This window comes from bacterium, assembly GCA_023150945.1.
Classification (GTDB): Bacteria; Zhuqueibacterota; Zhuqueibacteria; order Zhuqueibacterales; family Zhuqueibacteraceae; genus Coneutiohabitans.
Genome location: JAKLJX010000038.1, coordinates 1 through 40,607 on the forward strand (window position 1 = coordinate 1; position 40,607 = coordinate 40,607).

At 59.8% G+C, this 40,607-nt stretch carries 32 protein-coding genes; all 32 read left to right on the top strand.

Features of this window, described 5'->3' with window-relative positions:
• Positions 1 to 91 precede the first annotated feature (91 nt).
• Positions 92 to 634 (top strand): cytochrome c family protein, encoded by a 543-nt coding sequence (locus L6R21_26870; GenBank protein ID MCK6562829.1) that lies wholly within the window; start codon positions 92 to 94, stop codon positions 632 to 634.
• A gap of 132 nt (positions 635 to 766) precedes the next feature.
• On the top strand, positions 767 to 2,101 hold the full coding sequence (locus tag L6R21_26875) for a cytochrome c3 family protein (GenBank protein MCK6562830.1): 1,335 nt from the start codon (positions 767 to 769) through the stop codon (positions 2,099 to 2,101).
• A 125-nt stretch (positions 2,102 to 2,226) separates the two neighbouring features.
• Positions 2,227 to 2,979 (top strand): cytochrome b/b6 domain-containing protein, encoded by a 753-nt coding sequence (locus L6R21_26880; protein MCK6562831.1) that lies wholly within the window; start codon positions 2,227 to 2,229, stop codon positions 2,977 to 2,979.
• 84 nt (positions 2,980 to 3,063) lie between these two features.
• The gene (locus L6R21_26885; GenBank protein ID MCK6562832.1) at positions 3,064 to 3,837 is read left to right on the top strand and encodes a ZIP family metal transporter; all 774 of its coding nucleotides are present in this window, start codon (positions 3,064 to 3,066) and stop codon (positions 3,835 to 3,837) included.
• A 68-nt stretch (positions 3,838 to 3,905) separates the two neighbouring features.
• Positions 3,906 to 4,385, top strand: a complete 480-nt coding sequence (locus tag L6R21_26890) for a pyridoxamine 5'-phosphate oxidase family protein (GenBank protein ID MCK6562833.1) — start codon at positions 3,906 to 3,908, stop codon at positions 4,383 to 4,385.
• A 48-nt stretch (positions 4,386 to 4,433) separates the two neighbouring features.
• Positions 4,434 to 4,880: a hypothetical protein gene (locus tag L6R21_26895; protein MCK6562834.1), complete on the top strand. Its 447-nt coding sequence runs from the start codon at positions 4,434 to 4,436 to the stop codon at positions 4,878 to 4,880.
• A gap of 17 nt (positions 4,881 to 4,897) precedes the next feature.
• On the top strand, positions 4,898 to 7,672 hold the full coding sequence (locus tag L6R21_26900; GenBank protein ID MCK6562835.1) for a cytochrome c3 family protein: 2,775 nt from the start codon (positions 4,898 to 4,900) through the stop codon (positions 7,670 to 7,672).
• Between the two features lie 98 nt (positions 7,673 to 7,770).
• Positions 7,771 to 8,766: a hypothetical protein gene (locus L6R21_26905; GenBank protein ID MCK6562836.1), complete on the top strand. Its 996-nt coding sequence runs from the start codon at positions 7,771 to 7,773 to the stop codon at positions 8,764 to 8,766.
• Positions 8,760 to 8,900 carry a hypothetical protein gene (locus L6R21_26910; GenBank protein ID MCK6562837.1) on the top strand — a complete coding sequence of 47 codons (141 nt, stop codon included), beginning with the start codon at positions 8,760 to 8,762 and terminating at the stop codon, positions 8,898 to 8,900. Before L6R21_26905 ends, L6R21_26910 begins: the two co-directional genes overlap by 7 nt.
• A 53-nt stretch (positions 8,901 to 8,953) precedes the next feature.
• Positions 8,954 to 9,403: a Rieske (2Fe-2S) protein gene (locus L6R21_26915; GenBank protein MCK6562838.1), complete on the top strand. Its 450-nt coding sequence runs from the start codon at positions 8,954 to 8,956 to the stop codon at positions 9,401 to 9,403.
• A 94-nt stretch (positions 9,404 to 9,497) separates the two neighbouring features.
• Positions 9,498 to 10,583 (top strand): cytochrome bc complex cytochrome b subunit, encoded by a 1,086-nt coding sequence (locus tag L6R21_26920; GenBank protein MCK6562839.1) that lies wholly within the window; start codon positions 9,498 to 9,500, stop codon positions 10,581 to 10,583.
• A gap of 43 nt (positions 10,584 to 10,626) precedes the next feature.
• A complete protein-coding gene (locus L6R21_26925) occupies positions 10,627 to 11,904 on the top strand; it encodes a cytochrome c family protein (GenBank protein MCK6562840.1) in 1,278 nt (425 codons plus the stop codon).
• A 153-nt stretch (positions 11,905 to 12,057) separates the two neighbouring features.
• Positions 12,058 to 13,746 carry a hypothetical protein gene (locus L6R21_26930; protein ID MCK6562841.1) on the top strand — a complete coding sequence of 563 codons (1,689 nt, stop codon included), beginning with the start codon at positions 12,058 to 12,060 and terminating at the stop codon, positions 13,744 to 13,746.
• A gap of 171 nt (positions 13,747 to 13,917) precedes the next feature.
• Entirely contained in the window at positions 13,918 to 15,435 is a 1,518-nt protein-coding gene (locus L6R21_26935) for a NapC/NirT family cytochrome c (GenBank protein ID MCK6562842.1), read from the top strand.
• Positions 15,436 to 16,268: 833 nt separating this feature from the next.
• Complete coding sequence (locus L6R21_26940) at positions 16,269 to 17,387, top strand: hydrogenase small subunit (GenBank protein ID MCK6562843.1); 1,119 nt, start codon at positions 16,269 to 16,271, stop codon at positions 17,385 to 17,387.
• The gene (locus L6R21_26945; protein MCK6562844.1) at positions 17,387 to 19,102 is read left to right on the top strand and encodes a nickel-dependent hydrogenase large subunit; all 1,716 of its coding nucleotides are present in this window, start codon (positions 17,387 to 17,389) and stop codon (positions 19,100 to 19,102) included. The genes L6R21_26940 and L6R21_26945 overlap by 1 nt, the downstream gene beginning before the upstream one ends.
• A gap of 10 nt (positions 19,103 to 19,112) precedes the next feature.
• A complete protein-coding gene (gene cybH / locus L6R21_26950; GenBank protein ID MCK6562845.1) occupies positions 19,113 to 19,805 on the top strand; it encodes a Ni/Fe-hydrogenase, b-type cytochrome subunit in 693 nt (230 codons plus the stop codon).
• 257 nt (positions 19,806 to 20,062) lie between these two features.
• Positions 20,063 to 20,581 carry a HyaD/HybD family hydrogenase maturation endopeptidase gene (locus L6R21_26955; protein MCK6562846.1) on the top strand — a complete coding sequence of 173 codons (519 nt, stop codon included), beginning with the start codon at positions 20,063 to 20,065 and terminating at the stop codon, positions 20,579 to 20,581.
• Positions 20,582 to 20,598: 17 nt separating this feature from the next.
• Positions 20,599 to 21,249 (top strand): porin family protein, encoded by a 651-nt coding sequence (locus L6R21_26960; protein ID MCK6562847.1) that lies wholly within the window; start codon positions 20,599 to 20,601, stop codon positions 21,247 to 21,249.
• A 77-nt stretch (positions 21,250 to 21,326) separates the two neighbouring features.
• Positions 21,327 to 21,728: a hypothetical protein gene (locus tag L6R21_26965; protein MCK6562848.1), complete on the top strand. Its 402-nt coding sequence runs from the start codon at positions 21,327 to 21,329 to the stop codon at positions 21,726 to 21,728.
• Positions 21,729 to 22,626: 898 nt separating this feature from the next.
• Positions 22,627 to 23,907 (top strand): 4Fe-4S dicluster domain-containing protein, encoded by a 1,281-nt coding sequence (locus L6R21_26970; GenBank protein MCK6562849.1) that lies wholly within the window; start codon positions 22,627 to 22,629, stop codon positions 23,905 to 23,907.
• 43 nt (positions 23,908 to 23,950) lie between these two features.
• Positions 23,951 to 24,295: a hydrogenase maturation nickel metallochaperone HypA gene (hypA, locus tag L6R21_26975; protein MCK6562850.1), complete on the top strand. Its 345-nt coding sequence runs from the start codon at positions 23,951 to 23,953 to the stop codon at positions 24,293 to 24,295.
• Positions 24,296 to 24,380: 85 nt separating this feature from the next.
• Entirely contained in the window at positions 24,381 to 25,070 is a 690-nt protein-coding gene (gene hypB / locus L6R21_26980) for a hydrogenase nickel incorporation protein HypB (GenBank protein ID MCK6562851.1), read from the top strand.
• Position 25,071: 1 nt separating this feature from the next.
• Positions 25,072 to 27,348, top strand: a complete 2,277-nt coding sequence (gene hypF, locus L6R21_26985) for a carbamoyltransferase HypF (protein ID MCK6562852.1) — start codon at positions 25,072 to 25,074, stop codon at positions 27,346 to 27,348.
• 15 nt (positions 27,349 to 27,363) lie between these two features.
• The gene (locus L6R21_26990; protein ID MCK6562853.1) at positions 27,364 to 27,648 is read left to right on the top strand and encodes a HypC/HybG/HupF family hydrogenase formation chaperone; all 285 of its coding nucleotides are present in this window, start codon (positions 27,364 to 27,366) and stop codon (positions 27,646 to 27,648) included.
• A gap of 283 nt (positions 27,649 to 27,931) precedes the next feature.
• Positions 27,932 to 29,026, top strand: a complete 1,095-nt coding sequence (hypD, locus tag L6R21_26995; protein MCK6562854.1) for a hydrogenase formation protein HypD — start codon at positions 27,932 to 27,934, stop codon at positions 29,024 to 29,026.
• A 62-nt stretch (positions 29,027 to 29,088) separates the two neighbouring features.
• Positions 29,089 to 30,138, top strand: a complete 1,050-nt coding sequence (hypE, locus tag L6R21_27000; protein ID MCK6562855.1) for a hydrogenase expression/formation protein HypE — start codon at positions 29,089 to 29,091, stop codon at positions 30,136 to 30,138.
• A 230-nt stretch (positions 30,139 to 30,368) separates the two neighbouring features.
• Positions 30,369 to 31,004, top strand: a complete 636-nt coding sequence (locus L6R21_27005) for a hypothetical protein (protein MCK6562856.1) — start codon at positions 30,369 to 30,371, stop codon at positions 31,002 to 31,004.
• Between the two features lie 1,330 nt (positions 31,005 to 32,334).
• The gene (locus L6R21_27010; protein ID MCK6562857.1) at positions 32,335 to 34,389 is read left to right on the top strand and encodes a PAS domain S-box protein; all 2,055 of its coding nucleotides are present in this window, start codon (positions 32,335 to 32,337) and stop codon (positions 34,387 to 34,389) included.
• Positions 34,382 to 35,893 (top strand): sigma-54 dependent transcriptional regulator, encoded by a 1,512-nt coding sequence (locus L6R21_27015; protein MCK6562858.1) that lies wholly within the window; start codon positions 34,382 to 34,384, stop codon positions 35,891 to 35,893. The genes L6R21_27010 and L6R21_27015 overlap by 8 nt, the downstream gene beginning before the upstream one ends.
• A gap of 1,003 nt (positions 35,894 to 36,896) precedes the next feature.
• Positions 36,897 to 37,292, top strand: a complete 396-nt coding sequence (locus tag L6R21_27020; GenBank protein ID MCK6562859.1) for a response regulator — start codon at positions 36,897 to 36,899, stop codon at positions 37,290 to 37,292.
• A gap of 406 nt (positions 37,293 to 37,698) precedes the next feature.
• Positions 37,699 to 40,607, top strand: a 2,909-nt coding sequence (locus tag L6R21_27025) for a DUF11 domain-containing protein (protein MCK6562860.1), incomplete at its 3' end; no start/stop codon positions are given.

Consider the following 40,607-nt stretch of genomic DNA (forward strand, 5'->3'; position numbering starts at 1 on the left):
CTTAGGGCGTGCATCAAAGCGTCAGATCTTCCATGGGAGATCTGATATTCCTATTATTTATGCAAAACTCAATAACACAGAGAGGGTGAACATGTTGAAACGCACGAGTCTTGCGTTGATGCTGATTGCACTGCTTCCGGTGGTGCTGTTGGCGCAAAGCAAAGCCAAGTATGTTGGCGCCAACTCCTGTAAGGCCTGCCACCTCACGCCCAAGAGCGGTGCGGCTTTCACGATTTGGCAGAAAAGTCCGCATGCCAAGGCTTTTGCCACGTTGGCAACGCCAGCGTCCTTGGAAATCGCCAAGAAGAAGGGCATCGCCGATCCGCAAAAGGATGCCGGCTGCTTGAAGTGCCATGACACCGCCGCCGGCGTGGCGGCCGCACAACTCGCGACCACGTTCAAGCCCGGCGAAGGCGTGGGCTGCGAGGCCTGCCACGGCCCGGGTTCGGAGTACAAGACCATGTCGGTGATGAAAGACCTCGATGCCGGCAAGATCAAGCCCGAAACCGTCGGCATGATCAAGGGCGATGAGAAAACCTGCTTGAAGTGCCACAACTCCGAAAGCCCGACCTACAAGGGCTTCAACTTCGCGGAGTACAGCAAGAAGATCGCTCACCCGACGCCGAAGCCGTAACCTGTTTGTGGTGATCTGAGAAATTACCTGCGGCGCGGCCGGCAATCCTGCGTACCTGACGCCAGGCGGCGCAGGGGGTGCCGGCTGCGCCGCGGTTTGTTTGAAGGAGTGAGGGAGCCTTGGAGTGATGACATGCGCAGGCATGAAGCGGGAGTGCTGTTGACGATGACCATGCGCCGTTTTCTTGATGAAGCGGTGAAGCTTGCGGTTGGCGTGACGGTGATTTTTCGGCGGCCGGGCTTGCTCCTGCACGCCGGCGTGCCGGGGCTCGTGCTGCTGATGTTGAGTCTTGCCAAACCGGCCGCGGCACAGGAGGAAATGGACTGTCTGATGTGCCACGGCGACGAATCGCTCACGACCACCGACAGCACCGGCCGGGAGCATTCGCTGTTCGTCACTCCCGGGCATTTGGAAAATTCCGTGCATGCCGGTTTTGACTGCGTGACGTGCCATGCCGACGTGACGGAGATTCCGCACGCTGAAAAGCTGGCGCCGGCCGCCTGCCAGACCTGCCATGAAGATGCAGTCGCCGACCTTGCCGAAAGCGTGCACGGCCTGCCGCAGATCGCGGACGCGCCGACGTGCAGTGATTGTCACGGCAGCCATGATATTCGCCTGCGCGCGGATACGCTCTCCTGGGTGAACCCGAAGCAACTGGCCTTCACCTGCGGCCGTTGCCACGCCGATCCTGCCATTGTCAAGAAGTATCACATTCCCATCAGAGATCCGCTCACGGCCTACAATCGCAGCGTGCACGGCCGCCTGACTTTGGCGGGCGTCGACAGCGCGGCGACCTGCAGCAGTTGCCACGGCAGCCACAAGATCCTCGATGCCAACAATCCGGCCTCGCTGGTATTTCACTTCAACATTCCCAAGACCTGCGCGCAGTGCCATCAGACCGTCGCGGCGGAATACACCGCCAGCGTGCACGGCGCGGCGGTGGCGCGCGGCATGCGGGCCTCGCCGGTGTGCACGGACTGCCATACGGAACACGCCATCGAGTCGCCGGCGGTGGCGAGCGCGCCCACCTCGGCGCGCAATGTGGCGGTCGAAACCTGCGGCCGCTGCCATGCCTCGACGCGCCTCACCGAGAAATATGGACTGCGCACCGAGCGCGTCTCCACCTTTACCGACAGCTATCATGGCCTGGCGCTGCGCTCCGGCCAACTGTCCGCCGCCAATTGCGGCAGTTGCCACGGCGTGCACAACATTTTGCCCTCCAGCGATCCGCGCTCGATGATCAATCCGGACAATCTGGTGCAGACCTGCGGCCAATGCCATCCCAATGCCAGCGCGAACTTTGCGCGCGGTCCGGTTCATTTCACCGAGGATGAGCGCGAGGGCCGCGTGGTGGCGGTTGTGCGCACCATTTATTTGAGCCTGATCATTGTTCTAATCGGCGGCATGCTGCTGCACAATGGACTGGATTTCATTCGCAAGAGCAAGCATGTGCTCCGGCGCGGCTGAAACTGGTAAGGCAGCACCCCGGCAACGCCCAGCCGGGCAACGACACCGCTAAAATCCGAGCGTTTGCCGCGCCCTGCCGCAATCCCGCGGAATAAGCCGTTACGAACCTGACGAACATTTTTCCCATGAGCGCGACTTCCAACAACAATCAGCAGTACTACCTGCGCTGGACGCGCAATGAGCGCTATCAGCATTGGATTCTGGCCCTGAGCTTCACCGTGCTGGCGATCACCGGCTTCGCGCTGCGCTACCCCGAAACCGTCTGGATCCAGCCCCTGTTGCTGCTCGAAGAAAAATTCGCGCTGCGCGGCTGGATTCATCGCATCGCCGCGCTGGTGTTCGTGGGCCTGGGCGCCTATCACATCGGCTACATGTTTTTCACGCCGCGCGGCCGCACGCTGGTGAAGGCGCTGATGCCGGCACGGCAGGATCTCAGCGACTTCTTTCAGAACATGCGTTTTCTGCTCGGCCGGCGCAGCTCTCCGCCCGAATTCGATCATTTCTCCTACATGGAGAAAGTCGAATATTGGGCGCTGGTGTGGGGGACGGTGGTGATGGCGGTTACCGGCTTTCTTCTGTGGTTCGAAGGCTTTGCCTTGCGTTTTCTGCCGCTGTGGATGATGGAAGTTCTCACCGTCGTGCATTTGTATGAGGCCTGGCTGGCGACGTTGGCGATCGTGATCTGGCATTTCTACGGCGTGATCTTCAATCCGGAAGTCTATCCGCTCAACCAGAGTATGGTTGACGGCATGATGTCCGAGGAGGAGATGCGGCGCGAGCACGGCCGCGCGCTGGCCCGCTTGCAGGAAGCGGAGGCGCAGGCGGAGGAAGACGAAAAAGAGGCAACACCCGCGGCCGGCAGCGGTTCCGTTGCCTGAGGCGCGAATTGAGCAAACCAAACCGCACCGGGATTTTCCCATTCCCTGTGCTGGCTGCGCGCAGGCGCTGATAAGGCTCTTTTTATGCCAGTTGAGATTTTACTGCAGAGCGTGATCGCCGGGTTGTTGGCCAGTCTGGCATGCGGCTTGGGCGCTCTGCCGTTGCTGTTCAAGCGCCTGGATTTGGCAAACCGTACCGGCTTGGGCTATGGCTTTGCCGGCGGGTTGATGCTGGCGGCCTCGGTGTACAATCTCATCCTGCCGGGCCTGACCATGGCGGAGCACACGATGAACATGGCGCAGGTGCTGCCGGTGTTGAGCGGCATCGTGCTGGGGGCGTTGTTCTTGTGGAGCGTGGACCGTTACCTCAACGAGGAACGCCTGGCGCGTGACTCTTGGAAGCGCTGGGGCAATCGCGCCCAAATCCTGATCTTTCTGGCCATGAGCGTGCACAGCATTCCGGAGGGCGTGGCGGTGGGCGTCGGCTATGCCTCCGAGAAAGTCTACCAGACGCAGCTCGGCTCCTACATCGCGCTCGCCATCGCGATCCACAACATTCCGGAAGGGCTGGCGGTGGCCATTCCGCTGCGCTCGGCCGGGGCGAGCATCGTGAAGTGCTTTTTTGCGGCATTTCTCACCAGTCTGCCGCAGCCGATTGCAGCAGTGCCGGCGGCCATGGCCTCCTGGTTTTTCCAACCCCTCATGCCGGTGCTCATGGGCTTTGCGGCCGGCGCGATGATGTTCCTCATTCTGCTCGAGATGATTCCCGACGCCCTGCACCATGAAAAGCCCGCCAGAATTGCCTGGGCTTTCATTCTGGGCTTTTGCTTGATGCTGCTGATTCAGGTCGTCTTGTAACGTCTGCGCCGCGGCGCCGGAGGGCGCTGTGGGCGCCGGTTGCTCCGCTGCTGAATTGCGAGAATGCCATGGATCCTGAATCGCAACAGCTTCTCACCCGCTTGCTTCGGACGCACCGCCTCGCCGCTTTTGGCACGTTGCGGGATGGTGCGCCGCTGGTTTCGCTGGTGCTCTATGCCGTCTCGCCGGACTTGTCCTGCTTCTACATTCATGCCAGCCGGCTGGCTTTACACACCCAGGATCTCCTGCACGATGCCCGCGTCAGCCTGATGATCGCGGAAACCGACACGCCCGGCCGTGACCCCCAAACGCTGGCGCGCGTTTCGTTGCGCGGCGAAGCCGCCGCGGTGCCGCCCACAGCCGAGGATTATGCCGCGATCAAGTCCATCTACCTGCAAAAGTTCCCGGAATCGGCCCTGCATTTTGAGTTGGGCGATTTTTCCCTCTACGGCATTGTGCCGCGCACCGCTCGTTATGTTGCCGGCTTCGGCAAAGTCTTCAATCTCACCGCGGAAGATCTCCGGCATGCCGGTTCGATGGGCACGTAGCCGGTACTGGAAACGTCTTCTTCTGCAACCAGGGAAGGGCAATCATACATGCGTCGAATGTGCGCCGTCCTGTTGGGAATTGCCGTGAGCGCGCATGGCCTCGGCTGTTTTACCAAGGCGCAGCGCGCGGCGCAGCCACCCCAGTTTCGCACTCTCCAGGTGCAACAAGCGACACGCTTCCACAAAAAGATTATGCTCGAAATCGGCTGGTATCCGTACCAACGCGAGCAGGCCGTTGCGGCAGGTACGAATCTCTGGACCATCGTGCACAGCGACAGCGGTGGCGTGGAAGGCGCCCTGCCGGTCATCCTGGTGAGCTATCCCGATTCCAGCGAGGCGGTGTGGCTGGATCTGAACATCGATGATGCCCTGCTCGGCAGATTGCTCAAACACAGCCTGATGACCGAGATTCCCATCAAGCGGCCGCTTGCCGGGTTCTTGCAGGAGGCGAATTGCGGCTCCTGCCACCCGGCCGAGATCAGAATCCGAGAATGACTCAACGAGGCGGAGGGATGAAAATTCACAATCGACTTCTTATTCTGCTGCTGCTGGCCGGTTTTCACAGGCTGCCGGCACAAACGCGGGAAGCCTGCCTGGAATGCCATGCCGACCCCGGCTTGACCACGGAGCGCGGCGGCCGCCAAGTTTCACTCTTTGTGGACGTCAGGGCGCTGGACAAATCCACCCACAAAGAGGTGGAATGCATCTCCTGCCACCCCGATGCCGCCGTCGAAGAATTTCCGCATCCGGAAAAACTCGAGCCGGTCAACTGCGCAACTTGTCACGACGACGCGCAGCTCGATTTCGACGCCAGCATTCATGGCCAGGCGCTCAACCGCCAGGCGCCCTATGCGCCCACCTGCACGGAATGCCACGGCACCCACAACATTCTCGCGGCCAGCCTGCCGGAATCACCCGTCTTCAAGATGAACATTCCCTACTTGTGCGGCAAGTGTCATCGCGAAGGCGCGCCGGTGGCAAATGTGTACAACATCTCCGAACACAACATTCTGGAAAACTACAGCGAGAGCATTCATGGCGAGGGGATGTTCAAGAAGGGATTGATGGTCTCCGCCACGTGCACGGATTGCCACGGCCGGCACATGATCCTGCCGCATACCGTGCCCAAGTCCACCATCTCGTTGCACAATGTGGCGAAAACCTGCATGCAGTGCCACAGCCGCATCGAGCAGGTGCATCAGCAGGTGATCCGCGGCGAATTGTGGGAAAAACGGCCGGGCGCGATTCCGGCCTGCACCGATTGCCACCAGCCGCATCGCTTGCGCCGTGGCTCACTGGTGCTCAATGTCGAAGACCGCGCCTGTCTGAAGTGCCATGAGCAGGAAAATCTGCAGCGCGTGACCGACGGCAAAGTGGAATCGATGTTCGTCAGCAAGCGCGACATCGAGAACTCCTCCCACAAAACCATTCCCTGCGTCAAGTGCCACTCCGACATCGATCCGCAACTGGCGCGGCCGTGTGAGCCGGCCGGCCGAGTGGATTGTTCCAATTGCCACGCCAAGATGGCCGAAGAGTATTTTCAAAGCGGCCATGGCCAGGCCTATTTCGAAAAGAAGTACGATGCGCCCTATTGCACCACCTGTCACGGCAACGGCCATGTGACCAAATCGCGGCTGGATGAAACCTCGCCTACCTATCGCTCCGCGATTCCCACGCTCTGCGGCGATTGCCACAAGCAAGGCGGCAAGGCGGAGCAGGTGCCGGGCTTGGCGGAAGTCAACGTGCTGTTTGACTATTCCTCCAGCGTGCACGGCAAGGGCCTGGTCGAGAAAGGCTTGTTGCCGGTGGCCATCTGCACCGACTGCCACAGCTCGCACTACGTGTTGAAACACACGGACGAGCGTTCCATGGTCAATCCCAAGAATATTCCGGCGACCTGTGCCAACTGTCACCGCGGCATCTACAAAGATTTCATCAAGAGCGTGCATTTCAGCGCCACGGGTGAGAGCGAGGAGAAGCTGCCGACCTGCATGGATTGCCATTCGGCACACGGCATTGCGCGCGTCGAGCAGGACGCTTTCATGACCGAAGTCACGCAGCAATGCGGCTCCTGCCACAAGGAGCTCGCCGAAACCTATTTCGACACCATGCACGGCAAGGCCTATCGCCTGGGCTATCTGAAGGCCGCGCGCTGTTCGGATTGCCACGGTGCTCACGCGATTCTGGGCGTGAACGATCCCAATTCCTCGGTCGGTCTCACCAACGTGGTCAGCACCTGCCAGAAATGCCACGCGGACGCCAACCGCCGCTTCACCGGCTATCTCACGCATGCCACCCACCACGATAAAGTCAAATATCCAATTCTATTTTACACCTACTGGGGCATGACCACCCTGCTGGTGTCGGTGTTCGGTTTTTTTGGCGTGCACACCCTGCTTTGGCTGCCGCGCTCCTTCCGGGCCTACAAGGAAAGAAAACAGCACAAGGAGACGGAGGGCAGGTACTACATTCAGCGCTTCACGCCGGCGCAGCGCATTACACATTTGTTCGTGATCATCAGCTTCTTGTCGCTGGCGCTGACCGGCATGATGCTGAAGTTTTCCAGCATGCCCTGGGCCGGCTTCATCGCGAATCTGCTCGGCGGCGTGACGGTGGCCGGCAAGATTCACCGCCTGGCTGCGATCGTCACCTTCGGGTATTTCTCCTATCATCTCTATACGCTGATTCAGAAAAAACGCCGTGAGCGCAAGAGCCTGCTCGCGTTCGTGTTTGATGCCAAGTCGCTTTGGTTCAACCGGCAGGACTTGAAGGACTTCGCCGCGACCGTGAAGTGGTTCCTGGGCCGGGGCGAACGGCCGGCTTACGGGCGCTGGACGTACTGGGAGAAGTTCGATTATCTGGCGGTGTTCTGGGGCGTCGCCATCATCGGCACTTCGGGCTTGATGCTGTGGTTCCCCGAGTTCTTCACCAAATTCCTGCCCGGCTGGCTGATCAATGTCGCCACCATCATTCACAGCGACGAGGCCCTGCTGGCGGTCGGCTTCATCTTCACCGTGCACTTCTTCAACACGCATTTGCGCCCGGAAGCCTTCCCGATGGACAAAGTGATCTTCACCGGCGTCACGCCGCTGGAAGAGTACAAAGCCATGCGGCCGCGGGAATATGAAGAACTCAAGGCCAGCGGTGAATTGCGCAAAGTGCTGGTCACCAAAACCATCTCCCCGCGCCGGGAGAAAATCCTGCAGGTCTTCGGTTTTCTATTCCTCAGCCTGGGTCTGATTCTGGTGGGATTGATCATCTATTCCGTGCTGTTCGGGTACAAATAGCGCCCTGAGGAAGCCGGAGTTGTGCCGTCCCGGTTTATGCCGCCGGGAAAGCGTGGCTCCGGCTTTTTGATTGGAATCCATTTCTCCGGCTCAAACGCATGCGCTTCCAACGCCATCCGCATAACCCGGTCATTCCGCGCACACCGGGCAGCTTTTATTCAAAATACGCCGCGAATCCTGACCTGCTGTTCTTCCACGGCAAGTATCATTTGTATTTTCGCGGGCAGGCGGAGGCGGGGCACGATCAGATCGGCGTTGCCATTGCACGCCCCGAAGCGTTCGACGGTGTACACTGGGAAATGGTGCCGCACAATCCCATCCTGCCGGTGAGCGCCGATCCGGCCGCGTTTGATGCCGGCCACATTCTCGACCCGGCGGCGGTTGTGCTCGACGGCCGGGTGTATCTGTACTATTCCGCGCATCGCAAAGACTGGCACAACTGGAACGTCCCTTCTCATGTCGGGCTGGCGGTTTCAGATGACGGCCTGCATTTCGAGAAGCATCCCGGCAATCCCATCATCGCTGGCACGGCGCCGGAGGCAGTCTTGCACCAGGGCCGCGTGCATCTCTTTTTTCAACGCCGCACGGCTGCCGGCAACTTCGAGATCTATTGCTGCACCAGCGCGGACGGCGTGCACTTTGCCGCCGGCAGCGAGCAGGTGGTGTTGCGGCCTTCGCAACAAGCGGGCGCGTTCGATGCCTTCAGCCTCTCGACGGTGCGCATTTGGGAAGCCGAGGGCTGGTTCTACCTGGCCTATGGCGGCTGCGATCGCTTTTTCGATTATCCCGTGGCCATTGGCTTGGCGCGTTCGCGCGATCTGTGGCAGTGGGAACGCTATCCCGGCAATCCCATTCTGCGACGCGGCGCGCCCGGCTCGTGGGATGAAGGCGCCTTGTGGTTTGCGACCGTGCATCGCGTGAATCAGACTTGCTACCTTTGGTATGAAGGCACGGGCACAGGGCTGGGGTTGGACTCGGCGGCGGCGCAAGAAGCCTCGCGCGTCTGCCGGGAGCACGATTACGGCGGCTATGGCCAGACTTCCTTTTCGCAAATCGGTTTGGCCATTGCCACCGAGAGCATGCCGGAATGGTAGCGCCGATCACCGCGCCCCAGCACGCCACCGCAACCGCGGCGCGACAGAACGCGTTTCCTGCCGGCGGGCTGACCCTGCGCCGCGGCGCCCTGCCTTCCCGCCCAAACGGCAGCCGTGCGGAAGACAGCCAATAACTTCGACAGTCAACGCGGTTTCCCCTCAGCCCACATCCAGACAACAGGAGGCGATGATGGCAAATTTTTTTTCGCGAATCAGCCGGCGCTCCTTTCTCGACTATTTTCTCGGCGGCGGCGCAGCGGCACTGGCCGGCTCGGTTCTTTTCCCCGTGTTGAAATACATCATGCCGCCGGCGATTCCGCAAGCCGTGCAGAATGACGTGGTGGCGGGGAAAGTCGGCGAACTGGCGCCCAATTCCGGCAAGGTCTTCCGGTTCGGCAACAAACCCGGCATCTTGGTGCGCACGCCCGAGGGCGACTATCGCGCCTTCTCGGCGGTGTGCACGCATCTGCAATGCACGGTGCAATATCGCGACGATTTCAAGCACATTTGGTGCGCCTGTCACAACGGTCATTTTGATCTGACCGGCCGCAACCTCGAGGGGCCGCCGCCCCGGCCGCTGGAGGAGTATCGCGTCGAAATCCGCGGCGAGGATATTTTCGCGATACGGCAAACCTGATCCGGCCGATTGTCTCCGGCATCGCCCGGCTGGCTGGCGATTCCCGCCCATCAAACCACGAGGCAGCGTCTGACGCTAACACGGGGTGTCACCCATGTCCACAACCGTTGCGAAAAGCAGTTTCTGGCGCGAGCGTTTTCCGATCGACGCCGTCGCGCATTTCTTTGCCAAGAAGACGGTGCCGATGCATCGCCATACGATTTGGTATTATCTCGGCGGCATGACGCTGTTCTTCTTTCTCATCCAAGTCGGCACCGGGGTGTTGCTGCTGCTCTACTATCGTCCCACCGCTGAGGCCGCATTCGAGAGTGTGCAATTCATCATGACCAAAGTGCGGTTCGGCTGGCTGATTCGTTCGCTGCACAGTTGGTCGGCGAATCTGATGGTGGCGGCGGCCATGATTCACATGTTCAGCGTGTTTTTCATGAAATCCTATCGCAAGCCGCGCGAGATCACCTGGGTCTCGGGCGTCTTGCTGTTTTTTCTGGCACTCGCCTTCGGCTTCACCGGCTACCTGTTGCCGTGGAATACGCTGGCTTACTTCGCCACCAAGGTCGGCACGGAGATCGCTTCCGTCGTGCCGATCGTCGGGCACGATTTGCTGCTCTTCCTGCGCGGCGGTGAGGAAGTGACCGGCGCGACCCTGACCCGCTTGTTCGGCTTCCACGTGGCAGTGCTGCCCATGCTCACCACCGCGCTGCTGGGCTTGCACTTGTTGCTGGTGCAAGTGCAGGGCATGAGCGTGCCGCCGCAAGCAGAAGCGCAAGCCGCCCAACGCAAGCCCATGCCGTTTTTCCCCTATTTTCTGATGCGTGATCTGGTCGGCTGGCTGGTGGCGCTCGGCGTGCTTGCTGCGCTCGCCGCACTCTTCCCCTGGGAGCTGGGCGAGAAGGCCGATCCCTTTGCGTCGGCGCCGCCCGGGATCAAGCCGGAATGGTATTTTCTCTTCATGTTCCAGACCTTGAAGTACATTCCTGCGAAAATCCTCTTCATGGATGGCGAAGTGCTGGGCATTCTGGCGTTCGGGCTGGTCGGCGTGTTTTGGCTGTTGGTTCCCTTTCTGGATCGCCGGCCGGAGGCGGGAGGCCGCACGCGCTGGTTCACGGTATTCGGCTGGGTGGCGATTGCGTTCATCGCCGTCATGTCCCTGATTGCCTATGTCGTGCCCCAGACGTTTTGACCGCCCGCATCTCACTTACACGAACTCGAGAGGCGAAGTCGCCATGAAAAAAATATTCCTCTGGTTGATCCTGGGGCTCGGCATGGCCGGCGTGGTCCGTGCCCAAACGCCGCCGGAAAGCAGTTGCCTCATTTGCCATCGCCAGCTTGATGCCGAATTGTTGGCGCCCGTCACGGCTTGGGAGAATGACATTCATGCTCACAACGGCCTGGGTTGTGAGAGTTGCCACGGCGGCAACCCGAGTCCGGCGGTGGCGGAAGACCCGGAGGCAGCGATGAGCCGCGCTGCCGGCTACCGCGGCAAGCCCGGCCGCAAGAGCATCCCCGAGCTGTGCGCCGCCTGCCACAGCGATCCCGCCGTGATCAAGAAATACAACCCCGCGCTGCCCACCGATCAGTTGGCGAGTTACCGCACCAGCCGCCATGGCGAGCTGCTGTTTCAAAAGGGTGACGAGAAAGTCGCGGTGTGCAGCGATTGCCACGGTACGCACGGCATTCTGGCGGCCAGCGACTCGCGGTCTTCGGTCTATCCGTTGAACGTGCCGGGCACCTGCGGCCGCTGCCATGCCGATGCCGGCTACATGGCCGGTTATGGCATCGGCGTGCAGCAGGTGGCGGACTACGATTCCAGCGTGCACGGCATCGCGCTGCTGCGTCACCGCGACCTGGCCGCGCCGGCGTGCAACGACTGCCATGGCAACCATGGCGCGATTCCGCCGGAGGTCAAGAGCATCGCGCATGTTTGCGGCCGGTGCCACATGAACAATGCCGAGCTGTTTGAAAAAAGTCCGCTGGCCGGGCCGTTTCAAGAGATGGGTCTGAAACAGTGTGAGACCTGCCACGGCAACCACAGCATCGTCAAGCCCACCGACGCCATGCTGGATCCCAACGGCGAATTCTCCTGCGCGCAATGTCATGAGCCGGAAAGCGCCGGCTGGAAAAACGGCGCGGAGATGTTTGCCATTATCACGGAGATGAAATCCAAAATTCACCTGGCTGACAGCCTGGTGGGCGGCGCCGAGCGCGCCGGCATGGAAGTGAGCGAGGCCAAATTCATCATTTCCTCAGCCGATGATGAGCTGATCAAAGCCCGCACCCAGGTACACACCTTTCAATCCGACCTGCTGCGGCAGACCTCGCAGGCCGGAGTCGACCTGGCCAGTCAGGCGGTTGGGCTTGGCCGCGCCGCGCTGCAGGAACTGCAGTTTCGCCGCCAGGGGCTGGCCGTTTCCATGGTCATCATTTTTGCCGTGGCGGTCGCGCTCTATTTGAAAGTCCGGCGCAAAGACCGGGAGTGGCAGGAGGGTGGAGCGCGAGGCTGAATCGTTGCAGGAGGCGCCGGCGAAGCAGTGCGATCGCAGGTGGAGCCGAGCGGCAAAACCGGCCCGGGGGAACTTGTGCCGGGAGGTATTCCCCTGAGCAGATCCCTGCCGGCGCTCATCTCCGTTGTGGTGTCGCAAAAGGAGTAATGGCTGATGAATGAATCCGCTGCCACTTCTCCGTCTGAGGCTGCAGGCCTCGACGCCCGCTTGCGCCGGCTCGAAGCGCGGCTGGCCCGCCTGGAGGCGTATCTGCAACTTGGCCCGTTGCCGGAAGTTGCCGGCGCGGACGCCGCAACACGGAATGCGGAGACCGTCCAGGTGGCGCACCCGCCGAGCGAGGAGGAAAAAGAAACTGCGCTGGAGTTCAGAATCGGAGAATTTTGGCTCGCACGCGTAGGCATCGTGGCCTTGCTGCTGGGCACGGCGTTCTTCATCGCCTATCCCCTGGCAGTGCTGCCGCCGCTGTTGCACAGCTTGATCGGCTACTCGTCCGTCGTCGGATTGCTCTTCTTCGCTCGGCTGTGGCGCTCGACCTATTCGTATCTCTCGCGCATTCTGTTCGGCGGCGGGATGATTCTGCTCTATTATGCCACGTTGCGCCTGCACTTTTTCACCGGCCATCCCGTCATTTCCAACAAGTTCATTGCGCTGGCCTTGTTGCTCGCCGTCGTTGGCGTGCACTTTTATTTCGCCGCGCAGCGCAAGAGTGAATTGTTGACGGGCATTGCCGTTTTTCTCGGTTATGCCACTGCGCTCTTTGGTGATGCCACACATTATATTTTGCCGATGGTTGCCATCACTTCAGCAGCGGCGGTTTATTTTTTGATGAGATATCATTTTCAGACCGTCGTTCTGCTCAGCGTCGTTTTGGCTTACCTGACGCACTTGCTCTGGCTGCTGGGCAATCCCCTGCTCGGCCATCCGCTGCAAGCCGTGGCCGAACACCAGAACAATCTCGCCTATCTTTTCTTGTATGCCGCGCTGTTGGCGCTGCCTTCGCTCTGGCGCAAAGAAGCAGCGCTCTCTGATTTCAGCAGGGTGGTGTTGCCGTTGCTGAATGGCCTGGGTTTCTATGGCCTGTCGTTTCTGGTGATGCTCACCTTTTTCGGCGACCAGCGCGCTCTGATCAACTTCTACATTTCCGCCTTTTTTCTCGCGGTCGCGACCATCGGCTGGGTGCGCAGTCAGAGCCGGTTGGCCACTTCGCTGTACGCCTGCTTCGGTTATCTCGCGCTCAGTGCCGCCATTTTTTCCCGCTTCGCCGCGCCGCATTATTTCATTTGGTTGGGCTGGCAGAGCCTGCTGGTGATCTCGACCGCGATTTGGTTTCGCTCCCAAATCGTGGTGGTCGCCAACACGATCATCTATCTCGGCATTTTCCTGGCGTATTTGATCTCGGCGCCGAGCACGGCTGCGGTGAATGCCAGCTATGCCCTGGTGGCGTTGCTGAGCGCGCGCTTGCTCAACTGGAAAACCGAGCGCCTGGCGCTGAAAACCGAATTGATGCGCAATCTCTATCTCGCCTCGGCATTCATCATCATTCCTTACGGCCTCTATCACGCCGTCCCGCGCCACTACGTCAGCCTGGCGTGGCTGGGCGCGGTGGTGTTTTATTTTCTGCTGAGCGTGCTGCTCCAAAACAAGAAGTACCGCTGGATGGCAATCCTGACGCTGTTTTTGGCGGTGCTCTATGTTTTTGTGATCGATCTGGCCCGCCTGGAGGCGGGCTATCGCATTCTTTCATTGCTGGCAGTCGGCATCGTGTTGCTGGTGATCTCGCTGCTCTATGCCCGCTCGCGCAGGAGGACGCCCGGCGCGGCCGCACCGCCGGGAAATGAATGAGGCGCGGCCGCCTGCGCGGCAAGTGCGGCGCTCCGCCTTCCCGCCCGCCTGCCGGAAAGTCACACCGGGTGATTTTGCGATTGCAATTCTCCAATTTAGTTTGAATTTTGGTGGCGGCAATTGACGCCGATCAGTTTGACCTGAATTGACCCTTGTTCGGAGGAAGGTGGTATGGAAAACGCGACTGACAACTCGCGCAAGCTCCCCAGTTCGTTTTACAACCTCATCAGCATCGTGGGCGCGGCGCTCGCGGCTTTCAGCTTTGTCGCCATTATTTTCCTGTTCGTCGTTGATTTTTTCATGCAAAAGTCAACGCCCTATCTGGGCATCATCAATTACCTGGTTTTCCCCGCGGTCTTGATTTTGGGCCTGCTGTTGGTGCCGATCGGCATGTGGCGCGAGCATCACCGCCGCGCCAAGTTTCACGCGCTGCCGTCGCTGCCGCGCGTCGACCTCAATATCCCCCATCATCGCCGCATGTTTGCGCTTTCGGTGGCGGTGCTCAGCGTGTTCCTGCTGCTCACCGGCGTCGGCAGCTATCAGGCCTATGAATTCACCGAATCCACCCGGTTTTGCGGCACCACCTGCCACACCGTGATGGAGCCGGAGTACACCGCCTATCAAGGTTCGCCGCATGCGCGCGTCACCTGCGCCGGCTGCCACGTGGGCCCGGGCGCGGGCTGGTATGTGCAATCGAAGCTCTCCGGCCTGTATCAAGTCTATTCCGTGGCCTTCAACAAATACCCGCGGCCGATTCCGACGCCGATCACCAACCTGCGGCCGGCGCGTGAAACCTGCGAGCAATGCCATTGGCCGCAGGCCTTTTTCGGCTCCAAGCAAAGCGAGCGCGTGCATTTCATAAAGGATGAAGCCAACACGCGCTGGACCTATAACGTGCTCATCAAAATCGGCGGCGGCAGCCCGGAGCTGGGGCATACCTCCGGTATTCACTGGCACATGAACATCGCCAACAAGATCGAATACCTGCCCGCCGATGAATCCCGCGAGGTGATTCCCTGGGTGCGTTCGACCAACGCCAAGGGCGAGGTGACGGTGTACTCCGCCGATCCCAGCCTGCAAGACGGTGCGGCCGTCGATGAAAGCAAGCTGCGGGTGATGGACTGCATCGACTGTCACAACCGTCCCACCCACATTTTCAAATCGCCCAACGTCGCGGTGAACGCGGCCATGAATTTCGGCCGGATCGACGCGACCCTGCCGATGATCAAAGCCGCAGCCGTGGAAGCCCTGCTGCCGGAGTATCTCACCAAGGAAACGGCGCTGGCGGCGATCGACTCCTCGTTGCATGCCTTCTTTGAACAGAACTATCCGGAGGTGGCGGCGGCAAAGGCGGAGCAAATCAAGGCAGCGGTGACGAGCGTGCAGGACATCTATGCCAAGAATAATTTTCCCAAAATGAAGGCGAGCTGGCGCAATTATCCCGATCACATCGGCCATTACCTCAGTCCTGGTTGTCATCGCTGCCATGACGGCCTGCATCAGAGCGCGGACGGCAAGGCCATCACGCATGATTGCAACGCCTGCCACCTGATTATCGCCCAGGGCGACGGCGAGACTGTGAAGGAAAGCAATCTGGAGGGATTGGAATTTCGCCATCCGGTTGACATCGGTGACGCCTGGAAGGAGACCAGTTGCCATGAATGCCACGGCATTGCGGCGGGTATGTAGGGTCCGTCCGAAAGCGCTGATCTTTGCAGAATGTTCCTGTAACGGCTTGGCCGTTGCATCAGATTCCCTGGAGGTTCCGAGACATTCGAGGTTTCCGAAACCTCGGCTCGGCCGAGGTTGAACATTCTCGGACGGACACTGTGTAGCGCGGCGCTGCCGGGCAAGTCTGTCTGAACACCAGAAACCAAGACCGAAAGCGGCCCTGGTTGTGCTGAGGCACAGCCAGGGCCTTTTTGTTTGCTGGTGCCGGGTTTTCGCGAGAAATGGAAAAAAGCTGTTAAAATTCTCAATAATGAAAAAAAATTCACAAAGGCAGCATCAAAGCAAACTGGCTTTGGTCTTTGTTTTATAGAGATTAAGAGCAACCGGCTGGTCGAGAGAAAGTGGAGCATGCTTTTTGCTGACGACTGATTTCATCCCATGCAGATTGGATGTCCCTTGGCTCGGGTGAAAGAGTGAATCGCGTTTCTCCGCGCTCCGCTGCCGTCCGCGCAGCGTGAGCGTTGTCGTGCTGGGAAAGGGCAGACGTCGCACAAGTGACCGGGCTTCGGCTCATGATTTGAATGTGAAAATTGCCAGATGGTCATTTGAATGAAGTGCGCTTGTGCGACGCTGCCGCTTGCTGGTTGGGCCGCGGAGACGTGGCCGCAGATTGCCATTGCCGCAGAAGAAACGAACACGGAAAAACGCAGGTGGCCGGCAGCCTCCCGGGCAGGGCTGAGGTTGCGGCCTTGCCTTCCAGTGCGCGGGGAAGGGGGCTGGACTGAACCGGCAAAGTTTGGATACGCACCTTTACACTCTTTTCCACCTTCACTGAACCAAGGGAGGTTCTTATGCCGGATCCCAATGCCACGATTTGGCAGACGATGCAGGCCAAGGGATACACGCGCCGTGATTTCCTGAGGTTTTGCAGTTTCGCTGCCGGCCTGGCCGGAATCGAAGCCACCGGCCTGGCACGAGTCGTTCACGCCTTCGAAAACAAGCCGAGGCCTCCGGTCGTCTGGCTCCACTTTCAGGAGTGCACCTGCTGCAGCGAATCCTTCATCCGCTCCTCCCACCCGATTGTCGCCGACATCGTGCTCGACAAACTCTCGCTGGACTACACTGAAACGCTGCAAGCGGCCGCCGGCCACCAGGCCGAGAAGTGTCTGCATGATACCATCACCAATTATGCCGGCCAGTACATTCTGCTGGTCGAAGGCTCCGTGCCGATGAAGGACGACGGCGTGTACTGCATGATTGCCGGCCGCTCCGCCGAAGACATTCTGCTGAAATGCGCCAAAGACGCGGCTGCGGTCATCGCCTGGGGCAGTTGCGCTTCCAACGGCTGCATTCAGGGCGCCAGCCCCAATCCCACCAACGCCACCCCGATTCACAAGGTCATCGACAAGCCGGTGATCAATGTGCCCGGCTGCCCGCCGATCGCGGATGTCATGACCGGCGTGGTGACGCATATTCTGGTTTTCGGCCGCATGCCTGCGCTCGACGGCCAGGGCCGGCCCAAGGAATTCTACGGCCGCCGCGTGCATGACACCTGCTATCGCCGGCCGTACTATGACGCCGGCCTGTTCGTGGAAGCGTGGGACGATGAGAAGGCCCGCAAAGGCTATTGCCTCTACAAAATGGGATGCCGCGGGCCGGTTACCTACAATGCCTGCTCCGTCACCCGCTGGAACAACGGCGTGAGCTATCCCATCCAATCCGGGCATGGCTGCATCGGCTGCAGCGAGAACGGCTTCTGGGATAATGGCCCGTTCTATCAGCATCTCGCCAGCTTCCCCGGCTTCGGCATCGAGAGTACCGCCGACACCATCGGCACCGTGGTGGGCGTGGGCGCTGCCGTGGGCGTCACGGCGCATGCCATCGTGACCAACATTCGCAAACGCAAGCTCATCAGCGAGCACATGGATGAATCAGTGGCTGACCAACAGGCGAAGGGAGGTGGGCGCTAATGGCACGCATCGTCGTTGACCCGATCACCCGCATCGAAGGGCATCTGCGCATCGAAGCGGTGGTGGAAAACGGCCGCATCACCGAGGCCTACAGCTCCGGCACCATGGTGCGCGGCTTTGAGAAGATTCTGAAAGGCCGCGATCCACGCGACGCCTGGGCCTTCACCGAACGCGCCTGCGGCGTGTGCACCACCGTGCATGCGCTCGCCAGCGTGCGCACCGTGGAGGACGCGCTCGGCATTACCGTTCCCAAGAACGCCGAGCTCATTCGCAACTTGATGTGTTGCGCGCAATACGTGCAGGATCACGTCGTGCACTTCTATCATCTGCATGCCCTGGATTGGGTGGACGTGGTCAGTGCGCTCTCCGCCGATCCCGCGGCAACCTCGCAACTGGCGCAGAGCATTTCGCGCTGGCCGAAAAGCTCGCCGGGCTATTTTGCTGATCTGCAAAAACGCCTGCAAACGTTTGTGGCCAGCGGCCAGCTCGGCATTTTCGCCAACGGCTATTGGGGCCATCCCCAATACAAGCTGCCGGCCGAGGCCAACCTGATGGCGGTGGCGCACTATCTCGAAGCGCTGGAGTGGCAAAAGGAAATCGTCAAAGTGCACACCATCTTCGGCGGCAAGAACCCGCATCCCAACTATCTCGTGGGCGGCGTGCCGTGTTCGATCAATCTCGACGAAGTCAACGCCGTCAACACCGAGCGCTTGAACCAAGTTGCCAAACTCATCACCGATGCCATCGCATTCGTCGAGCTGGTGTATCTGCCCGACCTGCTGGCGATTGCCGGCTTCTACAAGGACTGGGCGGGCATCGGCGGCGGTTTGACCAACTATCTCGCCTATGGCGAGTTTCCGACGCGCAGCTACGGCCAGCCGGATTCCTTCAAATTCCCGCGCGGCGCCATTCTCAACCGCAATTTGAACGAGGTGCATGAGGTGAATGGCCGCGACAAAGAGGAAATCAAGGAGTACATTTCGCATTCGTGGTACAGTTACAAAAACGGCGACGGCGCGGGCTTGCATCCCTGGGATGGCGAGACGGAATTCAACTTCACCGGCCCCAAGCCGCCTTTCGACCAGCTCAACGTCGAGGGCAAGTATTCCTGGCTGAAAACGCCGCGCTGGAGAGAGCACGCGATGGAAGTCGGGCCGCTCGCCCGCATGCTGGTCGCCTATGCCAAGGGCGTGACCGAGGTGAAGGACATCGTGAACGACACGTTGGGCCGGCTCAACGTTCCCGTGACCGCGCTGTTTTCCACGCTCGGCCGCACCGCGGCGCGCGGGTTGGAAACCAAGCTCATCGCCCATTGGATGCAGGAATTCTATGATGAGCTGCTCGCCAACGTCAAGGCCGGCGAGACCCGCACGTTCACCGAGGAGAGATGGGACCCGGCGACCTGGCCGGAAACCTGCGAAGGCGTGGGCCTGACCGAGGCGCCGCGCGGCGCCCTGGCGCACTGGATTCGCATCAAGGACAAAAAGATCGACAATTACCAACTGGTGGTGCCCAGCACCTGGAACGCTTCGCCGAAGGATCACAACGGCATGCGCTCTGCCTACGAAGAGGCCTTGCTCGGCACGCCGGTGGCGAACGTCGATCAGCCGGTGGAGATTCTCCGCACGATTCACTCCTTCGATCCGTGCATCGCGTGCGCCGTGCATCTCTACGATCCCGCCGGCCGGCAGGTTCACCAAGTGAAATTTTATTGAGGAGGCGGCCATGGCAACGACATCACCCCGGGTGGCCTACCGCCGCGTCTACGTCTGGCAACTGCCGGTGCGTTTCTATCACTGGCTCAATGCCCTGTGCGTCGCGGTGTTGATCGTCACCGGCTACCTGATCGGCAACCCGCTGGCCATTTCCTATTCCACCGAAGCCTACCAGCAGTATTGGTTCGGCACGGTGCGCTTCGTGCATTTCGTGGCGGCGTTCATTTTCTTTTTCAATTTCATGGTGCGCATCTACTGGGGCTTCGTCGGCAACGCCTACGCGCGCTGGGAGAATTTCATCCCGTTCCGCAAGGCGCAATGGCGGGAGATCCTCGAAGTGCTGAAGGTGGATGTGCTGCAGGCGAAGATCAAGGGCATGATCTCCATCGGCCACAATGCGCTCGCCGGCTTCACCTACTTCCTGTCGTTTCTCGCGTTTCTGTTTCAATCGCTCACCGGGTTTGCGCTGTATTCCAGCATGAGCGACTCCTTCTTTCCGCGGCTGTTCGCGTGGATCGTGCCGTTGATGGGCGGCGACTTCGCGGTGAGGCAGTGGCATCACCTGTTCTTGTGGTTCTTCGTCGTCTTCACCATCGTGCACATGTACCTCGTGTTCTACCACGACTACATCGAAGGCCGCGGCACCACCTCGTCGATGGTGGGCGGATGGAAGTTTGAGCGGGAGGATGTGCTGAAGTCGTGAGCGTCTTTTTTTGAACGCGGATGACGCGGATTTGGCGGATTGCCGCGGATTTTTAAGACCAGCGGATAGATGAACGCCAACGGATGTTTTTATCCGCTGGTCTTAATCTATCCGTTGGTGAAATCTTTTTGGCCGTTTTTCATTTTTATCAGTTTTTCAAGCTTTATCCGCGTAAATCCGTGTCATCAGCGTCATCCGTGTTCAAGGCTTTTGCTTTTTTCTGTTTATCTTTTTTTCATTTTATCTTTTTTACCAACATGGCCGCGGACTCAAACATTCTCATCCTCGGCATCGGCAACGTGCTGATGGGCGATGAGGGCATCGGTGTGCACGTGGTACGCCATCTTCAAAACATGCCACTGCCGGAGGGGGTGGCATGTTTGGATGGCGGCACCGGCAGCTTCAACTTGCTCGAGCCGATGCAGCGCGCGCAGAGAGTGATTTTGATTGACGCCACGATCGACGGCGCGCCCGCTGGCACAATTCGCCGCCTCACCCCGCGCTTCTCCAAAGATTATCCGCGCACGCTCACCGCCCACGACATCGGGTTGAAGGATTTGCTGGATGCGTTCTATCTGCTCGGCCATGTGCCGGAAATCATTTTGTATGCGATTTCGATAGCCGCGGTGCAGGAAGTGGGCACCGAGCTTTCGCCGGAGATCGCAGCGGTGGTGGAGGAGGTGGCTGGCAAAGTGATCGAGGAAATGAATTCTCAGAGCGGAATGCCGTTGACACAGCCTGCGCGGGAGGAGCAAAGCGGGGCCGGTTTGAGGTGAGCACGGAGTCCGGAACAATGCGTTCAAAGTCCACATTGGCGCCATTGCTCTTTTGTCTTGCCGTGGCGCAGGCACAGCTCGTCACCGGCCAGGGCCTCAAGTTCGGCATGGTGTCCTCCAAGCTGCAGGCAGACCGGGACGCTGCTCCCTTGTTTTTGGACTTCCCGGTGTGGGAGGATTTGCATCGGCGCATGGGGCCGCAGATCGGTGTGTTCGTTGATTTTTTCGCGATGCCCGCGCTCGGCCTCCAGGCGGAAGTCAGTTTCCTCGAAAAAGGAGCGGAACAGGAGATCGCAATCTCCACCATTGACCATCCGGAGGGCACGGGCGAGCGTTTCACCATCGATCTGTTTCAATACGATTTCCTGGCGTTCAGCGTGTTGGCGCAGCCCCGGCTGAAGCTCGGTGCGGTCACTCCCTACGCCGTGGCCGGGCCGTCACTGCATTGGCTCATCGCCGATCGCGACGGCTTGTTTGGAGACACGCAGAACTTGACGCCTGCCCTGGTTGCCGGCGTCGGTGTGGAACTACGGCAGGCATTGGCATTCCCCGTCCTTTTCGAAATACGCTACCATCCTGATTTGACCCGTTTCTATGAAAGCGGGCGGGCTAAATTCAAGTTTCAGCTCTGGCAGTTTCTGCTGGGCGTCAACCTGCGCAAACGATGATTTTGGTCTGCGGCCGCGGTGCGTGATGCCCGGTCGCGTGCGAACGGTGCTTTACCTGTTACAAGCGAGAGGCGACAATGTTCCTGACCTTGTTGGTGGTGACTTTCCTGATTGCCGGGGCAACTGCCACACTGGCGGCCTTCTTGTTCAACCAGCCGGTCAAGAAGATTCTGACCCGCCTGGTCTCCGATGAGCTGGGGGCGACGTGGAAACGTTACCTGCTCTTCGCCATCTACGTCGTGGGCATTTCCGGCGGCGTCCGCGTGTGGGATTTGGAAAAGTACCTCACGCCGGGTGCGAAGGACGAAGCGCCATTGCTACTCACTTCGGATCGCTGGGTCCTGGAGATCTACAAGACGGTGATTGGCACGCTGCAAAGTGTCGCCTGGATGCTGCTGGTGTTCTTTCTGTTTGCCTTGGTGGCGTATGTGGTCGTGCGAGGTTTTGAGCTGAGGCGCACGCAGGACAAATCAACCTGAGGCGCGGGTGAAATGCCGGTGCAGCCTGCGACGATCCGGCCTCGCCCGCGGCGTTTCCACTGATCGCGCTAAACCGGGGCTGCAATTGTGCCGGTGGAGCGAGGGGCGGCGGCAGCGCTTGACAGACGATTCGAGACGCGGCAACTCAGTTGTATCGATTGTGCAGGAAGGATTCGGTATATAGCTCACGACACTCTCAAATCTGGTTACTCCCGCACGGTCAGCTTACAGCGGTTTTCAATTGGGTGAGCAGGTTTGTCGTCCCCGCCACTGGTGGGCGGCTGTCAAAGCCAATGAATCCGCGGTTGCCACAGTGCCTCACAAGGGGGCAAGACTACGATTCCTTCGCAAGCACTTGGAAAACGCTACAAGAGCGCGTGGATGACTTCCTGAATCAGGAAGGGCAAATTGGGTTGCGCTAAGGAAAGATGCGGGGCCGGGAGGCGGTGGTGTTTGATATCCGGCGGAACGTGCTTGTGATGGGGATGGGTGCTGGCCATTTCGGGAATATGGGGGTGGGGTAGAGGGCCGTACTTTTGATGGTTTGCAAGAGACGCGATCATTTGAATTCCCCGACTGCCACGGGCTCGTTTAGCGGAAGATTGGCGAGTGCCTCGGCCAAGTGATTCCGAAAAAAATCTTCGCGGCGCAATTTGGTCTCATAGAATGCCGCCCACTCCTGAAAGTCTTCGGTGCACTCGAGCTTTCCGGTTTAGTAGAGGTGATAGAAGTATGGGCTGAGCAATTTGTATTTTTTCTCGAATTGCAAAAGCTGCGGCGCAATCGCCTGCAAATCCTCGATAATGTCATCAAGGGTCAAAGGCTCGGCCATGACAATTTTTTCCGCGTAGGTTCGGTCGCAATATATGAGAACTTGAATTGGGAAATCAACTTGCGTATGGCCCACCACACGCTAAAATCCGGCTATTCCCGATTAGTCGATCGCCTGAATCGTTTCCCCCAAGGCGCGCCGCCGTCGGAATTGCTGTTCAAAATTCTCAAAATGCTGTTCAGCGAGAAAGAAGCGGAATTGGTGGCGAACTTACCCATCAAGCCCTTCACCGCAGAAAAGGCGAGCGGCATTTGGAAAATGGATTTGGCCGGCGCGCAAAAGGTGCTGGACACGTTGGCGGGACGCGGCATTCTGGTGGACGTCGACCACAACGGCACCAGCGAGTACACCCTGCCGCCGCCGATGGCGGGTTTCTTCGAGTTTTCGCTCATGCGGGTGCGCGCGGACATTGATCAAAAAGTCCTGAGCGAACTTTTTTACCAATACCTCAACGTCGAAGAAGACTTCATTCGCGAACTCTTCACCCAGGGCGAAACTCAGCTCGGCCGCACGTTCGTGCACGAGCCGGCGCTGTCGGTCGAGAACGCTCTGCAGGTTTTGGATTACGAACGCGCTTCCGAAGTCATCAACACCGCGTCACACATGGCCGTCGGGGTCTGCTACTGCCGCCATAAAATGCACCATCTCGACCGCGCTTGCAACGCGCCGCTGGACATCTGCATGACGTTCAACAACACCGCGGCCTCTCTCATCAAGCATGGCATTGCCCGGCAGGTCGACAAACAAGAAGGCCTGGATCTCTTGCAGCAGGCCTATGCCAGCAATCTCGTGCAGTTCGGCGAAAATGTACAGCGGCACGTGAATTTCATCTGCAATTGCTGCGGCTGTTGCTGCGAAGCCATGATCGCAGCGCGGCGCTTCGCGATTTTGAATCCGGTGCACACCACGAACTTCCTCCCGGAAGTCAAGCGGGAAACCTGCAACGGTTGCGGCAAATGCGTCAATGTTTGTCCGGTCGAGGCCATGACCCTGGTCTCGGCCAATGATCCGCGCCATCCCAAAATGAAAGTGGCCCGCTTGTCGGAAGACCTATGTCTGGGCTGCGGACTTTGTGTGCGCGCCTGCCCCAAAGACAGCGTGACGTTGAAAAGCCGGCCGGAAAAAGTGATCACGCCGGTGAACGGCGCGCATCGCGTGGTGATGATGGCCATCGAGCGCGGCAAGCTGCAGCATTTGATTTTCGACAATCAAGTGCTGTGGAACCATCGCGCGCTGGCGGCGGTGCTCGGGGTCATTTTGAAGCTGCCGCCCATCAAACAAGCGATGGCCAGCCGCCAGGTGAAATCACGATATCTCGAAGCCCTGCTCGCCAAATGGCGCCACTGATCCGGCACGCGCAGGGCAAAACCTTCATGGTCGAGGAACCTTCATGCACGAACTTTCGATTGCCACCTCCATCGTTGAAACCGTTTTGCAAGAGATGCAACGCCGGCAACTGCCGGCCGTGGAAACCATCGCGGTGCGCGTGGGCGCGCTGAGCGGCGTGGTGCCGGAAGCGCTGGAATTCAGCTTCAGCGCCATCATCAACGGCACGCCGCTGGCCGGCACCCGCCTTGCAATCGAGCAGGTGCCGCTGCAGGGCAAATGCCGTAACTGCGGCTTGGATTTTTCAGTTGTGGAGTTTATCTTCGCCTGTCCCCATTGCCGCTCGGGGCAAATCGAAATCACCAAAGGGGAGGAGTTGGAGATTGCGTATTTGGAAGTGAGTTCGTAGTTGCGCCTTCAGGCATTCTTGCATCATGAACGCTTTGGCCCGGCAGGGACGACTACGAACCGGTTTCAATTCAATGGACAAGATCATGACTGAAAAAATCGCTGTTGAGAGAAAAGTCCTTTCTGAAAACGACAAGCTTGCCGCTGAAATCCGCAGCCAGTTGATGCAGCGCGGCGTGGTGGCGCTCAACTTCGTCAGCTCGCCCGGCTCCGGCAAGACCAGCCTGCTGGAGAAAACGCTGGCGGCATTGAATCACGAGCTGCGCCTGGGTTTGATTGCCGGTGACGTGCAAACCGAGAACGATGCCGACCGCCTGAAACGCGCCGGCGGCAAACTGGTGCAGCCCATCGTCACCGGCGGCTTGTGCCATCTCGATGCCAAAATGATCACGCGCGTGCTGCCGGAGTTCGATCTCGCGCAACTCGATTTGCTGTTCATCGAGAATGTCGGCAATCTCGTGTGTCCGTCCAGCTATGATCTCGGCGAAGACATGAAAGTGGTGGTGCTCAGCACCACCGAAGGCGACGACAAGCCGCTGAAGTATCCCGGCATGTTCCGCCGCGCCAAAGTGATGGTGATCAACAAAATCGACCTGCTCGGCACTTCCGATTTCGACCTCGCCCGCGTCAAAGAAAATGCCCGCCGCATCAATGCCGATCTCAAGGTCTTTGAAGTCTCCTGCCGCACCGGCGCCGGCTTGCCCGCCTGGTTCGATTGGCTGCGCGGGCTGGTGCACGCGCCGGCGCGCGACCTGCCGCTGACCACGGGAGCATAGTTTGCTGCGCCGCGAACGCATTCACATTTCCGGCATCGTGCAGGGTGTCGGCTTCCGCCCCTTCGTCTACCGCCTGGCGCAGCAGTGCGGCTTGGCCGGATTTGTCCGCAACAACACCGAAGGCGTGCTCATTGAGGTGGAAGGCAACGCCGCGGGGTTGCAGGCATTTCGCCATCGCCTCGCGACCGAAGCGCCGCCACGCGCGCACCTGGTGCAGCTCACGCTGGAGGAAATTCCGCCTGCCGGAGAATCGGAATTCGCCATCGTGGCCAGCGAGCGCGACCGGCCGGCGCAGGCTTTCATCTCACCGGACCTCTGTCTGTGCGCCGACTGCCGCGCGGAATTGTTCGATCCTGCCAACCGGCGTTTTCACTATCCCTTCATCAATTGCACGAACTGCGGTCCGCGTTACACCATCGTTCGCCGCATTCCCTACGACCGGCGCAACACTTCGATGAGTGTGTTTCCGCTGTGCGCGGCCTGTGCGGCAGAATACCATGATCCTGCCGACCGCCGGTTTCATGCCCAGCCCAATGCTTGTCCGGTGTGCGGGCCGCGCTTGTGGCTGTGCGATCGCAACGGCACGCAGCTCGCTGAAGCTGAGGCCGTCGAGCAAGCCATTGCCCAATTGCAGCAGGGCGCCATCGTTGCCGTCCGGGGATTGGGCGGCTTTCATCTCGCGGTGGATGCCCGCAACCAGGCCGCGGTGCGCACGCTGCGCCAACGCAAGGGCCGCGCGGAAAAGCCGTTTGCGATGATGGCGCGCAATCTCGCTGCCATCGAAAACTTCTGTCACGTCTCGCCGGCGGAACAGGCGCTGCTGCAGCAGCCGGCCCGGCCGATTGTCTTGCTGCCGCGCCGCGCTCCCGATCAACTTGCGGCCGCCGTGGCGCCCAATCAAAAATACTTCGGCTTCATGCTGCCTTACACGCCGCTGCACGAGCTGCTGCTGCAGGATCATTTTGACGCGCTGGTGATGACCAGCGGCAATTTCAGCGAAGAGCCGATCGCCATCGGCAATCAAGAAGCGCTCGCGCGTTTGGCGGCGCTGGCGGATTTCTTTCTGCTGCACGATCGCGAGATTCTACAGCGCTGCGACGATTCCATCGTGCGCCTGGCAGCCGGCCGGCCGCGGCTCATCCGCCGGTCGCGCGGCTATGTGCCCGAGCCGGTGTTCATTCCACGCCCCACGCCGCGGCGCGTGCTGGCGTGCGGCGGAGAATTGAAGAACACCATTGCGCTCTCGCGCGGCAATGCCGTTTTTCTCAGCCAGCACATCGGCGATTTGGACAATCCCGCCGCGTTTTCATTTTTCGAAAACAGCATTGCGCATCTCCAGGACATACTCGAAATCGTTCCGGAGCTGATCGCGTATGATTTGCATCCGGAATACCTTTCCACCAAATGGGCGTTGCAGCAGGAGGGCTTGCCGCGCGTGGGGGTGCAGCATCATCATGCGCATCTCGCGGCCGTGATGGCCGACAACGGCGTGGCGGAACCGACGATAGGCTTGATTCTGGACGGCACCGGTTACGGCAGCGACGGCACGATCTGGGGCGGGGAAGTGCTGCTCGGCACCGCGGCTTCATTCGAACGCTTTGCCTATTTGCAGCCGGTTGCCATGCCGGGCGGCGCCGCGGCGATTCATCAGCCCTGGCGCATGGCGTTGAGCTATCTGGCGGCGACTTTCGGCAGCAATCTCGGGCCGTTGTCGTTGCCCTTTTTGCAGCAGCTCCGCAGTGCAGCCGTGGAAGTGGTGCTGCAGATGATCGACAAGAAAATCAACGCGCCGCTCACCTCCAGTTGCGGCCGCTTGTTCGACGGCGTGGCCGCGCTGCTCGGGCTGCACCAGGAAGTGAGCTATGAAGCGCAAGCGGCGATGGCATTGGAAATGCTGGCCGACGAAGCGGAGCCGGAGTTTTATCCCGAAGCGGTCCGCTCCGCCGGCGCCGGTGCGATTCCCATCACGCCGCTGATCCACGCGGTGGTGGAGGATTTGCAAAACGGCGTGGCGCGTGAAAAAATCGCAGCACGCTTTCATCACACGCTGATCGAAATCTTCATCACGGCCGCCGGCGCGGCGCGCGCGGCCACCGCCATCAACCGCGTGGGACTGAGCGGCGGCGTGTATCAAAACGCGTTTTTCTTTCACCGTATGCTGGAACGACTGCAAGCGGAGGGTTTCGAAGTTTTGACCCATCAGCAAGTGCCCACGAATGACGGCGGCCTGGCGCTCGGCCAGATTGTGATTGCCGGCGCGGTTGCCCATCAAAGTTGAACAGGAGAACGAATCATGTGTTTGGCCATTCCTGGAAAAGTCATCGAAATCTACGAGCAGAACGGCTTGAAAATGGGCCGCCTCGATTATGCCGGCACGGTCAACACCGCCTGCCTGGAATATGTGCCGGAGGTGCGGCTCGGACAATACGCGCTGGTGCACGCCGGCTTTGCCATCAGCGTGCTGGATGAAGAAGAAGCGCGCAAAACCTACGCGGTGTGGGACGAGCTGGTGCAGGCCGCGGCGCAAGAGGGCACCGACATCTTCGGCATGCCGTTCGAAAAATCGCCGCCCGGCTGAGCGCGGTGCATGACATTCGTGCAGAATAGTCGGATACTTTGATCGCGCATCCCGGGTCTCTGCACCGGGGCTGTGTTTTCGCTGTTGCGAGTTCCCCTTTTTTGGTGCCAGTGGTCTGTTACCCTGAAATGTACAGCCACCACCAATGTCATCCTGCAAGGATCCTGTGAAGATTTGAGCACGGCGCCAATTACCTCACAGGATTCCTTCTGAATGACACTCGGAATCACTTACACAAATCAAAGTAACAGCGCACCAGGCTTTCAAAGGCAAGAGGCGCGGCATGAAATATCTCGACGAATATCGCAACCCTGAAATCGCGCGGCATTTGGTGCAGGAGATTCGCGGCCTCACCACGCGGCCGTGGGTGATCATGGAAGTGTGCGGCGGTCAGACGCACTCCATCATCAAGAACGGCATCGATCAAATTCTGCCCAAAGAAATCGAGCTGGTGCACGGGCCGGGCTGCCCGGTGTGCGTGACCCCGCTGGAGCAGATCGACAAGGCCCTGGCCATTGCCAGCCGGCCCGAGGTGATTTTTACTTCCTTCGGCGACATGCTGCGCGTGCCCGGTTCGCGCCAGGATTTGTTCATGGTGAAATCCGCGGGCGGCGACGTGCGCGTGGTCTATTCGCCGCTCGATGCCGTCAAGATCGCGCGCGAGAATCCCCACAAGCAAGTGGTCTTTTTCGCGGTGGGATTCGAGACCACGGCGCCCAACAATGCCATGGCCGTCTGGCAGGCGCACCGTGAAGGCCTGCGGAATTTTTCGATTCTGGTTTCGCATGTGCTGGTGCCGCCGGCGATGCGCGCCCTGCTGGCCTCGCCGCATAATCGCGTGCAGGGTTATCTCGCCGCCGGGCACGTCTGCACGGTGATGGGGTGGGAAGAATACGAACCGATCGCGGCGCAGTATCGCGTGCCCATCGTCGTCACCGGTTTCGAGCCGGTGGATATTCTCGAAGGCGTGCTGCTGACGGTACGGCAATTGGAACGCGGGGAGGCGCGCGTGGAAAACCAATACGCGCGCGTGGTGCGCCGCGAGGGCAACCGGCCGGCGCAGGAGTTGATTCGCAAAGTCTTCGAAATCGCCCCGCGCAAGTGGCGCGGCATCGGTGAGATTCCCGCCAGCGGCTTGCGGCTGCGGCCGGAGTTTCGCGACTACGACGCCGAAACGATCTTCGCTCTCGGCGAGCTGCACGTCGAAGAGCCGGCCATTTGCATCAGCGGCCTGGTGCTGCAGGGCTTGAAAAAGCCCAACGAATGCGCCGCCTTCGGCAAGCAGTGCACGCCGCAAACGCCGCTGGGCGCTACGATGGTGTCTTCGGAGGGTGCGTGTGCGGCGTATTTTGCGTATCAGAGGCGGAGGGTGGAGTAGGAGTAGGAGTAGGAGTAGGAGTAAGAGTAAGAGTAAGAGGCACATGACGAGGACCAACTGGGATGAGTGAGTTCAGTCTGCAGTGCCCGTTGCCGATCACGCAGCACGACACGATTCAGCTCGGCCACGGCAGCGGCGGCAAGATGATGAATGATCTGATCGGCAAGCTGTTCTTGTGGGCATTCGACAATCCCTACTTGAACAAGCTCGATGATCAAGCCGTGGTCGAGATCAACGGCGTGCGGCTGGCGATCAGCACGGATTCCTTTGTCGTGGATCCGATTTTCTTCCCCGGCGGAAATATCGGCGAGCTGGCGGTTTACGGCACCGTGAATGACGTGTGCATGAGCGGCGGCCGGCCGCTGTTTCTCGCGGCCAGTGTGATTTTGGAAGAGGGCTTTCCCCTGGCAGATCTGCGCCAGGTGGTGGAGTCCATGGCGGCCGCGGCCCGCCGCGCCGGCGTGCTGATCGTGACCGGGGACACCAAAGTCGTCAACAAAGGCAAGGGCGACAAGATCTTCATCAACACCACCGGCCTCGGCGTGCTCGAGCATCCCTGGCAAATATCTGCCGGTCAAATCCAGCCCGGTGATGCGGTGCTGTTGAGCGGCAGCCTGGGTGATCACGGCATTGCCATTCTCTCGCGGCGCGAGGGACTGGCATTTGAAACGCCGATTACGAGTGATACTGCGCCCTTGCATGAGTTGGTGGCCGCGGTGTTGCAGGCCGGCGGCCAGGCAGTGCATGCCCTGCGTGACCCCACGCGCGGCGGATTGGCCGCGACATTGAACGAGTTTGCCGCCACCGCGCGCGTCGGCATTCGGGTTCGCGAAGATCGCATTCCCGTCAAACCCGCGGTGGCGGGCGCGTGTGAGATTTTGGGGTTGGATCCGTTGTATATTGCCAATGAAGGCAAGCTGGTGGCAGTGGTCGCGGCGGCCAAGGCCGAAGCCGTGCTGCACGCGCTGCAGGCCCACCCGCTCGGCCGGGAGGCGGCGCTCATCGGCGAGGTGATGGCCGGCAGTCCCGGCCTGGTGACGATGCAAACGCGGCTGGGGGCGTGGCGCATCGTCGATCTGCTGGTGGGCGAGCAATTGCCGAGGATTTGTTGAGTACCTGAATTTTGCCGGGCAATTGTTGCCCTCCTCGCCTGCGATTGAAATCGCAGTCTATACGCTCAAGCCGGCTCAGGCCGGCGCCTCGTCTGATGGGTGGTCAGTCGCCTTTAGGCGACATCAGCCTTTAGCCCGAGAATTGATTCTCAGGCTCAGGTCCGCCGGCGCGGTCAGGCTGCCGGCAAGTCGCGGTTTGGGATGATCCATTTCAAACACAGGAGTTCAGCATGTCTGCCCCCTTGTCGCTGTGGGTTTTGTTGACGTCGACCGTGACGATTGCGATTGTGCATGCGCTGGCGCCGGATCATTGGGTGCCGTTTGTGAGCATCGGCCGCGCGCAAAAATGGTCCACGGCGAAATTGATTTGGATCACTTTTCTCGCCGGGCTGGGACACGTGGGGTCCTCGATCCTCATCGGCGTGGTTGGCCTGCTCTTGGGCTTCAGTTTGGTTCATCTTGAAGGCATCGAGTCGCAGCGCGGGGAGGTGGCGGGCCTGCTGCTCATCGGTTTTGGTCTGGCTTATGCGATCTGGGGCTTCAAGCACGCCCGGCATCACCATCATCATGAGGTCGATCCCAAGAAATCGCTCACGCTCTGGACGCTGTTCGCCATCTTTGTCCTGGGCCCGTGCGAGCCGCTGATTCCGCTCATGTTTGCGGGCGCGGCGCTGGGCTGGGGCGCGGTGATCACGGTCACTGCCGTGTTCGGCTTGATCACGCTGGTGATGATGATCGGACAGACGCTGCTCGCCTATTACGGCCTTGGCCTGGCGCGGATCAAGCATCTCGAGCACTACGGCCATGCCATTGCGGGCGTGGTCATTGCGTTCACCGGCGGCATGGTGATGTTTTTCGGAGTCTGAACGCCGGCCGGCACTTTGCGCCAGCCAGCAATTCGGAGGCAGGCCTGGCTGCGGGCGTGCTGCTTGCGACGCTTCACGTCCTCTTTTCCGCCGGAGTGCTGGTCAGTCGTCCCGAGTGCGCCGGATTAGTTTTTTTGCTTTGGTTTTATGGGGAAGGAGGAGTCGGGCTCGGCCGTTTTGGCGAGCCCGTTTTTTTGGGGGGCGGCCTTTGTGCAGCCATGATTTGCAGAATTGCGAATTTCCGCGGCAAAATTCGCAATCATGAAAATGCTGCCGCGTCAACGGCGTTGTCACGGCGGCAGAAGTCTCATGTTTACAATGCCGGCAGCTTTTGGAGATGTGGCACTGGCCTTGCAGGCGCAGGTGACGACTGCGCTGGTGTGAGTGAAGTAGATGGTCCTGATGCGAAACAGACCCAGTCGCAGAGAAGTGGAACCCGCAGACCAAGCCAGACGCAATGAATGATGGAAATGAGCTTGTGCGCTGGCTTGCGTTGGGTCACCTTCCATCGCTGGGAGTCGGCCAGCGAGGATTACTTCTGTCAGCTTGTGCAGGCGAGGTTGTCGTCCTCTTGAATCGCATCGTGCGGACCTAGCACGATTGGCTTATCGGCCGAATCTAGAGGCAAGTCAATTCCTGCATGAGCGCCCTCCTGTTGATGGTGGCTGGGATGAATCCTCATCCCAGCCTTTTTTATGTGAATGAATCAGCCCGCAGTCTGCCTTGATAAGCAAGGTCCGGGGTCCCCGAATCGCGCCGCCAGACACGATTCCCATGCGCGAAGCACATAACGAGTCACGAATTCGTGGCGTTGGGTCAATTGCCCCAACCTGCTGGGGGATCCTGCACGATTTCGCCCGCCGGCACAGTCGTTGAGCTGCCCGCATGAAGACTGCTCCCGGAGGTTACGGCGGCACAGTTCACTTGAAGGTGACTAGCGTGCATGCCTGGCCTGCACCAGACCTTGCGGCCGGACGGGTAGTTCTCTGCTCCCCCAATTCTTTTAGTCTCCGGCCCTTGCGGGCCGCGGTCAAAGTCAATAAACTCGAGGTTGTCACAGTGCCCCGCCAGAGAGCAGGACTGAGGTATCAAAGCAAAACTGCAGCAGGGCCGGTGTGTCAAAGATTGAGCACGAAATTTGCGCTCTTTGGGATTCCGGAGCAGATGCGACATTTTCTTGGCAAACACAGGAGGTGCAAAGTTCGTCAAAGCCAGCATCTGCCTTTGGCTACGCCAATTCGGCCGGGCGTAGGTAGTTTTGCCAGAGCCGGTTAATTCAGGCAAAACTCATTCTCACTGCAGCGCCGCCGTAAATGGGGATATGGTCGCCATGACAATTCCTGATGCGCAGGACCACAATCTCGCCGTGCCCGCCGCCTTGCGCCTCCTCCCGGAGAAATTGGAGGAGTTCATCCATTTCCTGCCCGATGCCCTGGTGGAAATCGATCTCTCCACGCAAAAACTCACTTATGCCAACCGCATGGCCTACATCCTGTTCGGCTATGACGAAGCGGAGCCTTTGGCGGAAATCAGACCGGAAGATGTTTTTGCACCGGGCGAATTCGAACGCGCCGCGGCGTTGATCGCCGCTTATCGAACCCAGGGCTGGGACCCTCATCGCGGCTACACGCGCACCGGCCGGCAAGACCTGCTTGATTTCGAAATGAGAAAGAGGGATGGCGCTCCGTTTCACGCGGAAGTCCAGGCTTCCTTTGTCTTGAGCGAGAGCAAAGTTCCGGTGCGGCTGCGGTTGCTGTTTCGGGACGTCAGTGAGCGCCGCCGCGCGGAACAGGCGCTGCGCACGGCGCACGAAGACCTGGAACAGCGTGTCTTGGAGCGCACGGCCGAATTGAGCCGGGTGAACGCGGCCTTGCAAGCCGAGATCGATTTGCACCGCCAGACCGCCGCGGAACTGAGTGAAAGCGAGCACCGGTTTCGGCAAATGGCGGAGAATATCGAGGCGGTGTTCTATCTCACCAGTCTCGATCATGCCGAGATGATCTACCTCAGTCCGGCTTTTGAGAAGATCTGGGGACGCACGGTGGCGAGCCTGCTCGATTCGCCGCAGCAGTGGCTGGCCGCCCTGCTCCCCGAAGACCAGCGCCGCTTGCAAGCGCTCATCGCCTCCCAGCCCGGGGGCGCCGTCTACGACGAGATCTACCGCATTGTGCGGCCTGATGGGACGATCCACTGGATCCGCGACCGCTGCTTTCCGATTCACCAGCCCCAGGGCAGGATTTTTCGCATCGCCGGCATTGCCGAGGACATTACTCCCTTCAAAGAGGCGGAAGAACGCTTGCGCCAGAGTGAAGAACGCTATCGCGCGCTGTTCGAAGACAATCCTTCCATGTACTTCACCGTGGACGCCGCCGGCAGCGTGCTCTCGGTGAATCACTTTGGCGCGGAACAACTGGGCTACACGGTGGAGGAATTGCTCGGCCAGCCGGTTTTCCTGGTCTTCCGACCGGAAGATCGGGCCGCGGTCGAGGCGCAGTTGCAGACCTGTCTGGCGCAGCCGGGCCAGGTTTTCCAGTGGGAAATGCGCAAAATTCGCAAGAGCGGAACCCTGCTGTGGGTCAAGGAACTTGGCCGCGCAGTGCAGCATGCCGACGGTCAGCCGGTGGTGTTGATCGTGTGCGAAGACATAACCGCGCACAAGCAGGCCGAGACCGTCATGCGTGAGAGCGAGAAGTTCCTGGCCACCGGCCGGATGGCGGCGCGCATTGCGCATGAGATCAATAATCCGCTCGCCGCCATCAAGACGGCGCTGCGTCTGGTGGGCGGCGCCGTGCCGCCGGAGCATCGCCACTTTCACTACGTCGCCAAAGCCGACAAGGAAATCGACCGCATCGCCGACATCGTTCGCCAGATGCTCGCGCTCTACCGTCCCGGCCAGGAGGCGAGAACCGAATTCGATTGCAATCACACGCTGCAAGAAGTGGTGGCCCTGATGCGCTTGCTCAGCAAGCAGCGGCGCGTGGACATTGCGCTGGAAACTCAATGCGAAGCCGGCACCCTCCGGCTGCCGGAAAACCACATCCGCCAGATCATGTACAATCTTCTGCAAAACGCCGTGGAAGCCTCCCCGCCCGGGGAAACGGTGCAGGTGCGGGCCAAACTGCACGCCGGCCGGCTCGTGATCACCGTGAGCGACCGCGGCAGTGGCATTACCGCCACCGTGGCGGAGCAAGTGTTCGAACCGTTCTTCACCACCAAGGGCGACTCGAGCAGCAGCGGCATGGGACTGGGCCTGTCGATCTGCAAGAGCCTGGTCGATTCGCTGCAGGGCAGCATCACTTTCAACAGCACGCCGGGCCAGGGCGCCGTGTTTACGGTCGAACTGCCGGTGCCGGTCCGGGGCGCAACGGAGAATTCCCATGAATGACAGCGGCCGCATCCTGATTGCGGATGATGAAGATCTCTTCCGCGAAGCAACCGTCGAGGTGTTGCGCGAAGAGGGCTATGCTTGCGACGGCGCCGTGGATGCCTATGCGGCGGCAGCGCTGCTGCAGCAGAAGGAGTATGATTTGATCATCGCCGACATTCGCATGCCCGGCAATGAAGACCTGGCCTTGTTCAAGAGATTGCAGGAAGCCAAAAGTGAGACACCGGTCGTTGTTGTTACCGGCTATCCCGGGTTGGATGCCGCCCTCCCGGCAACGCGGCTGTCCGTGGCCGGCTTCCTGGCCAAGCCAATCGACATGGACACGCTCCTGCACTTGACGCAGGAGTTGCTCAACTCGCCTCGTGCGGGGTCCGCGCATTCCTCCGGCAGAGAGCCGGCAACCAGCCCGACCGTGCCCGGCGACTCCTGGCCACTGCTGCCTGCGGCGGCCGCACAGACCGTACCGCTGTCTGCGGGACTGGATACGCCTGCGCTTGCGTCACGGCCCGTGGCGACGAAGGCTCTCCCACCGGCCGGAGCTGCGGACCTCATCGAAGGCATCGTGGGAGGCAGCGCAGTGATGCTTCATGTTTTCGAGCGGGTGCAGAAAGCCGCGCCCGGCGATCAAGGCGTGCTCATCTATGGCGAAACCGGCACCGGCAAAGAGCTGATCGCGCGCGCCATTCATCACCTCAGCCCGCGGCGGGAGTGCGGCTTTGTGCCGGTGGATTGCGCGGCGTTGCCCGCCAACTTGTTGGAAAGCGAATTGTTCGGCTACGAAAAAGGCGCGTTCACCGGCGCCACCGGCCGCAAACTGGGTTTGCTCGAATTCGCGCAAGGCGGCACGTTCTTTTTCGATGAGATTTCCGAGATGGACCCCGGCTTGCAGGCAAAATTGCTGCGCGTCTTGCAGGAACGGAAATTCCGCCGGTTGGGCGGCAAAGACCTTATCGACCTCGACGTGCGCGTCATTGCCGCCATGAATCGCAGCCCGCGCAAAGCCATGGCTGATGGCCGTCTGCGCCGCGACCTCTACTACCGGCTCAACGTCATTCCCATTTACCTGCCGCCGCTGCGCCGGCGTCGCGACGATATACCGCTGCTGGTGGAACATTTTCTCCACGAAGCGAACCAACGCCGGCATTCTCCCCCCAAGTGCCTCACGCCCGATGCCCTGGCGCTGTTGAAAAGCCAGCGCTGGCCCGGCAATGTGCGGCAGTTGAAGAATGTGGTCGAGCGGCTGGTGTCTCTCTCCACCGGACCTGAAATCGACGAGACGGATCTCGCCTCCTTCGTCCTGCGCGTAAAGCATGCGACCGACCCGGGAACCGTGAGCGTGCCCTATGCCGCGGCCCGGAAACGGAAGCTGAGTGAATTCGAGCGGGACTACTTCACCGAATTGATGAAACAGAGCGAAGGCGTGGTGGAGACGGCCGCCAAACTCTCCGGCCTGAGCGAGCGCACCATCTATCGCATGCTGCGCCGCTATGGCAAGCCTTTCTGAAGCTGTTGCTTGAGCCGGAGCGCCGTCAATCCCGCCCGCTGCGCAGTTGGTGTCCGTCCGAAAAGGTTCCCACCAGCCCGAACGAGCCGGAACCAAAGAAGGCAAAAGCGACTGCAAAGCCGCAAAGTCGCGCAAAGAAAAGATCCGAGTTTTGTCCTTCATGATTGCGCACAACGAATGATTGGGAGATCTTTGCGAACCTTTGCGGCTCTGCGTGAATTCTCCCGCCCAAAATGGAAAAGGTCGGAGATTTTCAGAATTGATACAGAACCCGCATCAATACGGGTCGAGAAAGCAGTCACCGACCAAATCTTTGCTTTTTTTGCAACGAGTTTGCTCTTTAGTGATTAGGCTGCGCCGAGGTTGCTAAAGCCTCGTGCTGCGGATAAGCTCTGAGACTTTCAATGCAACGGCCAAACCGTTGCAGGAACCTCTTTTTTGAGAATGCTGCAACTTCAGACGGAAGCCGGTTCTGCTGTTTTCTCTCTGCGCCGCCCTCACTGCCCTCCAGTTGCTGTTATCCCCTCCAGATCCACTTCTTCCTTCCCTTCCAGAGCCAGCACACCCGCAGGGCAGTGACAGTGCTGTCGCGGGCCTGACAGCCATGTCAATGACACTTGCTCAGCAAATTCATTGGTTTTCAGTCACTTGTTCAAATCGTCGTTGACACGCCTGTCACCGCTCGCGGGCCAGGTTGCCAGATCGCTTCCCGTCTTCCATTCCTCGCAGCGGGACTCGTAGAGTGATAAGAGTTGGAAATTAAGAGAATTGCGGGCACGGCGGGTGAATTGTCCCTAGCCGCAATGTTGCCACGCGTGCATGGCTGCCGTTTTGCATACATGAAACAATTGCATCGTGGGCCGCACCCAAAGCAGGAGAGGATATGCACACAGCAAGACCTGACCGGAAGGCTTCACTTTGGGGCAGAGCATGGACGTTTATGCAGCCCGTATACCCGAAACCACACCTCTCATCAGAACGAGGCGCAACGTGGACCGTGTTGGTGGCCTCGCATGATGAAGCGATTCAGAAGTGCGTGGCCCAAGTGCTGGCAGACCGGCAGAGCCGCATCGTCGTGGCGCCGAGCGTGAGGGCGTTTTTTGAAGAATTGGGCCGCCGGCAAGTGGATTTGATTGTGTTCGACGTCGGCTTGCCGCCGCTGAGCACGGTGGAGGCGTTCGCGGTGGAAAGGGTTCACCACCCGCGCATTCCCACCATCTTGCTGCAGGAACGGGAGGAGCTGGATGAGATTCGGGAGATTCTTGACCGGGGAATCATTTTCCGCATGTTGAAGCCAATCGAAGTTGCCAGCCTCAGGCAAATCTGTGATACCGTTCGCCAGCGCAAGGTTGCGGCCGCGAGCCATGAGCGGGACGAGAGCGTGTCGCTGTTTTTTTGAGTCACGAGAATATGTTTTGTGAAAGCTGGATGCCTGAGCGGCGGGTCATTTCACGCACAAATGGCAGGGCGGTGGGTGAAATCACCATCCACAGAGCAATAGCGCATCAAAGCAGCATTTGCGCCCTGCCTAAATTCAATTGAATCGGCAGATGATGACTGGGGGCGAATCCTTGCACGGGGTGGCACAGGTATTGAGATGGAAAACCCTCCCGGGCTTGGCATTCACCTCTGCGGGCTTGGCCCGGCGATTGATTTCAGTCTAATTCCTCTCAGTGTTTGAACTTCGACTCGGGAGGAGGGGGACAAATATCTCCAAAGTTACCTGCTCCGCTTCAGGAAACGGAGCGTTCGGTTCGCAGGAGGCAGGCGATGAATCTATGTCAAATTGTGAGGAACAGAGCCTTATGAGACGATTTATGCTCGCCCTTGTGGTCTTGCTCTGGGGCACTACCGGCTTTGCGCAAGCGCCCAAAGCTACTCTGGAGCAGGCCCGCAATGGCACCGCGAGTTCTCCCACCAGCCCGGTGGTTTTTCAAACCGGGAATTTGGGGAGTTCCAATTCCCACTATGTGGAAGGGATGTCGGCACCCTACCGTTTGGTGCTGGAGAATATTTCCCTCGGTGCGCACAATGTGATTATCGAGTGGGACATCAAGAACGGCGGCGCGCATGCCATCGACTACATTACGCATTATGACCGGCTGCAGCCACATAATTTCTCCCCACCGCACGCGCAAGAAGTGGTCAATCCGTTGAACGGATTGACCGGGCCCTTCGGCGGCCCGAGCACTTTCGCCATCCCGGCACCCAGCTCAGCGGGTTCGCCCGTGGCCGGGCAGCCGACCGCGGACTTCAATGCGCTGCCGGCCGGCGAGCGCAATATGACGATTTGGAATGGTTCGATTTCCAGCCTTTCCTATGTGAATCAAGGCAGTCTGACTGCGGCGCAGTCGGCCAGCAGCATTTCCATCGATTTCACGGCCACCAGCTCAACGGTGGTGATCGCGTGGGGCGGCCACTTGGCCAGCCGTTTGGTGTGGGGCGATGGCAATTCTGCCGGCGGAATCAGCGGCTCGCCCTTCCACATGCGATTGCTGGAGTTTGATGGATCGGGAGGAAATCAGGATCGTTCGATGCAGGCTGCAGCGGTTGCTCCGACTCCACTGGCTGATTTGAGCCTGGTGAAGTCGGTGAGCAATCCAACGCCCCTGGCTGGCTCCACGGTGACCTTCACGATTGCCGTCACCAATAGCGGGCCGGATGCGGCGACCAACGTGTCGGTCGCTGATGTGATTCCCAGCGGATATACTTATGTCGCGGGCAGCATCGCGGGCGGCACCAGCCGCACTGCGGCCGCGCCCAACTTGACCTGGACGATTGCCAGCCTGGCGAACGGCGCCACGACCAATCTTACTTTTCAAGCAGTAGTCAATGCCACGGGCAATTACCTCAATGTGGCACAAGTGACGGCTTCGGATCAAGAAGACCCGGATTCCACGCCCAACAACGAGAACGGTGCGCCTTATGAAGATGATGAAGACGATGCCACCGTTACTCCTACGCCAGTGGCGGATTTGAGCCTGTTGAAGTCGGTGGATAATCCGACGGCCAATGTTGGCTCGACGGTGACGTTTACCATCGCCGTGACCAACAACGGCCCGAGCACCGCGACCAACGTGAGTGTTGGCGATGTGATCCCGAGTGGTTTCACGTATGTCACGGGCAGTATCGCAGGCGGCACCAGCCGCAGTGATGCCACGGCGCCGACTTTGACGTGGACGATTGCCAGTCTCGCGAACGGCGCGAGCACGAACTTGACGTTCCAGGCTGTGGTGAATGCCACCGGCAGTTACACCAACGTGGCGCAGGTAACAGCTTCGGATCAGTACGACCCGGATTCCACGCCGAACAACGAGAACGGTGCGCCCTACGAGGATGACGAGGACGACGCGACGGTTGTCCCGACCGCAGTGGCGGACCTGAGTTTGGTGAAGACGGTGAATAACCCGACAGCCAATGTCGGCTCGACGGTGACCTTCACGATTGCCGTGACCAACAACGGCCCGAGCACCGCGACCAACGTGAGTGTTGGCGATGTGATCCCGAGCGGCTTCACGTATGTCACGGGCAGCATCGCGGGCGGCACGAGCCGCAGCGCGGCCGGTGCGCCGACGTTGACGTGGACGATTGCCAGTCTCGCGAACGGCGCGAGCACGAACTTGACGTTCCAGGCCGTGGTGAATGCCACCGGGAACTACACCAACGTGGCCCAGGTGACCGCCTCGGATCAGAACGACCCGGATTCCACGCCCAACAACGAGAATGGCACGCCTTACGAAGATGACGAGGACGACGCGACCGTTGTCCCGACCGCAGTGGCGGATTTGAGCCTGTTGAAGACGGTGAATAATCCGACGGCCAATGTCGGTTCGACGGTGACCTTCACGATTGCCGTGACCAACAACGGCCCGAGCACCGCGACCAACGTGAGTGTTGGCGATGTGATCCCGAGCGGTTTCACGTATGTCACGGGCAGCATCGCGGGCGGCACCAGTCGCAGCGACGCATCAGCGCCGACCTTGACGTGGACGATTGCCAGTCTGGCGAACGGTGTCACCACCAATCTCACCTTCCAGGCAGTGGTGAATGCCACGGGCAACTACAAGAACGTGGCGCAGGTGACAGCTTCGGATCAACCGGATCCGGATTCTGCACCGAACAACGAGAACGGTGCGCCCTACGAAGATGACGAGGACGATGCGACGGTATCGCCTTCGGCCGTATCAGACCTGAGCCTGGTGAAGACGGTGAACAACGCGACGGCCAATGTCGGCTCGACGGTGACGTTCACGATTGCCGTGACCAACAACGGCCCGAGCACTGCGACCAACGTGAGTGTTGGCGACGTGATCCCGAGCGGCTTCACGTATGTCACGGGCAGCATCGCCGGCGGCACGAGCCGTAGCGCGGCCGGTGCGCCGACCTTGACGTGGACCATTGCCAGTCTGGCGAACGGTGTCACCACCAATCTCACCTATCAAGCAGTGGTGAATGCCACCGGCAATTACACCAACGTGGCGCAGGTGACAGCTTCGGATCAACCGGATCCGGATTCGGCCCCGAACAACGAGAACGGTGCGCCTTACGAAGATGACGAGGACGATGCCACAGTATCGCCTTCGGCTGTATCAGACCTGAGTTTGGTGAAGACGGTGAATAACCCGACAGCCAATGTCGGCTCGACGGTGACCTTCACGATTGCCGTGACCAACAACGGCCCGAGCACCGCGACCAACGTGAGTGTTGGCGATGT

Coding starts and splice junctions, on each gene's coding strand:
- L6R21_26870 (MCK6562829.1), top strand. CDS start 92: ATGTTGAAACGCACGAGTCTTGCGTTGATGCTGATTGCACTGCTTCCG.
- L6R21_26875 (MCK6562830.1), top strand. CDS start 767: ATGCGCAGGCATGAAGCGGGAGTGCTGTTGACGATGACCATGCGCCGT.
- L6R21_26880 (MCK6562831.1), top strand. CDS start 2,227: ATGAGCGCGACTTCCAACAACAATCAGCAGTACTACCTGCGCTGGACG.
- L6R21_26885 (MCK6562832.1), top strand. CDS start 3,064: ATGCCAGTTGAGATTTTACTGCAGAGCGTGATCGCCGGGTTGTTGGCC.
- L6R21_26890 (MCK6562833.1), top strand. CDS start 3,906: ATGGATCCTGAATCGCAACAGCTTCTCACCCGCTTGCTTCGGACGCAC.
- L6R21_26895 (MCK6562834.1), top strand. CDS start 4,434: ATGCGTCGAATGTGCGCCGTCCTGTTGGGAATTGCCGTGAGCGCGCAT.
- L6R21_26900 (MCK6562835.1), top strand. CDS start 4,898: ATGAAAATTCACAATCGACTTCTTATTCTGCTGCTGCTGGCCGGTTTT.
- L6R21_26905 (MCK6562836.1), top strand. CDS start 7,771: ATGCGCTTCCAACGCCATCCGCATAACCCGGTCATTCCGCGCACACCG.
- L6R21_26910 (MCK6562837.1), top strand. CDS start 8,760: ATGGTAGCGCCGATCACCGCGCCCCAGCACGCCACCGCAACCGCGGCG.
- L6R21_26915 (MCK6562838.1), top strand. CDS start 8,954: ATGATGGCAAATTTTTTTTCGCGAATCAGCCGGCGCTCCTTTCTCGAC.
- L6R21_26920 (MCK6562839.1), top strand. CDS start 9,498: ATGTCCACAACCGTTGCGAAAAGCAGTTTCTGGCGCGAGCGTTTTCCG.
- L6R21_26925 (MCK6562840.1), top strand. CDS start 10,627: ATGAAAAAAATATTCCTCTGGTTGATCCTGGGGCTCGGCATGGCCGGC.
- L6R21_26930 (MCK6562841.1), top strand. CDS start 12,058: ATGAATGAATCCGCTGCCACTTCTCCGTCTGAGGCTGCAGGCCTCGAC.
- L6R21_26935 (MCK6562842.1), top strand. CDS start 13,918: ATGGAAAACGCGACTGACAACTCGCGCAAGCTCCCCAGTTCGTTTTAC.
- L6R21_26940 (MCK6562843.1), top strand. CDS start 16,269: ATGCCGGATCCCAATGCCACGATTTGGCAGACGATGCAGGCCAAGGGA.
- L6R21_26945 (MCK6562844.1), top strand. CDS start 17,387: ATGGCACGCATCGTCGTTGACCCGATCACCCGCATCGAAGGGCATCTG.
- cybH (MCK6562845.1), top strand. CDS start 19,113: ATGGCAACGACATCACCCCGGGTGGCCTACCGCCGCGTCTACGTCTGG.
- L6R21_26955 (MCK6562846.1), top strand. CDS start 20,063: ATGGCCGCGGACTCAAACATTCTCATCCTCGGCATCGGCAACGTGCTG.
- L6R21_26960 (MCK6562847.1), top strand. CDS start 20,599: ATGCGTTCAAAGTCCACATTGGCGCCATTGCTCTTTTGTCTTGCCGTG.
- L6R21_26965 (MCK6562848.1), top strand. CDS start 21,327: ATGTTCCTGACCTTGTTGGTGGTGACTTTCCTGATTGCCGGGGCAACT.
- L6R21_26970 (MCK6562849.1), top strand. CDS start 22,627: ATGGCCCACCACACGCTAAAATCCGGCTATTCCCGATTAGTCGATCGC.
- hypA (MCK6562850.1), top strand. CDS start 23,951: ATGCACGAACTTTCGATTGCCACCTCCATCGTTGAAACCGTTTTGCAA.
- hypB (MCK6562851.1), top strand. CDS start 24,381: ATGACTGAAAAAATCGCTGTTGAGAGAAAAGTCCTTTCTGAAAACGAC.
- L6R21_26990 (MCK6562853.1), top strand. CDS start 27,364: ATGTGTTTGGCCATTCCTGGAAAAGTCATCGAAATCTACGAGCAGAAC.
- hypD (MCK6562854.1), top strand. CDS start 27,932: ATGAAATATCTCGACGAATATCGCAACCCTGAAATCGCGCGGCATTTG.
- hypE (MCK6562855.1), top strand. CDS start 29,089: ATGAGTGAGTTCAGTCTGCAGTGCCCGTTGCCGATCACGCAGCACGAC.
- L6R21_27005 (MCK6562856.1), top strand. CDS start 30,369: ATGTCTGCCCCCTTGTCGCTGTGGGTTTTGTTGACGTCGACCGTGACG.
- L6R21_27010 (MCK6562857.1), top strand. CDS start 32,335: ATGACAATTCCTGATGCGCAGGACCACAATCTCGCCGTGCCCGCCGCC.
- L6R21_27015 (MCK6562858.1), top strand. CDS start 34,382: ATGAATGACAGCGGCCGCATCCTGATTGCGGATGATGAAGATCTCTTC.